The organism is Candidatus Defluviibacterium haderslevense, from assembly GCA_016712225.1.
Taxonomy (GTDB): Bacteria; Bacteroidota; Bacteroidia; order Chitinophagales; family Saprospiraceae; genus Vicinibacter; species Vicinibacter haderslevensis.
This window is the reverse complement of the sequence record JADJRL010000003.1, coordinates 512,672-570,342: the sequence shown is the minus strand read 5'-3', so window position 1 is coordinate 570,342 and position 57,671 is coordinate 512,672. Positions and strand designations below refer to the sequence as shown.

At 33.9% G+C, this 57,671-nt stretch carries 41 protein-coding genes (2 of these 41 running past the window's edge); 16 read left to right on the top strand and 25 right to left on the bottom strand.

Annotated features, from left to right (window positions below; genetic code table 11):
• The 3 genes in view from IPK88_02545 to IPK88_02535 are tightly spaced (at most 9 nt apart) and all read right to left on the bottom strand, a layout consistent with a single transcriptional unit that may run on beyond the window.
• A protein-coding gene (locus IPK88_02545; protein MBK8242279.1) for a PKD domain-containing protein crosses the window boundary here: on the bottom strand, positions 1-2,120 show its 5' portion. It extends 1,699 nt beyond the left edge of the window; only the first 2,120 of its 3,819 coding nucleotides appear in the window; the start codon lies at positions 2,118-2,120; its stop codon lies off the left edge, out of view.
• Between the two features lies 1 nt (position 2,121).
• Complete coding sequence (locus tag IPK88_02540; protein MBK8242278.1) at positions 2,122-2,859, bottom strand: hypothetical protein; 738 nt, start codon at positions 2,857-2,859, stop codon at positions 2,122-2,124.
• 9 nt (positions 2,860-2,868) lie between these two features.
• Complete coding sequence (locus IPK88_02535) at positions 2,869-3,918, bottom strand: PorP/SprF family type IX secretion system membrane protein (GenBank protein ID MBK8242277.1); 1,050 nt, start codon at positions 3,916-3,918, stop codon at positions 2,869-2,871.
• A gap of 182 nt (positions 3,919-4,100) precedes the next feature.
• Here IPK88_02535 and IPK88_02530 point away from each other — a divergent pair, with 182 nt between their 5' ends.
• The gene (locus IPK88_02530) at positions 4,101-5,681 is read left to right on the top strand and encodes a peptide chain release factor 3 (protein ID MBK8242276.1); all 1,581 of its coding nucleotides are present in this window, start codon (positions 4,101-4,103) and stop codon (positions 5,679-5,681) included.
• On the opposite strand, the gene IPK88_02525 is transcribed toward IPK88_02530, so the two are convergent.
• The 9 genes from IPK88_02525 to IPK88_02485 all read right to left on the bottom strand — a co-directional run bounded on the left by IPK88_02525 (position 5,678) and on the right by IPK88_02485 (position 15,071).
• Positions 5,678-7,312 carry a protein BatD gene (locus IPK88_02525; protein ID MBK8242275.1) on the bottom strand — a complete coding sequence of 545 codons (1,635 nt, stop codon included), beginning with the start codon at positions 7,310-7,312 and terminating at the stop codon, positions 5,678-5,680. The two genes, IPK88_02530 and IPK88_02525, sit on opposite strands and share 4 nt — an antisense overlap.
• Positions 7,312-7,788 (bottom strand): BatD family protein, encoded by a 477-nt coding sequence (locus IPK88_02520; GenBank protein ID MBK8242274.1) that lies wholly within the window; start codon positions 7,786-7,788, stop codon positions 7,312-7,314. Before IPK88_02520 ends, IPK88_02525 begins: the two co-directional genes overlap by 1 nt.
• A 32-nt stretch (positions 7,789-7,820) precedes the next feature.
• Entirely contained in the window at positions 7,821-8,549 is a 729-nt protein-coding gene (locus IPK88_02515; GenBank protein MBK8242273.1) for a tetratricopeptide repeat protein, read from the bottom strand.
• Complete coding sequence (locus IPK88_02510) at positions 8,542-9,540, bottom strand: VWA domain-containing protein (protein MBK8242272.1); 999 nt, start codon at positions 9,538-9,540, stop codon at positions 8,542-8,544. Before IPK88_02510 ends, IPK88_02515 begins: the two co-directional genes overlap by 8 nt.
• Before the next feature lies 1 nt (position 9,541).
• Positions 9,542-10,552, bottom strand: a complete 1,011-nt coding sequence (locus IPK88_02505; protein ID MBK8242271.1) for a VWA domain-containing protein — start codon at positions 10,550-10,552, stop codon at positions 9,542-9,544.
• Positions 10,549-11,853 (bottom strand): hypothetical protein, encoded by a 1,305-nt coding sequence (locus IPK88_02500; GenBank protein ID MBK8242270.1) that lies wholly within the window; start codon positions 11,851-11,853, stop codon positions 10,549-10,551. The genes IPK88_02505 and IPK88_02500 overlap by 4 nt, the downstream gene beginning before the upstream one ends.
• A gap of 1 nt (position 11,854) precedes the next feature.
• Positions 11,855-12,721 carry a DUF58 domain-containing protein gene (locus IPK88_02495; GenBank protein ID MBK8242269.1) on the bottom strand — a complete coding sequence of 289 codons (867 nt, stop codon included), beginning with the start codon at positions 12,719-12,721 and terminating at the stop codon, positions 11,855-11,857.
• A 4-nt stretch (positions 12,722-12,725) separates the two neighbouring features.
• Positions 12,726-14,006: a hypothetical protein gene (locus IPK88_02490; GenBank protein MBK8242268.1), complete on the bottom strand. Its 1,281-nt coding sequence runs from the start codon at positions 14,004-14,006 to the stop codon at positions 12,726-12,728.
• A 66-nt stretch (positions 14,007-14,072) separates the two neighbouring features.
• A complete protein-coding gene (locus tag IPK88_02485; GenBank protein MBK8242267.1) occupies positions 14,073-15,071 on the bottom strand; it encodes an AAA family ATPase in 999 nt (332 codons plus the stop codon).
• Between the two features lie 75 nt (positions 15,072-15,146).
• Between IPK88_02485 and IPK88_02480 the strand changes: the two genes are divergently transcribed.
• The 4 genes from IPK88_02480 (at position 15,147) to IPK88_02465 (ending at position 21,660) form a co-directional block, all read left to right on the top strand.
• Positions 15,147-15,878 (top strand): hypothetical protein, encoded by a 732-nt coding sequence (locus tag IPK88_02480; protein MBK8242266.1) that lies wholly within the window; start codon positions 15,147-15,149, stop codon positions 15,876-15,878.
• A gap of 290 nt (positions 15,879-16,168) precedes the next feature.
• Positions 16,169-17,830, top strand: a complete 1,662-nt coding sequence (locus IPK88_02475; GenBank protein MBK8242265.1) for an AMP-binding protein — start codon at positions 16,169-16,171, stop codon at positions 17,828-17,830.
• Between the two features lie 102 nt (positions 17,831-17,932).
• Positions 17,933-19,210: a phosphoribosylamine--glycine ligase gene (gene purD, locus IPK88_02470; protein MBK8242264.1), complete on the top strand. Its 1,278-nt coding sequence runs from the start codon at positions 17,933-17,935 to the stop codon at positions 19,208-19,210.
• Positions 19,207-21,660 carry a bifunctional UDP-N-acetylmuramoyl-tripeptide:D-alanyl-D-alanine ligase/alanine racemase gene (locus tag IPK88_02465; GenBank protein ID MBK8242263.1) on the top strand — a complete coding sequence of 818 codons (2,454 nt, stop codon included), beginning with the start codon at positions 19,207-19,209 and terminating at the stop codon, positions 21,658-21,660. Before purD ends, IPK88_02465 begins: the two co-directional genes overlap by 4 nt.
• A gap of 235 nt (positions 21,661-21,895) precedes the next feature.
• Here the strand turns inward: IPK88_02465 and IPK88_02460 are convergent, their stop codons facing one another.
• Complete coding sequence (locus IPK88_02460) at positions 21,896-23,017, bottom strand: hypothetical protein (protein ID MBK8242262.1); 1,122 nt, start codon at positions 23,015-23,017, stop codon at positions 21,896-21,898.
• A gap of 483 nt (positions 23,018-23,500) precedes the next feature.
• Here IPK88_02460 and IPK88_02455 point away from each other — a divergent pair, with 483 nt between their 5' ends.
• Positions 23,501-26,212, top strand: coding sequence for an AAA family ATPase (locus IPK88_02455; protein MBK8242261.1), 2,712 nt, complete (start codon positions 23,501-23,503; stop codon positions 26,210-26,212).
• Between the two features lie 62 nt (positions 26,213-26,274).
• Here IPK88_02455 and IPK88_02450 read toward each other — a convergent pair whose 3' ends face one another.
• On the bottom strand, positions 26,275-28,251 hold the full coding sequence (locus tag IPK88_02450; GenBank protein MBK8242260.1) for a hypothetical protein: 1,977 nt from the start codon (positions 28,249-28,251) through the stop codon (positions 26,275-26,277).
• Between the two features lie 134 nt (positions 28,252-28,385).
• Positions 28,386-30,341 (bottom strand): T9SS type A sorting domain-containing protein, encoded by a 1,956-nt coding sequence (locus IPK88_02445; GenBank protein MBK8242259.1) that lies wholly within the window; start codon positions 30,339-30,341, stop codon positions 28,386-28,388.
• A 521-nt stretch (positions 30,342-30,862) separates the two neighbouring features.
• Here IPK88_02445 and IPK88_02440 point away from each other — a divergent pair.
• Positions 30,863-33,178: a hypothetical protein gene (locus IPK88_02440; GenBank protein MBK8242258.1), complete on the top strand. Its 2,316-nt coding sequence runs from the start codon at positions 30,863-30,865 to the stop codon at positions 33,176-33,178.
• A gap of 72 nt (positions 33,179-33,250) precedes the next feature.
• On the opposite strand, the gene IPK88_02435 is transcribed toward IPK88_02440, so the two are convergent.
• The gene (locus IPK88_02435) at positions 33,251-34,639 is read right to left on the bottom strand and encodes a TolC family protein (GenBank protein ID MBK8242257.1); all 1,389 of its coding nucleotides are present in this window, start codon (positions 34,637-34,639) and stop codon (positions 33,251-33,253) included.
• A gap of 130 nt (positions 34,640-34,769) precedes the next feature.
• Between IPK88_02435 and IPK88_02430 the strand changes: the two genes are divergently transcribed.
• From IPK88_02430 to IPK88_02410, 5 genes are all read left to right on the top strand, one after another.
• Complete coding sequence (locus tag IPK88_02430; protein MBK8242256.1) at positions 34,770-35,105, top strand: c-type cytochrome; 336 nt, start codon at positions 34,770-34,772, stop codon at positions 35,103-35,105.
• Complete coding sequence (locus IPK88_02425) at positions 35,095-36,072, top strand: NAD-dependent epimerase/dehydratase family protein (protein ID MBK8242255.1); 978 nt, start codon at positions 35,095-35,097, stop codon at positions 36,070-36,072. Before IPK88_02430 ends, IPK88_02425 begins: the two co-directional genes overlap by 11 nt.
• A 196-nt stretch (positions 36,073-36,268) precedes the next feature.
• Positions 36,269-38,182 (top strand): T9SS type A sorting domain-containing protein, encoded by a 1,914-nt coding sequence (locus IPK88_02420; GenBank protein MBK8242254.1) that lies wholly within the window; start codon positions 36,269-36,271, stop codon positions 38,180-38,182.
• A gap of 522 nt (positions 38,183-38,704) precedes the next feature.
• Positions 38,705-39,157, top strand: a complete 453-nt coding sequence (locus IPK88_02415) for a hypothetical protein (protein MBK8242253.1) — start codon at positions 38,705-38,707, stop codon at positions 39,155-39,157.
• Positions 39,158-39,167: 10 nt separating this feature from the next.
• Entirely contained in the window at positions 39,168-39,728 is a 561-nt protein-coding gene (locus tag IPK88_02410; GenBank protein MBK8242252.1) for a hypothetical protein, read from the top strand.
• A 177-nt stretch (positions 39,729-39,905) separates the two neighbouring features.
• Here the strand turns inward: IPK88_02410 and IPK88_02405 are convergent, their stop codons facing one another.
• The 3 genes from IPK88_02405 to IPK88_02395 form a co-directional block, all read right to left on the bottom strand.
• Positions 39,906-40,325: an energy transducer TonB gene (locus IPK88_02405; GenBank protein MBK8242251.1), complete on the bottom strand. Its 420-nt coding sequence runs from the start codon at positions 40,323-40,325 to the stop codon at positions 39,906-39,908.
• A gap of 90 nt (positions 40,326-40,415) precedes the next feature.
• The gene (locus tag IPK88_02400; protein ID MBK8242250.1) at positions 40,416-42,821 is read right to left on the bottom strand and encodes a T9SS type A sorting domain-containing protein; all 2,406 of its coding nucleotides are present in this window, start codon (positions 42,819-42,821) and stop codon (positions 40,416-40,418) included.
• Between the two features lie 650 nt (positions 42,822-43,471).
• Positions 43,472-43,825, bottom strand: a complete 354-nt coding sequence (locus IPK88_02395; protein ID MBK8242249.1) for a hypothetical protein — start codon at positions 43,823-43,825, stop codon at positions 43,472-43,474.
• Between the two features lie 389 nt (positions 43,826-44,214).
• On the opposite strand from IPK88_02395, the gene IPK88_02390 reads away from it, so the two are divergent.
• Genes IPK88_02390 through IPK88_02380 form a run of 3 tightly spaced genes read left to right on the top strand, consistent with a single transcriptional unit; the run spans position 44,215 to position 48,875 of the window.
• Complete coding sequence (locus IPK88_02390) at positions 44,215-45,987, top strand: FAD-dependent oxidoreductase (GenBank protein ID MBK8242248.1); 1,773 nt, start codon at positions 44,215-44,217, stop codon at positions 45,985-45,987.
• Positions 45,984-47,783: a 2-oxoacid:acceptor oxidoreductase subunit alpha gene (locus IPK88_02385; protein ID MBK8242247.1), complete on the top strand. Its 1,800-nt coding sequence runs from the start codon at positions 45,984-45,986 to the stop codon at positions 47,781-47,783. Before IPK88_02390 ends, IPK88_02385 begins: the two co-directional genes overlap by 4 nt.
• Before the next feature lie 39 nt (positions 47,784-47,822).
• Positions 47,823-48,875 (top strand): 2-oxoacid:ferredoxin oxidoreductase subunit beta, encoded by a 1,053-nt coding sequence (locus tag IPK88_02380; GenBank protein MBK8242246.1) that lies wholly within the window; start codon positions 47,823-47,825, stop codon positions 48,873-48,875.
• Positions 48,876-49,006: 131 nt separating this feature from the next.
• On the opposite strand, the gene IPK88_02375 is transcribed toward IPK88_02380, so the two are convergent.
• Positions 49,007-49,318 carry a hypothetical protein gene (locus IPK88_02375; GenBank protein MBK8242245.1) on the bottom strand — a complete coding sequence of 104 codons (312 nt, stop codon included), beginning with the start codon at positions 49,316-49,318 and terminating at the stop codon, positions 49,007-49,009.
• A 194-nt stretch (positions 49,319-49,512) separates the two neighbouring features.
• Between IPK88_02375 and IPK88_02370 the strand changes: the two genes are divergently transcribed.
• Positions 49,513-52,551, top strand: a complete 3,039-nt coding sequence (locus IPK88_02370) for a gliding motility-associated C-terminal domain-containing protein (protein ID MBK8242244.1) — start codon at positions 49,513-49,515, stop codon at positions 52,549-52,551.
• A gap of 474 nt (positions 52,552-53,025) precedes the next feature.
• Here IPK88_02370 and IPK88_02365 read toward each other — a convergent pair whose 3' ends face one another.
• The 5 genes from IPK88_02365 to IPK88_02345 form a co-directional block, all read right to left on the bottom strand.
• Positions 53,026-54,069 (bottom strand): nucleoid-associated protein, encoded by a 1,044-nt coding sequence (locus tag IPK88_02365; protein ID MBK8242243.1) that lies wholly within the window; start codon positions 54,067-54,069, stop codon positions 53,026-53,028.
• A gap of 2 nt (positions 54,070-54,071) precedes the next feature.
• Positions 54,072-55,196 (bottom strand): hypothetical protein, encoded by a 1,125-nt coding sequence (locus IPK88_02360; protein MBK8242242.1) that lies wholly within the window; start codon positions 55,194-55,196, stop codon positions 54,072-54,074.
• Positions 55,196-56,026 (bottom strand): hypothetical protein, encoded by an 831-nt coding sequence (locus IPK88_02355; GenBank protein MBK8242241.1) that lies wholly within the window; start codon positions 56,024-56,026, stop codon positions 55,196-55,198. Before IPK88_02355 ends, IPK88_02360 begins: the two co-directional genes overlap by 1 nt.
• Positions 56,027-56,151: 125 nt before the next feature.
• Entirely contained in the window at positions 56,152-57,285 is a 1,134-nt protein-coding gene (locus tag IPK88_02350; GenBank protein ID MBK8242240.1) for a restriction endonuclease subunit S, read from the bottom strand.
• Position 57,286: 1 nt separating this feature from the next.
• Positions 57,287-57,671: the end of an N-6 DNA methylase gene (locus IPK88_02345; protein MBK8242239.1), read on the bottom strand. Its footprint extends 1,196 nt past the window's final position; only the last 385 of its 1,581 coding nucleotides appear in the window; its start codon lies beyond the right edge, outside the window; its stop codon occupies positions 57,287-57,289.

The window sequence follows — 57,671 nt, the reverse complement described above, 5'->3', positions numbered from 1 at the left end:
ACATCTTGTGAAGCACTGGCGTCCAAAGGATAAAGTACATTGTCACAGATCTTCTCCGGGATCAAAAACGCAGCTTTGATTTCTTTGATATGTACGGTTTTAGTATCTACATTTTCAGGACAGCCACTCGATACATCTATAGCACTTAATGTGACTTTGTAGGTACCTCTTTGATCATAGTGATGAATGAGTGAATCGAGTGTTGAAAATTGTCCATCTCCAAAAGACCACTTCAACTGTGTAGCCTGTAGACTTTTGCTGACAAACATGACATCATGAGTTGCAGAACAATTGGTCATAAATGCAATATTGGCTTTCGCCCCTTTTACCGTTATCGTTTTAGTTTCAGCAGCATTAGTAAAACAACCATTGTATTCTGAGACTACCTGCAATTGAAAAGTCCCTGGATTATTTACAAATTGATGTGAAGCATCGTTCGATGTCCAACAATGACTAAATCTTCCATTATCAGAATACACATGCCATGAGTCAATACGTGGATCTGAATTTGTTTTTTTAATATTTATCGTTCCACCTAGGCAAATAGTTGTTTGGTCTATGGTGTATGTAGGTATAATGGGTTCACCAACTTTAATCCAGAATCCTTCGGAAGTGTCAATACATCCTTTGATATTTTCGATGATGAACTTGACATAATATTCTCCAGGTTTGTTATAGTCATGAGATCCTAATTGATCACTGGATTTGTCTTCGATCTGACCATCACCATAGAATAGCTTCCACTTGATAATTTTATCCATGGATTGACTCGCATCGTTGAATTGTACTTTTAATGGTGCACAACCTTCCTTGACGGAAGGAATTAATATAGCATTTGGTCTTCGGTGTATAAAATACTTGTCCTTAAAATCATAACATCCAATAGATGATGTAATGCTTAATGATTGAAATATAGTGTCATTTCTGTGTCTATATAAAGAATCACGTTGTGGAGAATGATAGATGTAATTCAATACATCTTTTCCTTTAATACTATCATTCCAAAGATAGGTATACGAGCCTTTTTGTTTAGCATGCAAAATAATATTAGTATTTTGTAAGCAATCTGGTCCGGTAATGGTGAAGTCTGCATCCACCTGATCAATAAAAACATTAAATGTGGTATCCGTTTTACAACTGCCATTATAGGCTGTTAGCGTTATCGTTTTGATTCCTGATGATTGATAAATAAATTTAGGTTCTTTGAGTTTACTGGTGCTAATATTTGCACCACTACTGAATTGCCATAGAAAAGAATCTGCAACAGTAGTGTTCTTATAAGCACCCATGGTTTGGATACAGAAACTATCTTGACCATCAAGTGTAATAACCGGTGGACCAACAACAACAGATTGACTAATTGTTGATTCACATCCTTTATTATCAATGACTTTTAAGGTGATCTTATACGTTCCGGTAGAATTATACACAATCATTTTTGGATCAAATAGTGTTGAGGTACTTCCATTTCCAAAATCCCATAAATAGGTATTGCCATTTTCATCTTTGGTGAAATTAGCAATTAAAATGGTCGACGGAATTTCACATCCTACCGACTTCGATAGGGTAAAAGCAGCTTTGGTTCCTGTTACTTGAATATATTCCTGAACTAAAAAAGTTTTATCACATTCTGCAATGGACGTATTTACTCTAATGGAAACATTGTATTTTCCCGAATTGGTATAGGTGTGGTTGGGATTCATGAGTGTAGAACTATTACCGTCACCAAAGGACCATAAAATATCTTTGATGGTGATGGCAGGATCATTAGTAATCGAAGATGTAAAAACAACATGGAGTGGACTGCATCCGGATATGGGTGTGCCTGTGAACGTGATTACCGGATCTGCATAAACAGTGATTGGAATGGTGCCGACAAGTCGCCCGTTTTTTCCTTCAAATAAATTAACCTGGAAGGTTCCCGGTTTAGTAAAAATATGATTGGCATTTGAAATGCTTGCATTATTGCCATCGTTGAAGTCCCAATAATAATCTGATAATTGAGGTGCCGTAAAATTTACATTTAAGGGTATGCATCCTTTATTGATATCTGATGTTTGTGCCTGTAAATACTGTAAACTTATACCTAAAAGTATAAAAAAATAAAAAGGTGTTCTCATATTACCATAGATTAATAAAAGAATTAACAATAGTATTTGCCATGACTAAATACTGTTCTCTGGTGAATCCACAATCGCATCCATAATAGCTCATAATATTTCCAATATCAGGTTGATAATATTCACCATTGGCATCTTTACCGGTGAACACAAATTCACATCCTGTAGCATACTTTCCGGGTGGTGAATCCGGTACAAAAGGATCTGAAGGTGTATCACAAATACCATCACCTGCTACATCACAATTGGCCCCATTGACCAGCTCTATGCCATTACCTTCAAAGGTATGTGACAATCCAAACAAATGTCCGAATTCATGGGTAATGGAACCCGGACATGATTTTTTTATGAGTGTTCCAAGGCCTGATAATCCACATACAGATGGTGTTAATATATAATCCACATAGTAGACATTAATGACATTGGGTTTTTGATGTAAGGCCATTAGTTCATTTCTTTTATCCATGTCTTCGATACTGTCAAAGGCATAATTGTGAATGGTATCCACACCGCAAACACTGAAGGATGCACAAATCGGTGCAAAGTGATAATTGGCCCCAGTTATTGTTCCCATAATTGTGGAGACATCGATTCCGGGTTTGCGTAAGGAATCAACCACTATGTGTATCATGAGATTGAAATGCTTGTTGACACAAGGAAGATCTTTAGATTGTATATGCAAATCCTGTGCTTGTGGACGTACTAATAATAGAATCCAAAAAAATATTATTTTTCTCATAAGCTTGTATTAAAATCTAGGACAATAAAATTTGGAAACTACTTTTGGTTTTTTGGGATAACTCAATATTCGGCTGATGCCAACTTCATAAGCTCCATAATAATTATCGAATTGTGATGCTGAAGAAACGGTCATATCATAAGCGAATCCAAACTTCCACTGTTTATATATTCCGCCAACAATAAATTGTATAGCATCTTGAATTCTGTAACCCACACCTAAACTGATTTGGTAGTCTTTAGGTATTTTTATTTTTTGTTTTTTATCAGATTTTTCGAAGAATCGATAATTCCATAATAATTGTACAGAGGTATTATATGCATTACTATATTTTGAAAAATATAAGACCGGGGTAAGACTCATCTCATCAGACAAATCAATTCCATAAGATGCATTTAAATTAATTCTGCGATAAATGGGATTATCAATTTGTCCATCTTTAAACCGAATATTTGGTTGCGCCAGATGCAAGACAGCAAGGCCTGCATCAAAGTTGGAATAACTCGATAATTTATGAGTGAATTTTAAACCAACATTGTAATCCTGGTAATTGTCTTTGTAATCCTGAATAAAATGTAAATCTTTACTTGCTCCCAGACTGCCTTCAAATTGATCTTGAAAAACAGCCCGATTTGGATTTACAGACCTTTGGATGTTTCCAAATTGAAATCCAAGTGCGATCACATTTTTATATTTGGTATCAAGTCCTATATGATAGCTTAGAGATCCCATAATCCCAATATTTTGAACTACAAGATCACCAGCGCGATCCAAAGATAATTGCAGGCCACTTCCAATCCAATGACTTGGTCGAAGACCATTAGACACCGGACTATCCATATAAAATAATACGGTTTGATAGGGTTTGTGGATAAAATTCGAAAATTGTTCCCGATAGATTCCGCCTAGCCTAATGGTACCAGAGAAACTGCCAACTTCTGCAGGATTAAAATAGGGTTTGGCAAAATTATAATTGGTTACATGTAAATCTTGTGCATTGAGTAATTGTATAGATATGCAAATACAAATCAATATCTGTCTATTTAGGTTTATAAGCATAGTGATAACTAAATTTGGTATTACGTGATAAGTAATATCAATATAGATCGATTAAAAGGTCAAAATGATGCCTAGAAAGGTAAATTATTTCAAAAAAATCTTTGTTTGATTTTTTTAAATCACACATTCATTACCCCATTTTATGGACAAAAAGTATAAATAGTTATACTTTTGCAGCCCTTATGAGTTTTCAAGAAGAATTAAACAAAAGACGCACTTTTGGCATCGTATCTCATCCGGATGCCGGAAAAACGACCCTAACTGAAAAGTTGTTGCTATTTGGTGGTGCGATACAAACTGCCGGAGCTGTAAAATCTAATAAGATAAAGAAACATGCGACTTCAGATTTTATGGAGATCGAACGTCAGCGTGGAATTTCGGTAGCCACATCCGTCATGGCTTTTCCTTATCGCGATCTACAGATCAATATTTTGGATACACCCGGCCACAAAGACTTTGCTGAAGATACATTCAGAACCTTAACTGCAGTAGATAGCGTTATTGTAGTTATTGACGTTGCAAAAGGGGTTGAAGAGCAAACTGAAAAACTTGTGGAAGTTTGTCGAATGCGCAAGACGCCGATTATTGTTTTTATCAACAAAATGGATCGTGAGGGTAAAGATCCTTTTGATCTTTTGGATGAAGTGGAAACCAAATTAGGTCTGCATGTTACACCCTTATCTTGGCCTGTTGGGATGGGGCAATCTTTTCAAGGAGTCTACAGTCTTTATGAAAAAAAATTCATCCATTTCAAACCTCATGGAAAACAAGATGGTGAAGAAGTAATTACGATTGAAAATACCAACAGTGAGGATTTCAAATCAATCATTGGGTCAAGAATGCATGGTATTTTTTTAGATGAATTGAATACCATAGAAACGATATATCCAAAATTCAATCGTGAAGATTATTTGAGTGGAAAAATAGCTCCTGTTTTTTATGGTAGTGCCGTTAATAATTTTGGAGTTCGGGAAATGCTCGATTGCTTCGTGGAAATTGCACCAACACCTTTATCCAGAGAAACAGAAGAACGAATTGTCAAACCGGAAGAAGAAGCTTTAAGTGGTTTTATTTTTAAGATACACGCCAATATGGATCCTAAACACCGGGACCGTATTGCATTCTTCAGGATCTGTTCCGGGATATTTAAAAGAAATACCAATTACTTTCATGTTAGATTGAACAGACAATTAAAATTCTCGAATCCAACATCCTTTATGGCGGCAAAAAAAGAAGTCGTTGATGAAGCCTATCCCGGAGATGTTGTCGGCTTATACGACTCCGGCAATTTTAAGATTGGAGATGCATTGACGGAAGGCGAAAAACTTCATTTCAAAGGTATTCCAAGATTTTCTCCTGAGATTTTTCGATATGTCAATAACGCGGATCCTTCTAAGTTTAAACAATTTGCAAAAGGATTAGAACAACTCATGGATGAAGGGGTAGCTCAGATGTTTACTAAAGAAGATACTCAACGCAAAATTATTGGTGTTGTTGGTGCACTGCAGTTTGATGTGATACAATATCGATTGGAACATGAATATAATGCAGCATGTAATTATGATCCGATCAATCTATATAAAGCATGTTGGGTTAATGCCAAGGATCCTAAGAAATTAGAAGAATTTATTCAACGCCGTAAGAAGGATATAGCTCGTGACAAGGATCTTAAAGTCGTATTTCTTGCTGAATCTTCATGGACTTTAAAATTAGTTCAAGATAATTTTCCTGATGTTGATTTCTATATGACCAGTGAATTTTAATCACGACCAATAATCAGATCCAATTTTTGTTTGAATTCCTGTAATGCATGAAGATCATGAGTTCCAGTGTATTTTAAGAAATCAAATTCTTGCATTAGATTTGTAATTGGAAGTTTCAAATTCATGTCAGGTTCCACGGCAAGGTATTGCTTGATTTCCTGAAGATTTTGTTGATGTGTATTTAATTTGGTATTGATGACACTAATGAATAATTGTTCTAAATCATGGATGTTCGTAATACCTTGTGAATCTGTTTTATGGTATTGATTGTTTTGTGTTGATTTTTTTTGATTCCATATTTTTTTTATGGAGTCAATGTCTAAAGTTTTAAATATAAATCCTAGTAAAACAGGAAGGGATAAGAATACCCAAATGAACCATTTATTCCACAATAATCCATCTGAAGTTGACATAGATTCTTTACTATAAATATCTCTGATCTCATTAGTATTTCTTGCTTGCACATTTTTTACAATTTGTGAGTTGATTTGTACATTAAAGCTATCACGAACAATTTCATATGTTCCTGTATACGGATTAAAAAAAATAAACTCAGGCTTTAGTGTATAGGCACCCGGTTTTTTTGGCGTTAATAGATAATCGTAGTACCGAGATTGAATCAGTTTTTGTGTTGGAGCGGCTTTTTGAATATCGCTTACGCGAGATTCTGTAAATTCAAAACTGGTATCTTGATTAAATATATTGGGTTTAATTTGATTTAGATTTCCATCGCCTTCCAGATACATACTTATATTAATCGCATCACTTAAATTGTATTGTTGGTTGACGCCTTTGAAATCAATCTTGTACTGACCTACTGCCCCGGAAAATTGTTGTGGGATGGGTTTGGGCAATGGCAGCACTTTTAAACTCAGTTCATTGGATAATACCGTTTCCATCTGTTGCCTAAAAATACTGGACATATTAAATCCCCACGGATCATCTTCTCCAATACTAACCCGATATACAACAGGACTAATGGTTAAATGACCTGCCTTTAATGGAAATAGAAAAATTTTTCCCAAGACTTTAGTCGTGTATTGTTGGCCATTGATAATTTCTCGTAATACACCATTTTTATCATTCTCTGCTTCCACTTTATAGAAATCATCAAACGATGAACCCGTCACGACTTCAATATTCTGGATACTAACTTGCGTATAAAGTTTATAACTTAAGGTAATCTGTTGTCCTACATATGCTGTCGTAGTATCAAGTGTTGCTTTGATAAAGAACTGTTTAGATTCTGCTTTTATATTTGAAGATTTAAGAAATTCAATTTGAATTGGTTTTGTCTTCAATATATTTCTACCAACTCGGATAGTCGCAGACCCGATGGTAAATGTTCCAAGTCTGGTCGAAGTCAATACGTAAACATACGATAATGATGAACTCATGCTTCCATTAATAATAGAAGTCTGCATAGACTGACTTGGTCCTTGTACTATTTGTAGACCTCCAAAGTCCGGAGCTGTAAATGAACCACCCTCTGCATTGTGTAAAGTAAACTGTACCTGAAAAGTACTCCCGGTTAATACTTGTTTAGCATCTGATGTAGCTTCAAAACTAACTTGGGATTTCAATGATATTGAAATGCTCAGGAATAAAAAAAGTAGTTGTAATATGCGCATTATATTTTATAAACTTTTTTCTTATTCTTTTGAGGGACAGTTGGTGGTGTGATAATTAATGGGTCATCCATTTCGTAAGTCCGACTCGGATTTTGCCTTATATTATTTGGATTGGACGCAACAAAAATTTTGAGTTGTGGTGTTTTTAATTCACCATCATTGGTTTTAAGTATAGCAGGATCAATGATATAATCTCCTTCGAGTTCAGGTTTTAAATAATACACATAACTTGAACTTTGGTTAATGGTACCATTGATATAAGAATAACTCGAAGCCCGATTAGGCCCTGCAATTATTTTTAAACCGGGAAATTGAGGTGCAATAAATTCACCATCTACATTTTGAAGAATGAACTTAACTTCAAAATAATTACCCAATAATATGGTATCTGAGCTAACCTCGACTTTGAGTGCTTCATTTTGTGCGCTCAGCTTGTAGAAGGAAAAACAGCAAATTAATAAAATGAGTTTTTTCATATTGAATAGATTAAGTTAATGTATTTTATTTATTACCAATCTTTGTCTTTGGGAACACGTTTGCGATTCTGTTGTTGTAAACGTTCCTTAACTTTTTTATCCTTGTCTTCCACCATTTTTAGTAATTGATTGGCTTCTTCTTTGGTTAATTTTTTTTCTTCAGTTCCACCTTGATCTTCTTTTTTCTCTTTAGGATCATCCTGTGAATTATCTATCTTTTTTTGATCTGCATTTTTTTCGTTTTGCTGTTGGTTTTTTTGTTCTTGTTGATTTTGGTCTTTTTGATCCTGTTGTTTTTGTTCTTGTTGTTTATTTTGCTGCTGTTGCTCCTGCTGTTGGACTTTCATTCTTTTCGCCTGAGCTAAATTTATTTTTGCTGCAGCATCTTTTGGATTTAACTTCAATGATTCTTTATAAGCTTCAATGCTTTTATCATAGGCTTTATTATGAAAATTCGTGTTGCCTAAATTGTAATATGCTGATGATAATTGTTGAGGTGTAGTGGATGAATTCGAAATACTTTTTTCATAAGCAGATTGTGCCTCTTTAATTCTTCCTTGTTGGTAAAGACTGTTGGCTAAGTTGTACTGAAAATTAAAACTTGGGTTTTCTGCATTAGCTTTCCGATAAGCTTCTTCTGCTCCAACATAATTGGAATCTCTATACATGCGATCACCTTTTTGAGCATAGGGATTAAGTGCTTGACCTGACGCCATACTACTGAGCAATAAGAAATGGAATACCAATAATATCCTAAACATGTCTCTTCTTATAAATTAAATAACAGTCTATGATTAATAAAAGAATCGCAATACCAAGCGGCCATTGAAAATAAGATTGATACTCATTAAATGATTGAAAAGTTACATCTTTTTTTGCCATCAATTGAACCCGTTTTGTCAACTGTTCAAATAATGCATCTCCCTGATCAATTTCTAATGATGTCCCGGAACTTATATCTGCTATCTCAGATAACAGTTTCCTGTTTGGAATGGTTTTGACTAAATTGCCTTTATTATCTCGTTTAAAAGATTCACCAGTTGATTCTTGGTTTGGAATATAGGATCCTTCTTCGGTACCTATAGGAATGGTAACGATACTAATACCTTCTTTTGCAGCTAATTTAGCTTGCTCTATAGCTTCACCTTCATGATCTTCCCCATCAGTAATTAAGATGAGCATTTTATGAAATCCTTCTTTATCAGGAAATGATTTCCTAGCTAGTTCTATGGCAGCTGAAAGTGAGGTGCCTGGTGTGCTGGCCATATGGGTTTCAATCATATTAGACAATAATTGAATGGTAGCCATGTCTGTGGTCAAAGGTGATTGTAGATAAGCTTCTCCGGCAAATGTAATTAAACCAATACGATCACTTCGGAAATGTTCTAGCAATTGTTTAATTAACAATTTACTTCGCAATAAGCGATTGGGTTTAATATCAGAACCCATCATACTTTGTGAGATATCCAGAGCAATGAATATTTCTGTATTTTGGGTTTTTACTTTTTCTTTTTTTAAACCAAACTGTGGATTAGCTAGTGCAATGATTAATAAAAAAAGTATACTCAAAAAAAGTATGAATTTGGTTCGTTGTAATGCCGTATTCGATTGCCAGGATTTTTTGAGTTGATTACTTATTCCTAATCGAGACCACAGTTGAACGGCATTCAACTTTATAAAATAATAAACCCCATATATCACAGGAATGATCAACAATAAAGTAAGATATGCTATGGAATCTATCTTAAACATATTATGGCATGAGTCTATTAAAGGTGATACGAATGATCCACGCAAGGACAATTAAGATTAATCCAATCAATAAGAAAAATCTATATTCTTCAGAAAAACGTTTAAATACTTTTACTTCTATTTTTGTCTTTTCAAGGCGATCTATTTCCTGATAGATTTGTTGCAACTCGTTTTGATTGGTTGCCCGATAATAAATTCCTCCGGTTTCGGAAGTTATCTTTCGGAGTAGGTTTTCATCAATATTGACAGGAGCCATACCAAATACAAATTCACCATTAGCCTGTCTTCCTACAGGGGAGTAGGCTTCACCAGTTGATCCTACGCCAATGGCATAAATTTTAATATTAAAGACTTTGGACATTTCAGCTGCCAGATCTGGCGATATTTCACCCGCATTGTTGACCCCATCCGTTAATAATATAATGACTTTGCTGTGGGTCAAACTATCATCTTTCAAACGATTAATCGCTGTAGATAATCCTAGGCCGATTGCAGTGCCATCATTTAAATAACCACATTCTAATTGACTTAACAGATTAGTCAGAATTTGATGATCTACGGTTAATGGACATTGCGTAAAGCCTTCACCTGAGAAACCCACAAGACCAATTCTATCATATGATCTTTTCTTTACAAAATCTATGGCAACCAATTTACTTATTTCTAATCGATTGGGGTTGAAATCTTGCGACAACATACTTGATGACAAATCCATAACCAGGAATATATCAATTCCTTCAGCATCAATTTTTTCTTCTCGCAATACCCATTGCGGTCTTGCCAATGCAATAATTAGAAATACTAATGCCAGATATTTTAAATAAGGAATACTTTGATATAATTTTAATTTCCAACTTACTTGTGGCTTAAAGGCATCAAATGATGGATAAATTAAACTGGCTGAATGTTTGGACGCTTGTTTAACTTCCCGATACAGCAAAAAAGGTATGATTCCTAATAGGATTAACATGTATGGACTATACCATTCGATCTGATTAAACCACTGGCTCATGATAATTTATTTTGATTTACCATTAATTTATTATGTTTACTCAAAACAAAAATTCCTCTTGAAAATATCGCTTCTTTTTTCATTAAGGCGATGATCATTAGAAAAGGAAGAAATAAAGTGAGGAGCGGTATTAAAACAATCATCAGAAGTACGTTAACCCATTGCTGATTATTTTGCATCATAAGATTATAATGCCATCTAGACAATTGACCTAATTTCGATTGATGCAAAGCTACCCAAGTAGCAGGCAGTTGAAATTGATTTTTTACAACCATGGAAGAAATTAAGCTTAGTGTTTCTAAGGTATCATCACGCTTAAGTTGTAACAAAATATCTGGAGGAATTTCATTTGGATTTTCAAATTGTTTGGCAAGTTCAGTTCCTAATAGTTGATTCCAATGCACGATGTTAATGGCCATTATTTCTTCTGAAAGGGACTTGTTAGATGCTACAAATTTATGAGCTTGTTTCATCAAGTCGGAATGGGTATGAATATCCGGAGTCAAATTTGCGAATTTAACCAGGTCAGAAATTTTAATATTCTGTTTCAATAAATCCAATTGATTGAATTGAATATTTTTTTCTTCTATGTTTTGGATAATTTCTTTAGAAGTTAATTCTAAGGCATTTATTTTAAATCCTTCTGCCAGATAGGATCTCAGTATTTCATTGAGTTTATCATAATATACTTTCAATTGGTCTTGTTGCCAATATTTTTTTTGTTCTAGTTTGTTTAATTCCGAGAGCGCTTTTTCATAAGGAGACATGACTTCCTGATAAATAATTTTACCTGGTTTCAGTTTATCAGCTTTGAAAAAATAATAAAGGATGATCAGCATGAATATAATAAAGCAGAATATTATAACAGCATACATCAAAATCGGACTAGGTCCTTTGGTTTCTTGGATATCTTTTATTGGAAGGAGTTGTTGGCTATCATCTGGCAAATAATTAACCGTTATTCCAATTGGATTGGTTTTAAATGTATCTTGATTTAATGAGATCTGAAAAATAGGTATTTCAAAATAACCACTATCAAAAACAGTAAATTTTACATCTCTGATAAAGCTTCCATCCTCCTGTTTGGTCCATGAACCTCGATCCAATATTTCCATCCATGACAAGGTATCCAATACATTTATGGGATCATCAGCAATTTGATTGCTTGCAGACCTCTGATGGAGGTATTGTTGATCACCAATCCACATATGTGTAGAATCTACAGATTGACTAAAATGCGATTGTGCAAATACTTGTGTATCAAAAAAAGAAGTAATAATTAATATGATCAACAAGCGCATATTACTTTCTGCTTTTAAAAAATTTAATGAGTGTCTTAATATAATTATTTTGAATATCCATACTTAAAAAATCTGCATTCGATTTTGAAAAAATAGATTTAATGCGGTTATTATTTTGTAAGTGGTGTTGGGATATTATTTGATTCATATTGGGATCAGAACTATCAATGATCATCTCATGACCAGTTTCAGAATCTGTTAATGCTATTAGGCCAACATTTGGAATTTCCTGTTCCAATGGATCTAATATTTGCAATCCAATCAGATCATGTTTTTTTGCAACAATTCTTATAGTCGTTTCAGGTATGGGGCATTGAAAATCAGAACAAACAAAACAGATGCTTTTTTTATTGAGGACACTGTTTAAATATTTTAATGGAATGTCAAGATTGGTTCCTTTAGCGTCATTCCGACTCACGAGTATTTCCCGAATAATGCGAAGTATATGTTGTTTTCCTTTTTTTGGCGGAATGAATAAATGTATTTTATCACTAAATAATAATAATCCAACTTTATCTTGGTTTTGTGTGGCAGAAAATGCCAGTACAGCAGCCATTTCAGCAATCCATTCCGCTTTTGACTGAGTTGTCGAACCAAAATAAGTAGAAGGACTAATATCAATTAATAACATTAATGTTAATTCGCGTTCTTCTTCAAAAACTTTCATGTAGGTTTGGCCTGCACGTGCAGTTACATTCCAATCAATGTGTCTGATATCGTCACCAATACTATATTCCCGAATCTCTGAAAAAGACATCCCGCGACCTTTAAATACACTGTGATAGGCTCCAGAAAAAAGGTGATGACTTAATCCTTTAGTCTTGATTTCTATCTTTCTTACTTGGTTTAATAATTCTTGGGTCTCCATGATATTATAATACACGTTTTAAAGGTCCATTCTTTCGTATTTGATTTTTTAAAAGTTTATAGGGTATTAATAGGTGTTGGGTTCCCCAAATGGTATTGACTTCAGATGAAAAACAAATCCCTTGAGGCCACAATGTCCAATGTTTAAATTCATCATTCATGATGAAGTGTTTATATCCCTTTGTCCCTGATGCAGCCAATTTTGTTTTTTGATCATGAATCAAAGGATCAATTAATAGTTTTATGTCAACTTCTTTTTCAAATAAATCCGCTATATCGAGATTTTCATTTTGTCTAAAACTATAATTGAAAGAAGATTTTTTAGTTTTATTATTACTTTCTGTGATGAGAATATATCCACTAATCCAATAATCACTAATCCATGCCACGTCCATGGTTAAAAATGATTTTTGTAAATGGGCACTATCTGTACCTGTTTGCTCAAAAGCTAATTTTTGATTGTATTGGATAATGTAATCATTAATCCATTTTATATAAGCTTTGTCATCAAGATGAAGATATTGAGCAGACAAAAAACTGGAATTAAATGTATTTGTTTTGCATGCAAAGGGATAGTTTTTTGCAATTTTAAGATTTAATGAATCAAATACTCTTGTTAGTTTAGATAAATGTATGTTTGAGTTTTTGACATCGATTTGAATTTGTCCCAGTTTTATATTATTGAGATTGTATACATTTACAACAGAACGATTACATGATTCATTGACACAATTTCCTCTTAATATATAGGTAATGGTATCAATCCAATTCTCTAATCTTCCCATGATTATTCCATCTCCGTTATTTTGGATAAAAATCCGATACTTCATCGAATCCATTTTACTGCTGAAATAATTCAATTGTGGTGGACAGTCTAGTAGTTTAGATTGTATTCGAGGTATTTGTTTGAGTTGAATGAGACTTCCTTGTTTTTTATAATTATAAAGAATACGGGCAGTTAAAAAACTATCTTGAAAACTTCCAAGCAAAGTACCAAGTATAGTTCCAGTGGAATCTGTAATGATGCATTTTAAAGTATCTGGAATATATGTTCCTTCAATAAAAGTGATGGTTCTAGTACTTAAATTTTGTATGATTCCTTTGTAATCTTTTTGGTCATTTCCTAAGCTTAGAATGATTTGATCCTGTTCCGAATTAGAACCTGTAAAATGATTGATCCAAATCCCATGATGGTGGTCCTCAAATAAATCTACAACATCTTGTGTTTTAAGATTGATTTGTGCAGTTAAATCATATACAATTAGATTTAAAAATAAGAGTCCCATCCAAATCCATTTCAAAGGGAAAGGAGGTATAAAAGAAAAATAATTATCGTGTCGATTGAGTTGCATTTATGGAACTTCTACTTTCGATAATATAGTTGAAATGATTTGGTCTTGTGTTATATTTTCAGCTTCGGCTTCATAGCTTAGTCCAATTCTATGTCGGAAAATGTCTTTGACAATACTGGTTACATCTTCAGGAATTACAAAGCCTCTATGGTTAATAAATGCATTTGCTTTAGCTGCTTGTGCTAAAAAAATACTTGCTCTTGGAGATGCACCATAATTAATGAGCAATTGTATTTCTTTTAGTTTAAAAAGTTCAGGATTCCGTGTTGCAAATACTAAATTGAGTATATATTTTTCAATCCGTTCATCCATATAAATTTTAGATACTGCTTTACGGGCTTTAAGAATATCTTCAGGATGTATAACCGGAGTTATTTGAGTTAGTATGTCTCCGGACAAATTTTTTCGCATAATATCAAGTTCTTCTTCCATTGTAGGATAAGTGACATTGACTTTCATCATAAATCGATCCACCTGTGCTTCAGGTAATGGATAAGTTCCTTCTTGTTCGATGGGATTCTGTGTTGCCAAAACGAGAAAGGGCTCTTCAAGTTTAAATGTTTCTTTCCCTAGTGTGACTTGCCTCTCCTGCATAGCTTCCAGAAGTGCTGATTGAACTTTAGCAGGAGCTCTATTAATCTCGTCAGCTAAAATGAAATGGGCAAATATTGGACCTTTGCGTACAGAAAATTGGTGATCTCCGGGATTATATATTAGGGTTCCAATGATATCAGCAGGAAGTAGATCAGGTGTAAACTGTATCCGATTAAAAGTGGCATCTATGGAATTAGCTAAGGTTTTAATAGCTAAAGTTTTGGCTAAGCCCGGTAAGCCTTCTAATAAGATATGGCCTCTGGTCAACAAACCCAACAACATTCGATTCATAATGTGTTTTTGTCCAACGATGATCCTGCTGTGTGCTTCCTGAAGTCGATCTACAAAGGCACTTTCTATTCCAATTTGTTGATTAATAGCTTCTATATCAATGTATTGTGACATAAGAATTAATTTTTATATTAAATCGTAAATGAATTTATGAAATTTGCATTGTTAAAATTTCCAAATGCAATGCTTATGAACGTAAAAATAGTTGGTGAACGGTATATCTTGTTCTTACTTTTGATCCATTTTAACATTTTATTAATTGAGCCTATGAATGGTCAAAATAGGAGTAAAAGCAATGCAGATTTAGCTCTTGATGATGATTTGCTGGAGTCTATGGACAATAAGTCTTGGAATGCATTGGAACATTTAAAAGACGGCCAGCTATTGGTTCGTTTAAAAAGTGAGTCCAAAAAAATATCAGCATTAAATAAAGACTTAGATCGTGCTGTAATTTGCTCTGCACGGGAAAAACAATTAATTCAAGACATAGTAAAGATTACAAATCGGCGTGATTCATTTAATTTGGCATTCATTCAGGCTATGCGGCTTCAATTTAAGTTTTGTCCGATTTATTTTTATTATGATAAACGACATGCTGAATTAAAAAAGAGCCACTTCTTTGGAGCTATTTTCTTGGATAGTTTATTACATGAAGTTGTAGAAAATAGAATTGGAAATAGTAACATCGTCATTTTGAAACATGATGAAACCCCTAATCAACATTTAGAAGCTTTTTTGTTTGTGGATACTTTGGGTATAAATTATTCAAGTCCGTTTCCAAAATATCAACGAGTTAATACATTATCAACTTGGATCAATAGTATCGATGATCCTAAATCAAAATACACTCAAAATGCAAATCTCTATGCCAGAAAATTAAATATTAAGTTGTTTAAAGCAAGTAGAAAATTATTGAGGTAATTGAATAAGTTTTAGAATAAAATTTAAATAGGATTTGGGATGAATCCATCCTAACTCATTATTTAGTTTTTGATGATGTATGTTTTTTTACCTTGCCTTTTATTTCATTTTCATCAACCAGCTGTCCGAATGGCAACGCGATTTTCAATAATACATATGTATTTTATTTATGTATAATTAATTAAAAAACAAATTGATACGTTAAAGTATTGGTAAATAAATGGCATTATTTAGAAAATTAATGCAAATTTGAATCATTCGCCTTATTTTGAGGTCAAAATAGAACATTCATGGAGTCTAGACCGTGGCTAAAACATTATCCTGCAGGAGTTCCAGCTAATATTAATCCAGATGCCTATTCTTCTTTGATTGCATTTGCTTCAGAAATGTTCAAGAAGTTTGAATCCAAGACTGCATTTATTTGTATGGGTGCAAAGCTTACTTATAAGCAATTGGATGAGTACTCTGAACAATTTGGTGCTTATTTGCATTCCAGAGGACTTAAACCAGGCGATCGGATAGCTTTAATGATGCCTAATTTATTTCAATATCCGATAGCAATATTTGGTGCTCTTCGTGCGGGTCTGATTATTGTCAATTCAAATCCACTCTATACGCCTCGTGAAATGGAATATCAGTTTTGTGATTCCGGTGCTAAGGCCATTGTAATCGCAGAAAATTTTGCAGCTAATTTAGAAAAAATTATTGCTAAAACAAAAATTGAAATTGTGATCACTACCTCGATTGGAGAATTAGTGGGTGGTGTAAAAGGTAAGTTCATAGATTTCATGGTCAAATATGTGAAATGTCTGGTTCCAAAATTTAATATCCCGAACGCAATTGATTTTACTACAGCTTTGGATCATGGCAAGAAATATAAAATAGTACCTTTCGAATCGAATCGGGAAGACGTTATTTTATTGCAATACACAGGAGGAACTACAGGTGTAAGTAAAGGAACCATGTTGACGAATCGGAATTTAGTTGCTAATGTTGAGCAAATAAAAGCTGTTATTTGCTACTACCTTGAAGAAGGAAAAGAAGTTACTTTGTCACCCTTACCTATGTATCACATATTCGCATTTGCTGTAAATATTTTGGCGATGATGTCCATAGGTGCTACTACGGTACTTATCGTAAATGCAAGAGACATTGGTAGCATAGTTGCTGCATTTAAAAAATATCCCATTAGTTTGATGACCGGAGTGAATACATTGTATAATGCTTTATTAAATTATCCTGGATTTGAAAAAATTAATTTTAGTCATTTAAAAGCTTCAGTAGGAGGTGGAATGGCCGTTCAAAAATCAATTGCTACTGAATGGCAGAAAGTGACCGGCTGTTATCTTGCAGAAGGATTTGGAATGACAGAGACATCACCCGTAGTAAGTCTTAATCCCTTGGATGGGACAGGTAGGTTGGGTTATATCGGAATTCCAGTTCCTTCTACAGATATTCGACTCGTGGACAAATCAGGCCATGTATGTGGAATTAATGAGGAGGGCGAAATTCAGGTTAAAGGCCCACAGGTTATGAAGGGATATTACAACCAACCGGATGAAACGAATCTAACCATTAAAGATGGATGGTTGTGTACCGGTGATGTAGGTATTATGGATGAACATGGTTTTTTCAAAATTGTAGACCGGATTAAGGACATGATTTTGGTATCAGGTTTTAATGTCTATCCAAACGAAATTGAAGAAGTATTGGTGGCTCATCCTAAAATATTAGAAGCAGCTGCTATTGGAGTTCCTGATGAAAAATCCGGTGAAAGTGTGAAAGTTTTTATTGTTAAAAAAGATAGTTCTTTAACTGAAGAAGAAGTCATGGATTATTGCAAACAAAATTTAACCAATTATAAATTACCTCGCAACATTGAATTTAGAGTTTCATTGCCGAAAACAAATATTGGAAAAATATTACGTCGTGAATTAAGAATTTTAAAGTAATCATAAGGTATCATTTAAATTAGTTTTCGAATGAATTACGATAGTTGATTGAGAAACAACTAAAATACCATTTCTATCATTACAAATAAAGATGTTAATCTTGTGAAAAAAAATATATTAATTATTGGGTCAGGTGGAAGAGAGCATGCCCTGGCATGGAAAATTAAACAAAGCGGTTTAGTGAATGAGTTATACAGTATTCCCGGAAATCCTGGAATTAATAGTCTGTGTATCCATTTAGATATAGAATTAGCTGATATTGATGGTTTGAAACAAGCCATTATTCAAAATGATATCAACATTGTATTGTGTGGCCCCGAAGGCCCCTTAGCTGATGGTATTATGGATCAGCTTCAAGATTTAGTCCAATCACATAAACTGATTTTAATAGGACCTAATCAACAAGGAGCTCAGTTGGAATCAAGTAAGTCATTTGCAAAGGAGTTTATGTCGCGCCATCAAATTCCAACAGCAGCATATAGAACCTTTAATCATCAAGAAATAGAAGCCGGTTGTTTATTTATGGATTCCATGAATCTACCCATTGTTTTAAAAGCAAATGGATTAGCAGCAGGAAAAGGGGTGTTGATTTGTGAAACATTGGATGATGCAAAGACTGAATTCAGATCTATGTTGGAAGGTAAATTTGGGGATGCATCTTCACAAGTCGTAATTGAAGAATTTCTGCAGGGTATAGAATTTTCTGTTTTTGTTTTAACGAATGGCGAACAATATGTCATCCTGCCTGAAGCTAAAGATTACAAGCGAATTGGTGAAGGTGACACAGGTCTTAATACGGGTGGAATGGGTGCGATCTCTCCGGTCTCTTTTTTTGATGAAGACATGATAGAGAAAGTGATGCATCAAATCATTGCGCCCACCATTAATGGATTACAAGCAGACCAAATTCCATATCAGGGATTTATATTTTTTGGCTTGATTAAAGTGGGTGAAGATCCATATGTTATCGAATATAATTGTAGACTTGGAGATCCAGAAACAGAAGCCATTATGCCAAGATTAAATACGGACCTCATCCAACTCTTTATTGCGTGTCAGGAACATACGCTTTCACAATCTATGATATCTATAAAGACGGACACAGCCGCAACTGTATGTCTGGTAAGCGGAGGATATCCCGGAGCATTTGAAAAAGGGAAAGTCATTTCAGGCCATGAACAGATTTCGCAAAGTCACGTTTTCTATTCGGGTACTAAATTAGTAAATGGACAATTGGTCACCGATGGCGGACGTGTATTTGCCATTACTTCTTTAGGAAAAAGCAGGCAATCTTCTGTTAATAAAAGTCTTAAGACCTGCGATAAAATTCAATTCGAAGGAAAAAATTATAGAAAGGATATTGGATTTGATTTAAAATGACACCCATAAGTATTGCAGAAATAATTGATATTATAGGAGCTGATGTCATACAAGAATCAGAAGATGATATATGTATTTCGAAAATTGAAACGGATAGCAGACATATTCTATTCCCAGAGAAAACTATTTTTTTTGCGCTGGATGGTCAGTATACCCAGGGACATCATTTTATTCCGGCATTGTCAAAAAAAGGGGTTCGGGTTTTTGTAACACATGCAGATGCTATTCCGAAAGTTTCCGGATATGTGCTTAAAGTAAAAAATACTGTGCATGCGCTTCAGATTTTGGCCATCCATTATCGTAGAAAATTTTCTATCCCTGTTATAGGAATAACAGGAAGTAATGGAAAAACCATCGTTAAGGAATGGCTCGCTCAATTACTTCAAGGAGATCTTCAGGTTTGCAAAAGTCCTAAAAGTTATAATTCTCAATTAGGTGTGGCACTTTCTGTTTTGGAGCTCAATAATACGGATGAGTTCGGAATTTTTGAAGCAGGGATTTCAACCTATGAAGAAATTGAAGTATTGGAACAAATGATCCATCCAACATTTGGTATCATAACGAATATTGGTGATGCACATCATTCTGGATTTAATTCGATAGAAGATAAAGTTGCAGAAAAAATTAAATTATTCAAGCATGTTGATAAAATCTTGTACTGCAGTGATTATCCAGAAATACATGAAGTATTGAAAGTGAATTCCAGCGCTATTGGTTGGGGATTTAATAAGGATGCTGAAATTTATGTTGTAAAAACTATAGATCAATTAAATCATACCAAGGTAGAGTTTCTTTTTAACCATCAACCTTATCATTTCCAAATACCATTTGTTGATGATGCTTCTATTGAGAATTGCTTGCATTGCATTATAGCATCCATTTACTTTGAGATTGAATCTGCAGATATTCAAAAAAGAATCTTGTTGTTACACGGATTAAGTATGCGTCTGGAACAAAAAGAAGGGCTTCATGGCTGTATATTAATTAATGATAGTTATAGTCTTGATCTAAAATCCTTAGAGCTAGCATGTCGGTTTGTAGAACAACAAAATGTGGAATTAAACAGAACATTAATTATTTCTGATTTTGGAGATCACAGGCCTTTTTCTGAATGGAGTCAGGAACTGATTGCATTGATTCAGAAGTATCGATTTAGTAAGTTAATTGCTATTGGCTATCAAATCACAGAAATACAACATTTACTTCCTAAATCTATTTTATTTTATTCTTTTATTAATACAGAGGATTTCATTGCGGAACATGAATCATTGAATTTGCGAAATGAACTGATATTAATTAAAGGTGCACGAAAATTTAAATTGGAACAATTTTTTAATGAATATTCACTTTCCAAACATGATACCATATTAGAAATCAATTTAAAATCCATAGCTCATAATATTTCTATTTATAAAAAGCATTTAAATGCTAAAACAAAAATTATGGCGGTGGTTAAAGCTGCTGCCTACGGAAGCGGGCATTATGAAGTAGCCAGATATTTGGATCATAAGGGAATTGATTATTTGGCAGTAGCCTATGCCGACGAAGGAATTATACTTAGACAAAAGGGAATTCAATGTCCGATTTTAGTCATGAATACCGGGACAACAGATTTCAAAAATTTATTTGAAAACCAACTTGAACCGGAAATTTTTTCCATGGTTCAATTGTATAGGTTGATACAGGAAATGGGCACTTCCATGTCCTTAGAAATACATATTAAATTAGATACAGGCATGCATCGCCTTGGCTTTTTAGAACAAGAAATTCCTGAATTGATCCAAGTATTGCGACACCAAAAACAAATTAAAGTAGTAAGTATTTTTAGTCACCTTGCAGCAAGTGATCAAGTTGATTTTGATGAATTTACTTTACTTCAAAAGTCCCGGTTCGATGCCATGACACACCAGTTAATTCAATCCCTTGGATATAAACCCATGCTTCATTTAATCAATAGTTCTGGTATCAGCAGACATCCACATTTACAATACGATATGGTGCGGCTTGGTATCGGCCTTTATGGTATTGATTCAGATCCACACATGTTTAGCATGCTAGAAAAAGTGCATACATTAAAAACAAGAATTAGTCAAATTAATGAAATCAATGAAGGGGAAACAGTCAGTTATAATCGTTCAGGTAAAGTAAATAGGAATTCAAAAATAGCAGTTCTAAGTCTAGGGTATGCTGATGGATTGCCACGAAATATTTCAAAAAATAATTATTGTGTAGCCATTCAAAAACATAAAGCTCCTATTATAGGTGTTGTGTGTATGGATATGACCATGGTAGATGTTAGTCATATTGAAGGTGTTAAAGTTGGAGATGAAGTTGAAATATTTGGCATTACCAATACAATAGAACAGTTAGCCAAAGCTGCGGAAACCATTCCGTATGAAATTTTATGCAGAATTTCTCCAAGAGTTAAACGTTTGTTTCTGCAAGATTAATAACTCGACCTAATGTTAGTTTTGTCAATAGTAAAGAGCATTTTTCAAAAACGAGTGTTCCCATTATATTTATTTCTATTAGGTTTTATTTTAAAATTTAGCATATATATAAAAAAAAAGTGCCCATGAATAATATGGGCACTTATAGCTAGAGATTTGCTACGAAAAACAAAAAAATTAAATCAGATATTCATAACTATTTAGAATTCTGACAAATAGTTATCAACAGTGATTTTTACATCCTTACATGTGATGATCCAAATCTATGTACGTAACTAACATTAATGGAATAATCAGCAAATGCTGCATCACCGTGAGCCTTTCCTGTTGGATCTGATAAATCATAAACACTCTTTGTGCGATTGCGGTACAGAGAAATCGGAATTGAAAAATTAATTCGATCAGATCCAAAATCATAGTTAATTGCAGGTTCTGCAGTAACTGTGTACCCTGGTCTTCTGCGACCGTTGCTTCCTCCAATAGCATCATGTGACGGAACTCCTTCCAGACGACCACCTAGGCTTATTGTTAGTGGATATTTGTTACTTAAGGGTTGTGCACTTACACCTACTCGAGCCAAAAACTGATCTGTTATGGACAGATAGTTTTGTATAGTATCTGTTTCTGATAACGCAGTATTTCTAAGTACATTGCTGGTTTCTTGTGGTTGGAATAAATAATAGCCTGATGCATACAGGTTCAACTTAGGAGCAATGCTATAATTGATTTGAGATTCAAGGCTGACACCAAATCCTGCATCACCGGGTTGGATAGCCTGATCCACAATTTTAAAATAAGTGCTGTCTTTACCTTTTGAACTCAAGGCATGGAATACATCAATCTGACTAGGATCTCCGGTAGGTAATTTTACACCTAAACCTCCAAGTAAGGATAATTTCTTCTCAGGTTTAGGAGCTAAAATCCAATAGTATCCCGTAGCTCTGATGTCACCTAATCCTCTGCCTTGTACGCTAAATCTTTTAGCTACACCCGCTTTGTCTGTATAATGATTATTAGATCGGTTATTGATAACAAAAGGTACGGAGAAATTAACAAAAAATCGGTCAGATAAGCCATAATTGAACCCAAAGTCATAAGCAAAGGACTTAATTCTAACTTCAGTATGAAGCTCTTCTCGTTCTTTTTGTTCGACATCTCCAACAAAATGTCGGTGTGATTCAAAATAGCGGAAATTAGTGCTGAATTCCAATTGGTTTTTTAAAAGCGTAGAACTGTTTGTGGTTCCTGAACAGCCGGTAGCTCTAACAGCTACACAACCTTGGGCATTCATGTTATTTTCAAAGATGAAGGCTCCTAAAACCAAAAGAAGCCATTTCAATTTAATTAAATTTTTCATGATTAGTTTTTTTATTTTGTTTATATTAAGGATGCAAAGATCATGATCAGAGTTTGACGCACCTTAAAAATGGTATCAAATAGCCTCAATAATTGATGAATGGGTTCAAATTCTTGACCAAGCTTAATTTAATCACAGAAATAAAAGCTTTTTATTAATATATGATCTATCACTTAAGATTTGCTTTTCAGACAAATGTTGGATGAATCAACATCTGAAAATGATAAATGTGACGAACATCAAAATTCAATCGAAGTTATGGATTTGAAGTGAACACCCATCATTTAAAGCTGATACGATATTAAAAATTAAACTGCAGGACAAACTGTTTACTAATCAACATTATACAATAATCGGAAATATTGGCAGATAAATAACTGGTTATTAAGAACTAATGTCTCAAATTAGCTATTAATTTATGACAAATTTTCATATTATGTAATTTGGTGAGTATTTTGATATCAATTCAATAAAAGATACAAAATGACATATGAAAATTTTACCATAAAAGCTCAGGATGCCATCCTAAAAGCGCAAGAGATTGCAGCTAATCTGAGTCAACAAGTTGTTGAAGCCGTCCATCTTTGTAAAGGGGTCATAGAAACAGATGAAAAGTTAGCGGAGTTCTTGTTTCAAAAGATGGGTGCGAATACTCAAAAGATTAAGTTTGAATTGGACACTGCCATTCGAACCACTCCAAAAATCCAAGGCTCCGACAAGCAATATCTTTCAGGAGAAGCAAATCAGGTATTAATCACTGCCAAAAGACTGATGGAAGAATTCGGTGATGAGTTTATAACACTCGAATTAATCTTAATGGCATTTTTGAAAAACAACGATGCTGTAGCAAAAATATTAAAGGCGAATCAAATAACATTAGAAGGATTAAAATCCGCTGTAATGGAATTGAGAAAGGGGAAGAAAGTAACCGAAGCCAGTGGAGATGAGCAATTTAATGCTTTAAATAAATATGCAATAGATTTCACCGCTGCTGCAGAAAGTGGTAAGATGGATCCGATTATAGGTCGCGATGAAGAGATTCGAAGAATTTTACATATTCTTTCAAGACGAAAAAAGAACAATCCGATACTCATTGGCGAAGCTGGTGTTGGAAAGACTGCCATCATAGAAGGTATAGCCTGGAGAATAGTTAAAAAAGATATTCCTGAAAATTTACAGGACAAACGAATATTTAATTTAGATATTTCTGCATTAATAGCCGGAGCAAAATATAAGGGAGAGTTCGAGGAAAGACTTAAAGCTGTAGTAAAAGAAGTGACGGAATCAAATGGCAAAATCATATTGTTCATTGATGAAATTCATACTTTGATTGGTGCAGGTGGTGGAAGTGGAGCCATGGATGCAGCTAACATTTTAAAGCCGGCATTAGCCCGTGGTGATATGCATACTATAGGTGCAACAACATTAGATGAGTACCAAAAATATTTTGAGAACGATAAAGCGTTAGTAAGAAGATTTCAGCCTGTTATCATTGAAGAACCTTCGGTAGAAGATACCATTTCTATACTTCGCGGTGTGCAAGACAAATATGAAGTATATCATAAAGTAGCCATACTAGATGAAGCCTTAGTCGCTGCTGCAGAATTATCGCATCGCTATATTGCTGACCGACAATTACCGGATAAAGCCATTGACCTTATCGATGAAGCATCTGCAAAACTTCGTTTGGAATTAGATAGTGTTCCCGAAGAAGTTGATGAAATGGATCGAAGAGTGCGACAATTAGAGATCGAACGCGAAGCGGTAAAACGTGAAAAAGAAAGCACCAAAATTAAATTTATTGAAGAGCAATTGGCCAATGCTAAAGAAAAATTAGACTCCATCCGTGCACGATGGAAATCTGAAAAAGAAATTGTAGATTCCATTCAGACGATTAAGAAAACTATGGATTCCATGAATAGTACAGCTGATAAAGCGGAGCGGGAATCAGATTTCGGAATGGTGGCCAAAATTCGATATGGAGATCTTAAAGAGCAAGAAAGATTATTGAAAGAAGCGGAAGATAAATTGCATTTATTGCCTGAGGAAGAGCGATTTTCTTCGGATACCGTAACAGCAAATGATATTGCTGCAGTAGTTAGTAAATGGACTGGTATTCCATTACAAAAAATGTTGCAATCTGATAGAGAACGTTTGATTCACATGGAAGGTGAATTGGGTAAACGGGTGATCGGACAATTGGAAGCAGTTAGAGCTGTCTCTGATGCCATTAGAAGAAGCCGTGCAGGGCTTCAAGATCCCAATAGACCAATAGGATCATTTATTTTCTTAGGGCCAACAGGTGTAGGGAAGACGGAATTAGCTAAGGCCTTGGCAGAAGTTTTGTTTGATGATGAAAAAGCATTGACTCGTATTGACATGAGTGAATTTATGGAGGCACATGCAGTAGCTCGATTAGTTGGGGCGCCTCCTGGATATGTAGGTTATGATGAAGGTGGTCAACTTACAGAAGCAGTCAGAAATAAACCTTACTCAATCATACTTTTAGATGAGATTGAAAAAGCACATCCTGATACATTTAATATTTTGTTGCAAGTCTTGGATGATGGTAGGCTTACAGATAATAAGGGTCGTGTTGCTAATTTCAAAAACACGATTATCATCATGACTTCCAATATAGCTTCAGATATTATTCTTGAAAATTTCGAAGACCTTGAAGCGGTTGGAGATAAACACAAAATGGAAATTATTGAAACGACGCGCATCGAGGTTTTTGAAAAACTAAAAGAAAGTGTGCGTCCGGAATTTCTGAATCGTATCGATGATAAAATCATGTTTCTTCCATTAAGCAAAGAGGAAATTAAAAAGATAGCAAGTATTCAAATCAAGAGTCTTACTAAAAATTTGAAATTGCAGGGTTTGTCATTAGAAGTGAGCGAAAGTGCTTTAAGTTTATTAGCTGATCTTGGGTACGAACCACAGTTCGGTGCGCGTCCATTAAAGCGTGTAATCCAGAAAGAAATCGTCAATGAGTTAGCAAAATTGCTGCTTGGTGGCGAACTGGTGAAAGATGGAACTATTCTGTTGGACACCGATGCCAAAGGATTTTTATTCAATGGAAAATCTACCGGTATTGTAAGCGAAACACAAAGCGATCGTAAGAAACGTTTGGATGACTTGACTAAAGCTGCGAAGGATGTTGAAGATGCGGCGAAAGATGTTGAGAAAAAGTAATGAAATGAAACCAGAGGTTGAGATTGTTACATTAAATTTTTGAAATTGGTGTTCAGTTATTTTTATTTCAAATAACTGAACATTAAATCTCTGGTCCCATGTTTTGTAATTAATTTCGTCACATACATTCCACTTGGATAATTTGATAAATCAAAAATAGCAGTCTGTTCATCAATGGATTTATAGTATTCTTTTGAAATGATTTTTCCATGGATATCTGCAAAGAGCAATTGAGCATCTGATGTTTCTTCTAATTGTATGTTTAACTCTAAGTTGGAATGGATTACTGGATTCGATTTTATGGTTAAACTATTTTGACTTAAGGCTATACTATTATTAGTTTCGATAATATATCCTGGAAAAATTTTCAATCTACATACTGGTTGAGGGTTGCCAGGAATGCTTGCTAGCCATAGACCTTTATCTTTTAGATAAACAGGAGTATTAAACGGTATAGTTTCAAAAGCATTCAAAGAAGATAAATCTGCTGCGTGTTCAATACTAAATGTTCCTGGAATTTCTAAATGATGATCTACTAAAATAAAATATCTCGTATTAGGTTCTAAGTCTATTTTCTTTTCATTAATATCGGTCACTGGAACAAAAATATCTTCAAAATTGGCTTCCCCATTACAGGTATAATCTCCTAAACCGATAAATTCAAGAGAGCCACTGAAATCACCAAAATCTCTATCTAATGCAAAATTGCTAAAGTCAGCATTAACTGTATCTTTTACTTTTAAGATATATACGATAACTTGGTATCCATCTAACCTTCCTGCTGAGCCAGAACTTGGTGTTGATGTTAATTGGACTAGAACATTTTCTATTTCAAAATCATACCGCTTATCTAGACAATCAGGAGTTCTATATTGAGCACCAATCAAATAATTACCCGGAAAGCGCAGACTACCATTTGCTTTTGTTTCTTTAGCAAAGATGGATTCATCATCTACGGTTATTTCGAAATTTGCATGGATTATATTATCCTCAGGAATAGCATCTATTGATGTTAATGAATAAATTTTCCATATGATTTTATATATTCCTTCCTCGTGTGGAAGATTTTTAATCTTAAATGTATTCGATAAGGTAATTATTGAATCTTTTGTGTTAGCTTTTAATTCAGGTATGATGATACTATCTGAAAAAAAAGTTAAACCCATATTATTTTCGACATAACAAGCAAAGACCACATCACGTTGTGTTTTACTTCCGTGATTAGAAATTGCAGCTTTAAAAATAAGACTGTCCTGGCAAGTTTGGGAAATAGGTATTGCATAACTACTTGGTGAATAATAAGGATGAGTTATAGCTAAATCATGATCTGGCCTATTTACTAAATAAACATCATCAATAATCCAGAAGTAAAATGCATTGGACCATTTAAATCTAAATTGTACTTCTGGATATCCAGCAGCAGCAGAAGTAATATCCACCAGCAATCTATTATTAACATGGTTATTTGCAGCGGGCGATTCAATATTAATAGGGAATTCTTGCCAATTCACGCCACCATCATGTGTTACTTCAATACTTGTTTTGCCATAAAATTTATAGTATAATTGAAAGAACCAAACGGCCACTGTACTTTGTGATGAACAGTCTATCTTAGGACTTGTCAATACTCCGGATTGAATTCCAAATTTATTATCAGGAAAATACATTTTTGACAATGCAGGGGCAGGACCTTTATCAGTTCCAAGGTTTGAAAAGACTCCTCTGGTATCTAAATATGCTGAATTAAAAACTGCGGCTCCATTCGCATTAGATAATGAATGAATTGGAACATTTGCAGAAGGAGTCCCGCCTCCAAAAACAAAAGGTCGAGCATCCGATGTTTTAGAATATGTCCAAACAGCATTTATAGCAGAATCCGGGATTGATGATGCTAAACCTGTTGTTGTCCATCCATTAAGTCCGCCATCGAATTCAGAATCTTTGTTGCCCGGTCCACCCCAAAATATTGGGTATTGAGCCTGAACACCATTCATTATTAAAATACAAAATAAAATCGAGTGTGCCCAATAACTATTCATTATTTTAAAAGTTAAAATAATATTTATGAATAAAAATTAAAGCTAACGAATATATTATAAATGATAAAAATTTTAACATAAAAAAAGCCCCGCAAAACATTGCGAGGCTTTTCAAAATATTATTTTATATTACTTTATTTAGCAACATTAAATTGTAAAGCACGTATACCGTCTTTGGTAGAAAGTTTTACAAAATAGTTTCCAGCTTTGCAAGATGAAACATCTAAACTCATATCTTTAGTTTGAACAGATTGAAGATCAGTTGAAGAAATAACTTTTCCCTGAAGATCCATAATCATTAAGTTCGCATCAGATGTTTTGTCTAAATTGATCGTCAAATCCAATGTTTTATTAACCACAGGGTTTGTTTTGATCTTTAATGAATTTACATCTAATTGTTTGATATCTTTATTAGCAACAAATAAATTCTCAATTTCTAAACGTACAACAGGTTGAGGATTACCGGTGAATCCAGTGAACCATCGTCCTTGAGCTTCAACATAAACTGGAGTATTGAAAGTTGCCATTCCAAAATCTTTAAAGCTTGTTAGATTAGCTGCATGGCGAACCACATCGGCACCAGTCAACTCAGCAGGATGGTCGACTACAACAAAATATCTTGTAGCAGGATCAAGTCTTAATTTTTTACCATCAAAATCCAATAATGGAACATTGATATCGTCAAAATCTGCTTCACCTGTACAAGTATAATCTCCTAGTCCAACGATCTCTAATGATCCATCGGCTGCGTTAATGTCTTTAGTTGTTTCAAAATTACTAAAATCACTTAATACATCATCTTTCACTTTTAAAACGTATACTACTACTTGATAACCGTCTAATGTACCAGCCCCACCAGAAGATGAAGTTGATGTTAACTGAATGGTAGCCTGTGTGGCATAGAAATCATCTTTTGGATTCCAACAATTAGAAGTACGGAATTGATTTCCATATAAATAGTGCCCACCAGCACGAACGTCATCATCAGCAATAGGCTCTTTAGCAAAAGTAGTCTCTGTTACTTCGAATTTAGCACTCATGGAATTATCTGCAGTTGTAGCATCAGTTGCACCTGGCGTATATGTTCTCCAGGTAATCTTATATTCTCCAACAGGAAGATCTTTTGGATCGAATCGGCCATTGGTTACAACAGTATCAGAAGTACCAGGAGCCAAATCATCGATTACGATACTGTCAGCAAAATATAATTGTCCCGAAACATCGGTCACATAACCTGCAAGTACTAGATTTTGTTGAGTTTTTCCTCCTTTATTGGATACCGTTGCTTGAATTACAAAAGTATCACCACAGATTTGAGAAAGCGGAGTAGCGTAACTACCTGGGGTATAAAATGGTTGACTCAATGCTAAATCATTATCAGGCAAATTCGCCAAATATACATCGTCTATGACCCAGAAATACAATCCACCAGACCATTTAAATCTGAATTGTACGTTTGCAAAACCAGCAGCAGCAGAAGTAATATCTACAAGCAATCTATTATTGACATTCCCATTAACCGCAGGAGAAACCTCATTAATTGGGAATTCTTGCCAAGTGGTTCCACCATCATGAGTCACCTCAATGCTAGTTGTACCATTGAATTTGTAATACAATTGGTAAAACCATACACCTACTGTAGTTTGAGCCGAACAATCAATAATTGGGCTGGTTAAGACCCCGATTTGAGTTGCCGTGGTTCCACTAGTTATACCCGTTGATCCTTTAGGATAACATGGAGCAGGTCCTTTACCTGTACCAATATTTGCAAAAACACCTCTGGTCTCTAAATATGCAGAGTTGAAAACCGCTGCACCATTAGCCTTGGATTTTGAATTTACTGCGACATTGGCACTAGGTGTTCCTCCGCCAAAGATAAATGGTGCAGCATTAGCTGTTTTGGAATGCGTCCACACTGCATTTTTAGCAGAATCCTTTACGGCAGATGCCAAACCTTCAGTGGTCCAAGCGTTTAGGCCACCATTGAATTCTGAATCTTTATTGCCTGGTCCGCCCCAAAATATAGTTTGAGCAGACATTTGGCTGATCATCAGAACACTTAAAATAATTGTAGAAATAATTTTTTGCATATTTAATTGTTTAGAAATTTAGGAATAAAGTTACATATATTGTAAGTCTTGTCATAAAATATTAAAGAATATTAATTTGATTAAAATATAATATTAAGTAAAATAACTATTTATATATTAATTAATTGTTTAATTAACTAATGAACTGCTTGATTAAGTATTGTAAATCAGGATCAGAGAAAGGGACTTCTGAAGGATACAACGAATGTACATAGAATTGTGCTGCTTGGTTAGCACATTATTTTAATTATATTTTATATAATTACCAACTTATCTGAATGTTGTTGTTCCAATTATGATCATACCCCAATTAAAGACCCATTAAAAAATAACAATTGATCTAAAAGAATGAGTTTATTTTGCACCTATTCGGTATGGATGCAAATACCCTATTTTGCCAAACCTCGGTATTGGAGTTTTTAAAATAGGATTCCTTTGTGATCTGGGTTAAATGTACCTTTGATTAAAGAATAAAATCCACTAGATTACGTTTGTTATTTCAACAATAGCCATCTAAATTTATGTTTAAATATTTTTTCTTAATTTTTTGCCTCCCATTAATTTTAATTTCCCAATCTGATCTTCCAATAGGATCTTGGACCACTCACTTGCCCTATAATGCAGGAATTCAAGTCACCCAATCTGATGAATTTGTTTATTATTCAACAGGATTTTCCATATTGCAGATTAATAAAAATGATTACTCCTTTCAAAAAATATCTCGCACAGAAGGATTATCCGGAAATCAAATCAACTGTATCTATTTTCATAAGGCCACTAAAACTTTAGTCATTGCCTATTCAGATGGATTGATTGATTTGTTAACAGAACATGGTGTTATTGCTATCCCGGATATCCAAATTTACAATAATGTACCTATCAATAAAACCATCAGGAGTATAACTTTTGAAGACGATATTCATGTTTTTATCAATGCAGATTATGGATTAAGTTCGTTAGATCTTGTTACTCACAGAATGGCTTTTACTTCATTTACCAATAATTTAATCATTAATAGTACTTTAAATTTTGAAGGGAAAGTCTATTCAGGATCTAACAAAGGACTATATGTATTTGATCCTTCTACCAAAAATCTGATTGAGGATTTTAATAGTTGGAACCTGATTGGAGGCCCAATGGGATTGGATCCTACTGTAAATTATCCATCATTGACAGTTTTTAATAATCAACTATTCACTTCAGACAATACAACGGTATACCAATTAAATCAAAATTTATTTGAGCCCGTTTTTACAGAATCCAATTATTCTGTTCAATTTCTTACATCTGAAGGACCTGACCTCCTGATCGGTTTAACCTGTGATAATTCATGTGGAAATAAGATTTCAATTATAAAAAAAGATGAATCAAAAACCGAATTCACAGGTGATTGTGTAACTGAAAATTTGTCGACCATTCAAGACTCGAAAGGTGTATTATGGATGGCAGATTATAGATGGGGATTCCGAAGAGCAATTTCTATTCATGATCCATGCCAGTCCATCTTCGTCAATGGCCCGTTTTCAAACAATCTTTATGAAATCACCCCAACTTCAGATGGTGTTTTCGTCGCTAGTGGAGGGATTGATGCGAAGTATACCTACGTCTATAGAGCAGATGGTGTATTGAGTTATAAAAATAAACAATGGGATGTTATGAATGGAGGAAATGTTCCTGTATTTAGTCAAAATGACATTCGGGATATCCTGAGAGTAGTCGAACATCCCGATGGCAATAAATTATATTTTGCAAGTTTTGGTGCTGGTGTAATAGAATATGATAAAGTGACTCAAGTCTATACTTTATTTAATGCATCAAATACAAATGGGATTCTCGGAGTAGCTATTGGTGACGAAACGAGGGTTAGGATTTCAGGATTGGCTTTTAATAAAATAGATAAGTCTTTATGGATAGCTGATTTTTTAGCTGGCAAGGCCCTGGTTTCTTACAGTAATGATAAGGTTTGGCGGTCTTATAAGCTGAATGAGATTTCCACTGAAGTGATTGATGTAAAAGTGGATAATAACGGATATAAATGGATCATCCCAAGGGAATCCACAGGAGTGTTGGTTTTCGATGAACAGGATCCAAATAATCCGAATGATGATCGTTCTATCTTGTTGAATAATTCGAATACCAATATGGTTAGTAATCGCGTCAATACGGTTGAAGTTGATTTAGAAGGCGATGTTTGGGTTGGAACAGATCAGGGGGCTATCGTCTTTGAATGTGGTTCATCTATATTCGAAGGAACTTGTAAAGGTTCACGACGCAAGGTGGATCAAGATGGCATTATTGCCTATTTATTAGAGACGGAAAGTGTTATAAGTATTGGAATTGACGGCGCCAACCGTAAATGGTTTGGTACCAGAAATGGGTTGTATGTACAATCTTCGAATGGCGAAGAACAAGTATTGTCTTTTAATACTAAGAATAGTCCCCTCATGGGTAATGTGATCTATGATGTTGTCCCGGATCAAAAAACAGGTGATGTTTGGATAGGTACCGAGGGAGGTATTCAAATATATCGCAGTGATGCAGTTGCAGCTAGAAATGTTTTCTCTTCTTCTATTTATGCATTCCCTAATCCTGTCAATGCCAATTATTCGGGACCAATAGCAATTACTGGATTGTCTCGGGACGCCAGAGTTAAAATAACTGATATCTCAGGTCGATTGGTGTATGAAACTATAGCCAATGGAGGTCAGGCTATCTGGGACGGTAAAGATTATCTTGGCAGAAAAGCAGCTTCAGGTATTTATTTAGTTTTTGCTAATAGTACCAGAGACCTTGATGCAAGTGAGGGTATCGTTACACAAATACTGATTACGCGATAAGGCTAAATATTAGTTAGGTCTTATTTGTTTTAATTAAGATTGATTTTATCCTCTTGGATCAAACATCAAACATTAAATTTTACCCAGTGCTTTATCCAACTCTACTTTAGTTACAATTAAATTGTATTGAGCATCTAATATGTTAGCTTGAGCTTGATAAAGGTCTCGTTCTGCGGTGGTGATTTCTAAAGAAGAACCAACACCTTCCTTAAATTTTATTTTACTGGTGTTGTAAATTTTTTCAGCCAATACAAGGGATTTTTTCCTAGAATCTAAACTTGTTAAGGCATTGATGTATTGCGTTTTTGCATTTTCAAATTCTAATTGAACGCCACGTTCAAATTCAGATCTTTGAAGTTCTGTTCTAAAAAGAACCGTTTTTGCCTTACTTATTTTTGCCTTACGATCGAAGCCATCAAAAATGGGAACATTTAAGTTTAAACCAACAACAGTAGTAGGAAACCAACTGTTATCTTTGGAATCAAATAATTTAGTACGCTGTAAACTTTCTTGATGTGATGCAAATCCAAACAAACTGGGTAAGTAGGAACCTTTATATCTCTTGATATTAATTTGAGATAATTTGATAGCCTGATCTATTACAGCATATTCAGGTCTTGCTTGTGGATTTAGACGAATAGCTGGATCCATTATTTCTACATAAGATGATTTTAAAATATCATCTAAAGTTTGGCTTTGGATCAGTGGTTGATCCAATGGAAAATTCATTTGGAATTTAAGCAAGTTTTCTGTTATTCCTGCAATGCGATCTAATTTTTCTTTTTCAGAATCTAATTGTTGTAAGGATAATTCAATCCGTTCAACATCTAATTTTTCTACAAATCCAGCTTTAAAGATTTCATTTAACTCCTTGTATACATTTTGCAAATTGGAACGATTCTTTTCTAATACTTGCAAATTTTCTTTAACTACTAATGAAGCTAAATAGGCTTTAGTAACTTGATAGCGAACATCAGCCTCTGATTGAGCAATTTGTTTTGTAATGAGTTCTTTATAAAGTTTTTGAGCCTTTAGCCCTACAAAAAAACTCCCATCAAATATTAAAGTACTTAATTCTAAACTTGCATTCAAATTATTTTTTGTTCCAAATTGCACCGGAACGCCTCCACCAAATGATGCATTATTGGTTGGGAGTAACTTTTCTTTGACCAAGATATCATAAATAGCAGGAGAAATAAAATCTGGCAAAATACTCGTAGGTACATTGATAAAATAACTGTATCCGACCTTTGCACCTAATTTAGGATACCCTATAGCATAATATTCAGCGATTTGATCTTTGGCATCCTGAACGTCAAGTTTTTGAATCTTAAGTCGTGTACTATGTTCTTGACTGTATTTAATGGCTTGTTCTAAGTTAAAGCTTTCTTGTCCAACAATGACGGATTGAACCAAAAAGCAACTAAAAAGTAAACCTAAAAATTTTAATGTAAAATTCATTCTAAAATCTATTTATTTGAAAAACTAGGCTATGCTTGAATTCGATATTGAATTAGTGAATAGCACAAATTAAACTTTTATAAGCCAAAAAAGTTCTTATTGCGAGCTTATTTAATGAATTTTGTGCCCGATGAAAGAAAAATTTGGAATAGTTGGTTTGATTTTGCCTTTTTTTTGGCTTTTAAGCTGTCAAAATAGTCCAAATGATGGATCTAAATTACAAAATGGTAAGACTTTATTTAAGCAATATTGTGTCACTTGTCATGGAATAAATGGCGATTTGAAGACTAATGGAGCTATAGATTTAAAACATTCTGTCCTGACATTGGATGAAAGGATACTTGTCATTACTAAAGGACGCAATATCATGACCTCTTTTGAAAACAAGTTAACCACTCAACAGATTAGGTCTGTAGCTGAATATAGTATCCAATTAAAAGATACAAGTCATTTGGATGCTAAATAAATTAATACTGGTAACCGGGGCAAACGGTTTTTTAGGTCAATATGTACTTAGCCAACTCCTTCGTAGTGGTTATACCAATATTTTCGGAACTTATCATAATCAGTTGCCAAACAATACATTGATAACATGGCGACAAATGGATCTCAATGATCCTGTTAGTGTAGAAGATGCACTTGATGGAATTCACACGGTCATTCACTTAGCGGCAAAAGTGAGTTATGCTGCAACAGACAAAAAAGCCTTGGATCGAATCAATTATTTAGGAACCAGAAACCTGGTTAATGCAAGTTTGGTAACTGGTGTCAAGGAAATCATCTATGTAAGTTCATCTTCTACCTTAGCTAAATCCATTTCACCTTATTTTATCAGTGAACATGAACTTGGCGATCCGGTTTTTCACTCTAATTATGCTAAATCCAAGTACAAGGGTGAACTTGAAATTTTTAGGGGAGAAGCTGAAGGATTAAGGGTTTGTATAGTACATCCATGTCTCATTTTGGGCGTTGGGGATTGGTCAAAAGGGTCGATCAGTATATTTAGTAGAGTAAATAGGAAATTATCTTTTTACCCTTCCGGTACAGTAGGATTGGTCTATGCAGGGGACGTAGCTTTAGCCATCGAGAAAATCTTACAGAAAAAAAATTGGATGACAAGATATCTCATACATGCTGAGACTTGGACTTATAAAAAGCTTTTATCCGAAATCTCAAATGGCCTTGGCAAAAGTCCTCCATGGATAAAAGTGAGTTCATTTGTCGGACATATTGTTGCAAAGTTGGATACTATCAGATCTCGCGTATTAGGTGAGCAAGCCGTTATTACTTCTGAAACAGTGGTGATATCTTCGTTTAAATTTGAGTATAATAACGAATTGACTAATAATGAATTAGGTCTTAAATACAAACCCCTTTCCACTATAATAGATTCACTTTGTAAGAAATACGTAACAGATATTGATGATATATAAGTAATTGACATCTTAGTAGTTAAAGAATAATATTACTTTTCAGGATCGGTATAAGCCCATATTATAATAACATGCAAACCGTGGAGGATGAGCCCTTATGCAACAAAAAATGAACATCAGATGTTAAATTTGTTTAAATTAATCTAATTATTCCTAAATTTGCCAATATCATTTTAATAAAAATAAAAACCACAACATGAAAAAAATTTTTACAAGTTTACTGTTTTTTAGTTTCGTTTGGCTTGTCGACGCTCAATTTAAGGTCGTGCAGCCACTTAAAAGCGAAAGTGCAGTCTTTAACAAAGTTGCTAAAACTGGTTTTGAGCCTGCTAAGAATACCGGAGTTTCAAGTCCTAAGTTAAAGACCCGTTATCCTTATGATCGTTCAGGTATAACTACTTATGATTTACAATCTAATGGACCAATTCCAAATCATTTGGCATTTGATGCTAGTGGTAATTTGGTTACTGCCTGGACGATGAGTTTATTAGCAGATGGAGCATGGGATGATAGAGGTACTGGATATAACAAATTTACCGCAGGTGCGTGGGATGCTGAACCAACTAAGCGAGTAGAAAATGTTCGTGTAGGATGGGGAAACATAGCTGTAGATGCAGAAGGTACTGAGATTATTGTATCGCATAGTTTTGCTGCAAACAATTATTTTTTAAATATTGCTCGAAAAAAAGTTGGTGGATCTTGGGTTAATACCAAAATGCCAACTGCAACGCCAAAAGGTGTTTTATGGCCAAGAGCTACCATTGGTGGGGTCGATAATAAAACTTTACATGTGATAGGTGTTACTACACCTACAGGAACTACAACAAATGGAGTAGTATATCATGGTGTTGATGGTCATGTGTTATATTTCCGTTCACCCGATGGTGGAGTGACTTGGGATATCAAGGACTTGATTATTCCAGGATTGGATAGTGTTGATTTTGCAAGAATGGACAGTGATTCTTATAGTTTATATGCGAAGGGAAATACAGTTGCTATATTAATGCAAACCCAATGGAATGATATGTCGGTTTATAAATCATCAGACAACGGTACTACATGGACTAAAACTGTAATTCATAAGTTCCCTATATCTCGTTATATTTATGACACAGAATACAGTATTGATGATATCGGTGGGGTGGATACTTCTGGTCCTGGTGGTGCAGTAGGTGCAGATGATGCTGCAATGAAATCCATTTATACTAATGATGGCTCAGGTAATTTGACTATAGACAATAATGGCAAAATTCACGCTTTTTGGGGTGAAATGTATGTAACAGATGTAACTCCTGGTGATGGAACATCAAGTTATTATCCAGGTAGAAATGGAATCGATTATTGGAATGAAGATATGGGAGCTAATAGTTATGTTAAAGGAATTGCTGGATGTCTTGACGAGAATAGTGATGGTACTTTAAATATTACTGGATCTGATGCCATAGCTTTATATTATACTTCATTGTCTTCTCAACCATCAGCTACAGTAGATAATGACAATAATTTATATCTTGCATATTCTGCATTGAGTGAAAGCAATATTTCTTCTGGTGCACAGAATTACAGACACATCATATTGACTAAATCTAAAGATGGCGGCGCTACATGGCCGGAGTTTGTAGATGTAATAAATGATCAATTATTTAAAGATGATCCTACATTCTATACTTTCGCAGAAGCAGTTTTTCCAAGTGTTATTATCAATGGAAATGACTTACATCTTACATTTATGATGGATTATGAACCAGGATTAACTGTCAATGGCGATTTAGATCCTTCTTCTGAAAATGAAATGGCTCATTTAATATTCGATAAAAACACGCTAACGCTTACAGAAAAAGTGAACAAACCTTCTTTCTTTGCAATGACGCTTACTCCGAATGTAGTGAATGAATCTACACGCGTAAATTTTGAAGTTGCAAAAGGTGGACAGGCACAGTTGGAAGTGTATTCTTTAACTGGTCAATTGATGCAAACTAAATCATTAGGCCAAATTGGAGCCGGTGTTTACAATGAAGAAATCAATCTACAAAACATTACATCTGGAAATTATATCATCAAATTAAAAGTTGGTGTTAATTCAGCAGCAGTAAAATTGGTAAAAATTTAATTATTATAAAATAAATTTTAAAAAAGGCTGTTCCATTTCGGAGCAGCCTTTTTTTTTTTACTGATAAATTAAGGCTATAAATATTATCGAAGAGAACTTCAACTTGTATATATAAAAATTAGATTGTAATCGATTTTTAGTTCTCTATATCATGTCCTATCATGTCTGTATGGTTCAACAACTGTATGATTCCAATAGAATATTTAATAATATCAAAAAAGATAATGGAAATCAAACTAAGCTAAATGCTTCTACATCAAATTAAACTTTGAAAGTGTCTTTTGCTTTCTACAATAATATTACAATAATTAGAATTTGGCACCCAGTTATAAATGAAACTCTAACGAAATTCTCATTAAATTCTTATGGAATTCTAATATCTACTATAATCATGAGAGGTAGTTTTGCCACACCATATATTTAATAGTAATTTATATTAAATGTTTTGGTAGGGATGCATCCATTTATCTAGATACTACGACAATTTATATTCTATGACTATTGGTTTTATAAATTTAACATATGTATAAGTCAAAAGACTTTATTTATGATAAAGTGGATCTATTTAACAGGTTAGCTTTATGCATTATATTTTATTGGTTTGGCATATTAAAATTACTTTCATTATCACCTGCAGAACCTCTGGTGAGAGATCTCTATTTAAAGACAATACATTCCTTGGTTCCGTTCGATTATTTTCTAATTTTTCTGGGACTTTTAGAATGCATTATTGGTATCCTTTTTTTGTGTCCACGATATACAAAAATTGCTTTTACTGTTTTTTCTATTCAAATTGTTACTACACTACTACCTTTGTTTGTCCTGCCTCAAGAGGTGTGGCATAATGGAATAGCACCAACACTAACAGGTCAATATATTATAAAAAATGTTGTACTCATGGGATGTGCACTTTCCATATTAAAATATTGGAATTCAAATCTTAAAAATCAAATAAATTATTCAACGAAAAACTAAAATTTCTATCATGAATAAATCATTAAAAAAGTTTACAAGAATTCTATTGTTTATTGGGTGTTATATGCTCAACTTTGATCGAATACACTCACAAGATTCCATTGCTATAGAGAAAACAAACACGCAAATTGTTGCAGGATATCATTTTGGGGTGGTTCAAATTGTAGGCGCTGTAAATAAAGGGGAATTTACTTTTTTAGATAAATATAATTTTTATACCATTGGTTTTCCATTTGGAGTCACATTCAAGACGCCATGTAGAATGTTAGTTGATCTCGAGTTTGTACCAGTCATTAAGCCATATGTCTCAACTGACATTCCTTATCGTGTTCATTTATTATACCATCCAGGTGTACTCTTTCCACTTAAAAAAGGCTGGACATTTGGATTGAGATTAGCTTTTGAATCTGGTGAAGGTCAATTCGGTTTTACGCCCTTGCTTAATAAATCCTTTAAATTTAAAAACAACGGAGCATTTTTTGTAGAATTGGTTGCTCCAGGGAGATTTGGACCTGCTAAAGATTCTGGGTATACCCAACTTGGGGGATTGCATTTAGGTATTGGATTTTAATAATTTGTGGTATGTTTTTGTCAACATTTTTTTCAAAAATTAGACAAAAATACACTGTTGATACGAACGGCACAAGCTGCCAAAAAAAATTATTCATTTACTTTAAACGATGGATATTATCCGAAGCAAAAAAGATTACCGCATCAATTGCGCTTAGAACTGAATGGTTGCCATTTATTATAATTTAAATTTAACCGGAAGGGTAAAATTTACAGGAACCTCTTTATTTTTATATTTTCCTGGTTTCCAATCTGGCATGGATTGAATCACTCGAAGAGCTTCTTCATCGCATCCATAGCCTATACCTCTTGTTAAAGTTACGTTGATGATTTTGCCTTCCTTGGTAACAACAAATTGAATTACAACCGTGCCCGCTACTTTATGCAATTTTGCTTCTTCAGGGTAACGCATATTATCGTTGATGAATTTTGTCATTGCAGCAGGTCCACCGGGGAATTCTGGTAATTGTTCAACAAAATTAAATGTTTCATCTTCTTTTACACTTTGATCTTTTAAATCTTCAGTGTTTTTCTTGCAAGACAACAATAATACTAGGGATAGTATTATCAAACTGGTATTAAAAGTTAATTGTTTCATAGGGTTAATTGTTTATTAAATGTAAATATAAACTATTATTTAATTGATGAATAGATCTTAAATAGAAAGAAAGAAAATGCGTCTGGTTTTTTAGTATATTATTAATTTGAAAATGCCAGTGTCACCATTTGAATTTTTAATTCTAACGGTGTACATACCCGGGATATAGTTTAAATTTTCAATTTCAATGATTCGTTCATTAGTCTTCTTAGAAAAGATTTCAGTACCATTCATGTTGATCAATTTCACTTCCTTAATTCCGGAAATATATTCCAGCGGTAATATTAATTGGGTTCTATTGTTAAATGGATTTGGAACAGCCCTAATATAGGTTATTTTTTTAGTTTCATGAGATGTAGATACAGGTTCCTGTACTTCCAAAGTGACTTCATTAGTCAAAACCGGATCGTTAAAATCAAAATAAATGTAAGCTTTGTTTTTTATTTTATTGCCAATTTTGATTTGTGGCTTTTGTTCTATAGAGTAAATAACAAATCCATGAGAAGCTATTTCATTAGCATTGCTATCAGGAAGATATATTTCTGGAAAATCAAATCTCAATATCCTATTTTCCGTCAATGAATAATTTGCAGGATGGCTAGAAGCTATAAATTTAAAAGTACTCCAATCAAGATTACTATCTAAGGTGTCTTTTATGAAAACATTAAAGGCAGTATCGTTACCGGTATTTTGGAAACGAATCTGATAAGTAATCAGATTATTGGGTGGAACAAAACTATTCAATTCTTTTCCGTTCACAAGTGCTGTTTTGTCATTTGGATCAAATGCACCACGAATGATCGCACAAGTTGTTTTAACATTATTTGAATCTTTATGAAGTTTGCAAGGATCTTTAAATAACACTTCACCTGTAATGCATAAGGATTCTCCCAATTTTGCCTTACAATCCAATTTATGTACGATGCTGATTAGAATGCTTTCACCACTAGGAATAAGATCCAGATCAATAGTCATTTCATTCCCAATAATGGAAAAATTATTAGCGGAACATGAAATGACTTTTAATAATGGACCCAAATTAATTTTTAATTTAATATTGCTTGCATCTATTGTTCCTAAATTATTTACATTCACATAAATAATATTATTATCAAAACAAGGCCTCATGTTTTGTGTGCTTATATTAAAATCAATAGATACGCAGTTTTCTTTTGACTTAATCAATATATCCTTGTAAGTGTAATTAGAATCTTTTACAATTTGGATATTAGACAGATCATCACAAAGTTCCCATATATTTAAAGGATCTTCTATGGTTAGGGAATAATTACCAATCTCAGGATAAACTACAATATCTCCTTTAGGTTCGGTATTTATTCCATAACTGTTTATTGTATTCGAAAATTTCATTTCACCAATCCAGGGTTTAGTTTCTAGAGGGTCATTAATACAATTTTGGTTTAGATCTTTAATCGTTTTTGAGGTGAATAAACCTGTTATAAAATTAAAAGTATCCTTCGATTTATAAATTACTTCGCCTAATTTTCCAACATATAAATGATTATTAATTCCTTTGGAAATTTTAAAATAATTGTCATTGTTAAAATCAAAAAATTCATCAATTGGATAACTGCGTAATTTAGTATCAAATTTATACATATCTATAGTTTTATGTTCAAAATTTTGGGTATAGATAATGTCATTTTCATCAATAATTGAATAATCGGTAATGTTTTTTAAAGTATCAAAATTTTTACCTAAATCTTTTGAGTATAAAACGTAATTTGTAAATAAATTAAAATCATAAAGTAAAATATAAATATTTTTATTTTTAGAAATGGTAACATTATTTATTAAAGTAGTTTGTTTAAATATAAGCGAATCCCATTGTTGGCCTAGATCATTGGATAAAAATACTTTATTGGTCAATTCATAAATGATCAACATTGAATCACTAATATTAAATCTGGTACCTAATATGTTTGAACTAGGATTTTTGATTGGGTAACTCAACCATGTTGTACATTGATCATTTGATATATATACGCTATCAATACCAAGAACATGTATGTTTTCATTGAAATCGAAAAAAGGTTCACTAGAAGTTTTTATATTCCATCGATTGGGCGTAATACTCCAAGAATTACCATTGTCTTTACTTATTACCACATCTTGTTGTTTTGTCCCTATCAAAGTTCCATCTGAAAGTGGTTGAATTTGATAAGCTAATCTAAGCTCTGAATTATTAGGATCTCTACCTATTTCTTTCCAGGTTATACCATCATCTAAAGATAAATAATGAATCGGAATTTGACCTGTACCAGGAATACGAACTAATATATTCGATTGGCCATATTGCTTAATATAAGTATAATCAGTGTAATAGTTAAATGTTGGCTCATTTAATTTATTCCAATATTGTTGTGCTTTGACATTATGGACCATTAATAGGGCAAAAAAGGAAATTATAAAAGATTTGTTTTTCAGTCTAAAAAATGGGATTCCAGAATAGAAATTTGAGATTAGTGTTTTCATGGTTAAAAATGGTTGGTTCTAGAGGACAAGTTAAGATTTATCTATTAATTTTTTGTCCATATGTAAAATTATTTTTCAAACTTATTTAATATTATAGTTAGGGAGTATTAGTAAGACATTAAAATCGGAAGTGGACTATGAATCGTTATTCAAAAAAGTAATTAGTTCCCATTGGGATTAGCGATCCATTTGTTCTTTGTGGTAATGGTTACTTAATGTGCTCAATATCCACCTTGTATTTCTAGATAGACAGAATTTGGGATTTAGAAATATACGTGGTAAAGACCACCGCAAGCATACATTTATATGATCAATCTTCTTGTAGTTTTATCTATCATGAAGTTACTCACAAGTATATGGACAGCTATGAATACTTTGGGGGTAGGTTTGATATTCTCCATATATGACCTGCCTTAGCATGGACGAGATGGAGGAGATGGACAAGAAAAACATGATTGTATAAGTAGAATTAAAAACTTCAATCTATGAATCATAGAATACTGTATTGGACTCAATCATAAATTATACATTATAAGAAAGCTCTTGGCCGAGAAGGGCCTAAATTATCTTTCTATGTCTGGAATTTTAATTGCAACCAATTCCAAAGTATCAGCTGAATCAAAAATTAGTAATTGATTAGCTTAGTCAAATCAATACTTATAATAAGTTACAGGTATCGTATTATCTATAACTTTAAGTACATCACCAATTAACGATACAATGAAATATTTTTCAATTTCAACACCATTTTTTTGGATGCTGATATTGATGCAATCCGGGCCTACCCATTTGTTAACTACATTGCCATTTCTTCCTATATAATCGCCATTAGCCAGAAATTCGATATCAGAATCTAAAATAGGCTTACCTGCATTATCGTGTTGGATCCATTTACCAAGAAAGTTACAAGCGGGATTATTATTTACAGGTTCATCTTTAGAACAAGATGGATTTAAAAATAAGCAGACAAAAAGAAGTAGACAGAATTGGAGTGTTTGTTTCATGATATTATTTATTTAATGATAAAAGTAAATTTGATGTTATAATTTGATATCTGGGGAATCTCTTTTAACAAGGTTCAAAATGTCAATACAAATATAATATTTAAATGGATCATTTGATATACATGAACCACTAAATTTTATTAAAGTTGTAGGATTGGATTTTACTTTAATTTATTCGAGGCACATGTTTTCTCAGTTCATTACCAGAATGGGTCGGAATCTGCCCTTTGCGTGAAGGATAGAAATGGAAATAGGATCCACCCAAAGGGGGATACTATTGTAATGGATAGCCTGACCCGAAGGGGCACGCCCACATCCTATGGAATTCGATTTAATTTCACTATAAAATTGAATATAATACCCTAATTTTGCGGTCCAAATAAAAGACTTTGAATCCAACAGACATAAAAAATCCAGAATACTTCCACAAAGTTGTGGATTGTCAGTATGCCTGTCCGGCACATACCCCTGTTCCGGAATACATCAGACTCATAGCTGCCGGCAAATACACCGAGGCTTATATGGTGAACTGGGTGTCCAATGTATTCCCTGGGATCTTGGGTAGGACTTGTGACAGACCTTGTGAACCTGCTTGTAGAAGAGTGCGTGTGGAGGAGGAGCCAGTGGCCATCTGCCGATTAAAGCGCGTTGCTGCTGATTTTAAAGGGGATGTCAAATCATTAATACCAGGCATACCAACGATTAAAAACGGCAAAAAAATAGCGCTCATTGGAGGCGGGCCGGCTTCTTTAACAGTGGCCAGGGATCTTGCACCGCTGGGATACGAAATACATTTGTTCGATGAACAACCTGCTGGAGGAGGTATGATGCGCAGTCAGATTCCTTCATTTAGACTACCGGAAGACGTCTTAAACGAAGAGGTCAATTATATCCTTGATATGGGCATCCATACCCAATTCAAAACATATGTAGCCTCATTAAAAGAAGTGTTGGCCAAAGATTATGATGCGGTATTTATCGGAACAGGAGCGCCACGAGGTAAGGATCTTGCCAATCTTCCCGGTAGAGAAGAAGCTAAGGCTAATATTCATATTGGCATAGAGTGGTTGGCTAGTGTTGCTTTTGAGCATACTGAGAAAATAGGAAAAAACGTCATTGTTATAGGTGGTGGTAATACTGCTATGGATTGCTGCCGGACTTCTAGAAGGTTGGGTGGCGATAATGTTCGTGTCGTGGTGCGAAGCCCATTTAATGAAATGAAAGCCTCGCCTTGGGAGATAGAAGATGCTCAGCATGAAGATATCCCATTCTACAATCTTCATTCACCAAAACGATTCGTTCTGGAGGGTGGTAAGCTAGTAGGCATGGAGTTTGAAAAAGTAGAAGCTCAATATGACAATGGTAAACGCAATCTGGTCAATACCGGAGAAATCGTATACATGGAAGCGGATGATGTGCTGATGGCCATTGGACAAGAGAATAGCTTCCCATGGATAGAACGAGATTTGGGTCTGGAATTTGACGAGTGGAACATGCCTGTAGTGGATAAAACGACCTTTCAATCCACCAATCCCAAAGTTTTTTTTGGTGGGGATTCCGCATTTGGTCCAAAGAATGTAATTACAGCAGTTGCTCATGGACACCAAGCCGCAATATCCATAGATTTATATTGCAACAATAAAGACGTTCATCACAGACCGGATCCAATGACCAATCTGACCCGTCAAAAAATGGGGATACATGAGTGGTCGTATAACAACCAAACGGCAGACGATCTAAGGTATAAAGTGCCCCATGCTGATAAAACGAAAACCTTGAAAGATCGTCTTATGGAAGTGGAATTGGGATATAATGAACAATTAGCTTTCAAGGAAGCGCAACGATGCTTAAACTGCGATGTTCAGACTATATTTACGACAAATAAATGTATAGAATGTGATGCCTGTGTTGATATTTGTCCGACCACATGTATTACCTTTGAAATGAATGGTGAAGAGCATGATTTAAGACAGCGTCTCAATGCACCTTCTACTAATTTAAGTCAGGATTTATACATTTCAGAAACATTACCTACCGGACGCATTATGATCAAAGATGAAGACATGTGTCTTCACTGTGGACTCTGTGCAGAACGATGCCCAACTGCAGCTTGGGATATGCAAAAATATTTATATAATGCTGCCAAAGCGTGTACTTTATGAGCAACGAAATATTAATCAATGACTTAGTCGTTCGATTCGCTAATGTCAATGGAACAGGATCTGCCAGCGCAAATAATATGTTTGCCAAATCTGTTTTTAGAATGGGTATTCCCGTATCACCAAAAAATATTTTTCCATCCAATATCCAAGGACTACCTACTTGGTATGAAGTTCGGGTTAGTGAAAAGGGCTACCTCGGTCGTAGAGAAGGTGTCGATATCATGGTGGCGATCAATGCCCAAAGTATGGCTAAGGATGTTCAGGAAGTGAAGTCTGGTGGATATCTCATTTATGATTCTACCAAATTGCTTGCTGAAGAATTGTTTCGAGAAGACATCCATTATATAGGTATTCCAATGATCCAATTGTGTATGGATCATTATCCTGAATCAAGTCAACATATGTTGTTGAAAAATGTGATTTATGTTGGGGCTTTAGCAGCATTAGTTAATATTGAAGTAGAAATTCTGGAGCAGCTTATTAAAGAACAATTTAAGAAAAAAGAAAAATTAATACCGGGCAATATTCAAGCCCTTCATTTAGGAATTAAATATGCATCTGAACATTTTGTATGTCCACTTCCCCTTCATCTTGAAAAACGTGATTTGGTTGGAGATCGGATACTTGTAGAAGGAAATAATGCATGTGGTCTTGGTGCATTATTCGCAGGTGCAACTGTAGGATCTTGGTATCCCATAACTCCATCAACGAGCGTAATGAATGCATTCGAAAAATGGTGTAATAAATACCGAGTAGATCCGGACACTGGAAAGAAAAATTTTGCCATAGTACAAGCAGAAGATGAACTTGCTGCTATAGGCATGGTGCTTGGAGCTACCTGGAATGGGGCTCGGGCTTTTACGGCTACTAGTGGTCCGGGTGTTTCACTTATGAGTGAATTTTTGGGCTTGTCCTATTTTGCAGAAATACCAGCGGTGCTTATCGATGTACAACGGAGTGGGCCTTCCACAGGAATGCCAACCAGAACCCAACAATCGGATGTGCTAGCTGCAGCTTTTGCTTCACATGGTGACACCAAACATATATTATTATTTCCTGCCAATCCTACGGAATGTTTTGACTTTACTGTAATCGCATTCGATCTGGCAGAGCGATTCCAAACAGCGGTTATTATGCTTACTGATCTTGATCTTGGTATGAATGATCATCTCTGCAAGCCATTTGCATGGGATGAAGAGAAGAAATATGATCGAGGAAAAGTATTATCAGCTAAAGATCTCGATGAAATGAGTTTTGGTCGATATCTTGATGTAGATGGAGACGGAATTCCATACAGAACCATTCCAGGAACTCATCCTACTAAAGGTTCCTTTTTTACCAGAGGATCTTCAAGAGATGAGTATGCTAAATATACGGAAGACGGTGATGTGTATGCCAAAAATATGGATCGCCTAGTTAAAAAATGGAACACTGCTAAAACACAGGTTCCAGCTCCTGAAATTACCATTCATAATCCAAATGCCAAGATTGGTATTATTTATTTTGGAACATCGAGTTATGCTGCTCAAGAGACCGTAGATTTATTAAAAGAAAAAAATATACTGGTCAATGAAATGCGTATGCTTTCTTTTCCATTCTCAAATGAAGTGAAGCAATTTATTGATCAGCACGAACAAATATTTGTTATCGAACAAAACCGCGATGCACAATTCAGATCGTTACTCATGATCGAATTGGATATCAATCCGAATAAATTATTGAAAGTGTTGCAATACAATGGAATGCCTATTACGGCAGCATTTATTTATCAGAGTATGATGTCTCAAATTAAATGAGCCATAAATTATTAATTCTAATAAACTTAAGTCAATCAGATGACATACGTTAAACCCAGTTTCAGACATCCGAAGTTGCCAGTGAATAAAATTGGTTTTGCCCGAAGAGAATATGAAGGAGCCATATCAACTTTATGTGCAGGATGTGGGCATGATTCCATAAGTGGAGCTATTGTTCAGGCATGTTTTGAAATGGCCATTGAGCCTCATCGTTTAGCCAAATTATCTGGGATAGGGTGCTCATCCAAGACACCTACATACTTCTTAGGGAATTCGCATGGATTTAATTCAGTACATGGCAGGATGCCTTCTGTGGCGACAGGTGCTATATTAGCTAATAAAGATTTAATTTATCTTGGTGTGAGCGGTGATGGAGATTCAGCTTCAATAGGGATGGGCCAATTCGTACATGCCATTCGAAGAAATCTAAACATGTTATATATCGTCATGAATAATGGCTGTTATGGATTAACTAAAGGTCAGGATTCAGCAACAGCTGATGAAGGATCGATCAATAAATCTGGTGCCGAGAATATGTTTCAAGGAATAGACTTGGTATCACTCAGTATAGAATTAGGAGCGACATTCGCAGCACGTAGTTTCTCCGGAGACAAGCATCAATTAATTCCATTAATCAAAGCGGGATTATCGCATCCAGGATTCGCTTTCATTGACGTCATCTCACCTTGTGTTACATTCAACAATAATGTCGGTTCCACGAAATCATATGACTATACCCGAGAACACATGGAAGCTACTTCAGCCATAGATTTGGTTCCAGTTAAAACTGAAATAACTAATTCCCAGGAAGAAGGTACTACTCAACAAATCCAACTACATGATGAATCCTATATCCAGATTCACAAGCTAGCATCAAATTGGGATCCAACAGATAAATTATCCACCATCACCAAGATATTTGAAGCCAAATCGAGAGGTGAAATTCCAACCGGACTCATGTATTTCAATACAGAAAGCAAAGATTTACATACGGTGCTCAATACTACAGACACACCATTGAATTTGCTTCAAAAAGAAGTCTTGTGTCCTGGTAATGCGAAGTTGAGCGGGATTAATGCGAGTTTTAGATAGGGGATTTTTATCAATTTGTGTTTTTGGTTTCTGAAAAGGCGTTTGTAAGCCAGAAAACCAGTGTTCTATCTATTAAGTAGTTAACCTTAACCATTAACCATTAACCATTATCCATTATCCATTAGCCATAGTTAAAAGGGTTCTGCCTTTTGAGAAGGTATGGATTGAACCAATCGAAAAATCTGTTCTACATTACCTTCATCTGTCAATCGCATTTTGCCATCTTCGGCTTGCAGTTTCAACTGGTTACAATTTGTAACCGTTTCATTTCCTTCTTTCAAAAGCCTGCTTTTTAGCACCTTCCAATAGTTTCTGGCTCGATCCACTGTTGGCTGGTCGGTTAAAATGCCTACAATATCTACATTACTGCAATACCACATTTCCTGTTCCTGATCGTATTTGCTGCGTACTTTTTTATTTTCAAATATTTTTATATTGTCCATTTTATTAATCCTTTTACATATTGTATTAAATTATTATTTTAAATCAATAGAAAATAAATCTTAGCATTCTTGGAAGAAATTCAAATCAATTAATGTAAATTTGAAATATTAAAATAAATTGCATCAGAACTATTTCTACACTTTTTTGGATTAGCTGTATTTTTACATACGAAATTAACATAGCTCAAGGGTACTTGGTAGAGATATGCGATAATGCTATTGACGATGATGGCGATGGACTGATAGATATCCAAGATGCTGATTGCATATGCAATGGTCTAGTGGATTCAATTTTTAATATTAATTCATTAATCCCTAATCCCTCTTTTGAAAAATTTTCAATGTGTCCAACTAATGTTAGTCAAATGGACCGCTGTATTGATTGGATTCAGGCCTCAACGGCTACTCCTGATTACTATAATTTATGTGGATTTAAAAATTCTCCTCAAAATCTTATATATCCCCCACAACCGCTACCAGCAGGAAGAGGTTATGTTGGAATAATTGACCAAAAGCTAATTAATGATTTAAATGATACTTTTATTTATAAAGAATATATTGGAGCTTGTTTAAATAGTCCAATAAAAGCAGGAAAGGAATATGTTTTAAATTTTTGGCTAGGGTTTGCAGATGGTCTAAGATATCCTTCAAGTCCAAAGTTTAATATCGGGATTTTTGCAACTAAGAACTGTTTTGATCTTCCGTTTGGCAATTCACTTATAAATACAAATTGCCCTTTACAAAATCCCAATTGGTTAGAATTGAGCACTGCTACAATTTCTGGCAAAAATGAATGGAAAAGAGTAAAAATTAGATTTAAGTCATCATTTGATGTCACAGCAATTGCCATTGGTCCATCGTGCGCAGAAGCAGATAGTTTCCATTATTACTGGCTTGATGATTTTGTTCTAGAGGAGTCTGTAAAGTTTGAGTTTTTGGATATTAACATCACTGGAAATCCTTGTCTAGATACAGTTCAGTTGAATCCAAATAATTTGTCAAATTATCCCGTAAAGTACCAATGGTATAAAAATGGCATTGCTATTTTAAAAGAAACACAAGTTAATTTGAGAATCCCCAAAGGAAATAAAGGTTTATATGTATTGAGAATAAGTTATAATAACAATTGCCAATTTAGCAAACCATTTCTGTATGAAGAACAGCAATTACTCACAACAATAAAAAAAGAAATTTGCAATGGTGATTCAGTTTTTGTTGCTGGAAAAAAATACAATACAACAGGAATATACTTTGATACCCTTTTAACTAAACAAGGATGTGATAGCATTTTGGATATTCAACTTGTTGTAAATTCAAATTTCATAGAATCTAGAAAGTTAAATATTTGCATGGGTGATTCAATTGACTTTTATGGGAAGATATTAAAAAAGCCAGGAATTTATTCTTACAATTTCTCAAGTATTTCGAGCTGTGACAGTATTATTCAACTTGAAATTGAATATAATTCTAGAGATACTACTAAATTATTATTTAACAAATGCAGCGGAGACTCTTTGCGAATTGGTGTTAAATCTTACAGTCAAGCTGGGCTTTATGAAGAGGTTTATACGAATGTCAATAATTGTGATAGTATGGTACAAATTAGTATTATTGATCATCCTAAGAATATTATTAAAATAGATACTCAAATCTGCGAAGGAACATTTTTCAAGGTTGGCAATGCCAATTACACAACTTCAGGAATCTATAGAGATACATTTCAGAATAGATTCACATGTGATAGTGTGGTTATCTTGGATCTTAAAGTAAATTCACATAGATCAGTGATTATAGATAGTTCTATTTGTGATGGCAACTATGTAGAAGTATTAAATACAAAGTACTACTTAAGTGGGCAGTATCATTTAAAAACTACAAATAGCTCCAATTGTGATAGTAACATTGTATTAAATTTGAAAACAAATAATATTTATTCTGGAACAATTAGAGATACAATTTGTGAGGGGGCATTCTATCAAATTGGAAGTCAAAGATTCTCAAGTGCTGGTCAATATTTAGTCCTTCTGAAAAGTGTGCATAATTGTGATAGTATAATAAATCTGGATTTAAATATTCGCAGTACTAAAACAACCAAAATTGATACAAGCATATGTTTTGGACAATTGCTTAATCTTGGAAACAGAACTTTTACTGAATCTGGAAATTATATTTATACTGAAAAATCTACTAATTTATGTGATTCTATGATTCTAATTCATCTTGTAATTGAACCAGAGATTACATTTGTTGATTCAATTAATCAAAATAAATGCATTGGGGATAAGAACGCTTCAATAAAACTTAGTATTCAAGGAGGCAAAGAACCTTATTTATATTATTGGAATACTCAAGATACAACGAAGGATATATCAAATCTGATTTCTAACTCATACGAGCTTCAACTTATAGATGCGGGAGGGTGTATTACAAAGCACAAAGTCGTAATTCCGGAACCAGCATGTTTTTGTTTTGATCTAAAAACAGTGGATGGTTCATGTTATGATTCACTGAAGGGAAGGATATTAATCCAACAAATTAGTGGAGCTCATGCAAAACAGTATTTTTTGAATGAAAAGGAAGTTGGTTTGACTCAAAATCAAATTAGTGGCCTAAAAAATGGAGATTATAAATTGCAAATTATAGATTCCAATGGATGTAAATTTGTTCAGAATGTAAAAATCAACTTTGATGATTCTTACATCCAAGACTATGGTGTAGATAGTCTTTTTGTTAATGTTGGAGATCCAATCCAATTATCGACAAATTTTAACAACAATAATAAATATGCAATTCATTCATGGACTGGACCAGGAAGAATCGAGTGTGATACATGCAAAAAAGCACACACAATCGCATTGGCCGGTGTATCTAAGTATAATTACGAAGGACAGGATGAAATTGGTTGCTTCCATAAATATTTAATAGTTATAGTAGCTTCTCAAGTATTCAATGTTCCTAATGTTTTCTCGCCAAATGGAGATAATATCAATGACTATTTTAATTTAATCTCTGATAATAGTATTGCTCAAGTTGACTTGCTTCAAATCTATGATCGATGGGGCAATAGAGTTTTTGAAAGTAAAGGAGGAATTCCAAATTCACTTATTGGAGCTTGGGATGGTACAGCATATGGCAGAAAAGTTAATCCAAGTGTATTTATTTATTTGATAAGATTTAAAGACGTAACAGGTAAAGAATTTCAGATAACTGGGGAGGTAAGTCTATTAAAATAAAAAAGACTAATTTACTTGTTCTAAATTCTACAATGATTATTTGTTAAATTTCCAAATTCACCTTCCCTATGTTAATTTAGTGCGGTGTAATTCAAAAGGATCCACATCAATCGCATACATGTGACCTCAAGGAGACAAATATTTAAGCATCTCCTGGCTATATTAACCATAACTAAGTGTAGCATCTAAATCTACTTATCCAGGACAATATTCAGAAAGTTTATTATTTCATTGATGCAGACTGGAATAGTCGCCCCACAATCTTTAATCCCACTTGGATGATACAAACGATCAGGCTAGTATGAAAATTGCAGAATAAAGAAAAGATAATTAAAAAACCGAAATGTGAAAAAAAACAAATCTAATCCTTCGACACTGGGAGAAAAAATACTCTTTTTAAATACTTAGCTTCAATATTGGCTTATGCCTTATTTAATAGTATATTATTTTTTGTGAGAGCTTATTTCATTTCGTTTAACTTTCGTCTATATAATAGATTTTATAAAATTTTCTTCCGTCGTTCTCAACCCCCTGTTCAATCAATTCTCGGTTGCCATGAATATAGATGTGAAAATTCTTGTCCAATTTTAAAACACTTTTGAAAACTCTTGCTTGCTTTTTTACTGCTTGCTGTGAAATGTCAAAGCTGTCTGAAAGTTCAATATCATTTTCCTCTCTGTAATTTGAATCAAAATTTTGGAATGATTTTATAATTCCTGAATCTTGAAAAACATCTTTCTCAAATTCTTTTTTATCAAAACTTTCATGTGTCTTGAAATAGTCAACAGAACGATTTAATAAATCAATCTTGTCTGCCTTACTCACGTCAAATTCTTCTGAAAGATGTAGGGTTACAAAATTTTTTGCGATGCCTAAAAATTGATTTGTCTGATGGAATTCATTTGCAATTGGACGGACTCCTAGGAATTCATCTTTCCAATATTGGGCTTCATTTCCCTTATTAGTATTGTCAACAATAGATATAACATATCCGCTTTCTTTTTCAGTATTAAAAATCAAGCAACCTTTGTCTAATTTATTGATGTTGATACCTTGTCGGCTTTCTATATCAAAACCATCCATTACTTGCTCAACCTCTAAAAAAGTCTCTTTGTTTTCTGATTTGAATAAGCCAACAGCATCAAGGGTTTTGCCATTTAAAATGCAGCATTTAAAATAAACAATATAAAACTCTCCGCCTTTAATTTTAGGATGAATACTTTGATTATATAAATGCTTAGCAAGGTTTACAGATTGTTCATGCAAAGACTTTGGATTACCAAAAATATCTTTAACAAATGTGTGAGCCTCATTTAAAGAAAGATTGGCATCATGATGAAAGTGATACAATTCTTCGGATTTAAAGGAAGATAGAAAGTAATGACTAAGTAATGTTTTTAGACTTTCATCAAAGACAATACTTTTCTTTGAAATAAAATATTGTTCATCTGCAATTTTATTTCCCACCCTATGGACAAAGGAATTTTCAATAACAGCTTCTATAAAATTAAAAGTCATATTCATTTATTTTTTTGCTTATATTCTAAGAAGTTGTTATAGACAATTGATTTCTGTTTATCTATTTCTGAAAGCAATTGTGATTTGAGAAGATTCCTTGTTCTTGCATCAATTGACTTTGATGGTGATAATGTGGAAATGTGCAATTCAAATTCTGAATTTTCGCCTTTTGAAGTATAATCTGGGAAACCAAAATTTACAGCAAACAACCCTTTCTCACCCTTGAAATTATAAGAAAAAGAAGAATCAATACTCCATAAAATTAAATGTTTATGAAACTTGTTGTCCTTTATAAAATCCTTTTTATCCAGTGATTTTCCAGAAAGCAAAATCTTGTTTAGTTCTTCCATCCATTTTATTTCATCCGGCAAGACTTCGTCTTCTGGTTTTATTGATACATCTTTTATGTTCTGACAGTTAAAATAGTCACTCTTTAAATGGTTGGTCAAGCGGAAGAAAAAAACAAATCTTTCCTCATTGCTGAAATCTTTAAAAATTATTTTTCTCAGTTCTTCCTTAAGTGCAATAACGCCTCTCTTTTTATATTCTTCTACTTGTTTTTTTACTACATATTCTGCAAGCTCCTTAGTTTCAGCTGCTGTATATGAAATGATAATTCTTCCTTTCCCGTTATTATCATTAATGAGTTCAATAGTTGAGTCAAAAATATTTGTCTGCTCATACCATGATTTGTTTATATCATTTCTTTTCAAGGAAATATCTGCTTTCAAATGGTTTAGGTTATTGTCAACTGGAACAAAACGAATCGGCTTTTCCAAGTGGCAAGTTGGCAGTTTTTGTTTAATAAAATCATTAACATCAACGCTTAATATATCAGGAACTAATAATTGAGTATTATTTTCCCAAGTAATATCACTTGAAGTCGCCTTTTTATTATCCTCTCTTGTTGAAAATGAATCTCTTACTTTATCAAATTCCTTAGGTGATAACAGCAATGTTTGAAGTAATGGAACTGTATAATCCTTATCAGAACTTAGTGAGAAAATTCCTCTTTCGCGCAATATTCTATTGAGTTCAGAAGATGTAATATATTTTTGATTAGCAAAACCTCTTAGCTGCTCTCCGTATGGAAGTATCCTTTGTATGTCTTTATGTTCTGTGTTCATTACGCAAATGTACTTATGGGGTTAAGAAAATTTATTACAGATACACTCTTGGTAAATTCATTTGCCTGGAATTTTTGTTTAGTTAGAGCAACTATTTGACTATGGACTAGGTCGTCATAATCAGGAAAAGCAATTATTATTTGACCTACTAATTCTGTTGTAATGTCTTTCGCTAACCCAATTAGTCTAAGTAAATCTTCTTCTTCAAAATTGTCTAATGTGGCAAGCAATAAACATATTTCTTTAGGATTATCTTTATTAACAAGTCGAATAGGAAGGATTGTAGAATTTAGATATTCAACTGGAAGTGATTTTCCTACATTTTCTCTATTTACTGGATTGATGTTTTGCCCTGTGTTTGGGTAATAAAAAAAGTAATCAAACTTTTCACTCTTCGTTTTCACAAACTTCATTATTTCAAGAATAAAAACAACTCGTTTATTGTCCATAATGAAAATGGCATTATTACATTGAGTGTCTAAAACCCTTGAAGAGGCAACAATGCTTATCAAATCATCATTGCTGTCTGCATTATTGTTTAACCAAAATAAAACACCAACATCATTCATAGATGAAAATTGATATGCTGAAGAAGTGTTGTTCTTAATTTCTGAAAAATTATAACACTCAATGGTGGTTATTAAATCTTCCATAAAATCCTTAAACAATTTTGTTGGGCTGTTAGGATATTTTTCTGTTTTATATTTAGAAGAAATCAATACATTATTTAGCTGCCCTGAAACAAGAGGATTCATGTATGAGTAAAGAAAATCAATGCCGTGAGTTTCTTTAGGATTTCCTTTATCGTTTAAGTGTTTGTCAGTGTTCATACATGTCAGAGTTACACCTGTCGCCAAGCTATTCCAGCCAATCACAGAAAAAAATGTTTTTACAACATTCTCTCCGTAGTCACCAATTTATTTTGACCATTCTCCCATCTTTATTTTTTTAAAATTTACAATCCCCCTATAAACGCCTTGTCCAACAAGGCGGGCATCAATTCAATCAATTCTTTTTCGGTTTCAGTATGTTGTTCTTTGAGTGCATTTACTTTATGCAACAGTTCTACAAATTCCTTTTGTAAAGTAATATCAGGAATCGGTACTTTTATTTTCATCAGTTTATCCAAGCCCAAAGTTTTGTTTCTTCCTGCTCCTCCTGGACTGCAAGCGTTTATATCTTCCAAACCTTTTGGAGAAAGAAAATGAAAACATAAGAATTCTTCCAATGCCCTTTCTTTATCTGCCACACAAGAAATAAAACGGTGTGAACCGTAACGGTCATTGTCTTCTTCTTTGGCTACTGCAATTCCACCTTCCCATGCAAACACATTACTAAAAACTAAATCATCTTGTTTGATTTGAAATATTTTTTTGGTTGCAACTTCTAAACCTGTCAATGCTGGTTTGTGAAATGTTCCTTTACCGAAACATCTAATTCCTAATTCGGGGTAAAGTGCTTCGTCATTTAATTTTACTTCTCGTCTAATGATTGGTGCAACTTCTTTCATTGGCAACCATTCAGCAACTTCAATCAAGTCGATGTATTTGCTATAAAGCAAATTCTTGATGTCTTTGGTTTGTTCTGCTCTTAATTTTTCTATTTGCTCAATGCGTTGTTTTACACTTTCAATTTTTGAAATTATGCGTTGCTGTTCGGGCAATGATGGGAGTGGGATTTCATAATTCAAAACATGGTAAGGTCTTATTGCTGCATAGTTCGTTGTGCCTTTTGCTTCAACTTGCGAAAGAAACCAATGTTGCTTCATACAATACTCCAAATATTTTCTTTCAATCATTGTGTCATTCACATCATAGAGAAAATAATGACTGCTTACAATTGAGTTGTTTAATTCTTCGGGAATAATTCCATAACCGCCAAACCTTGCATCCATTTCAGCAAATATCAAATCACCGCTTTTGCAAACCTGTTGTTCTTTTGTCTTTATTTCTAAACCTTCTTTTTCTTCTCTCAAAACAACTCCTAATGCTTTGGTTTGAACACGACAAAGTTTGTATCGCTGAAAGTCATCAATGCTGATGAATTCGCTCCGATGAGTTATTACTTCACCTAATTTTATTTTGGTCAAACTATGCTTCATTGTTTACTGATACTTGAATTCTATTTTCAATTTCTTTCATCAACTGCATTACCTTTTTTTCTTTCTCCATTATTGAACTCATCAACTCTGTTGGCTCACGATATTCAAATTCACTTTTCTTATTCGGATTTTTTATATCAAGATTTACATTCAGCAATTTTCCTTCATCATCAGTAAGCAAAATGTCTTTGACTTTAACTTTCCATGCGTTATCATTTGCCTTTCTTTTGCTCCACCATTTTTTTATTTCGTCAAATTCTTCAAACTGTATCGGTCTTGTCTTGCTGTATTTTTTTCTGTCCTCTGGTGGGAATATTTCATAATACCATATTTCCTTTGTGGTTTCACCTGCTTCAAAAAATAAAAGGTTGCAA

Excerpts from the sequence above, each read along its gene's own strand:
- IPK88_02540 (MBK8242278.1), bottom strand. The coding sequence starts at position 2,859 with ATGAGAAAAATAATATTTTTTTGGATTCTATTATTAGTACGTCCACAA.
- IPK88_02535 (MBK8242277.1), bottom strand. The coding sequence starts at position 3,918 with ATGCTTATAAACCTAAATAGACAGATATTGATTTGTATTTGCATATCT.
- IPK88_02530 (MBK8242276.1), top strand. The coding sequence starts at position 4,101 with ATGAGTTTTCAAGAAGAATTAAACAAAAGACGCACTTTTGGCATCGTA.
- IPK88_02525 (MBK8242275.1), bottom strand. The coding sequence starts at position 7,312 with ATGCGCATATTACAACTACTTTTTTTATTCCTGAGCATTTCAATATCA.
- IPK88_02520 (MBK8242274.1), bottom strand. The coding sequence starts at position 7,788 with ATGAAAAAACTCATTTTATTAATTTGCTGTTTTTCCTTCTACAAGCTG.
- IPK88_02515 (MBK8242273.1), bottom strand. The coding sequence starts at position 8,549 with ATGTTTAGGATATTATTGGTATTCCATTTCTTATTGCTCAGTAGTATG.
- IPK88_02510 (MBK8242272.1), bottom strand. The coding sequence starts at position 9,540 with ATGTTTAAGATAGATTCCATAGCATATCTTACTTTATTGTTGATCATT.
- IPK88_02505 (MBK8242271.1), bottom strand. The coding sequence starts at position 10,552 with ATGAGCCAGTGGTTTAATCAGATCGAATGGTATAGTCCATACATGTTA.
- IPK88_02500 (MBK8242270.1), bottom strand. The coding sequence starts at position 11,853 with ATGCGCTTGTTGATCATATTAATTATTACTTCTTTTTTTGATACACAA.
- IPK88_02495 (MBK8242269.1), bottom strand. The coding sequence starts at position 12,721 with ATGGAGACCCAAGAATTATTAAACCAAGTAAGAAAGATAGAAATCAAG.
- IPK88_02490 (MBK8242268.1), bottom strand. The coding sequence starts at position 14,006 with ATGGGACTCTTATTTTTAAATCTAATTGTATATGATTTAACTGCACAA.
- IPK88_02485 (MBK8242267.1), bottom strand. The coding sequence starts at position 15,071 with ATGTCACAATACATTGATATAGAAGCTATTAATCAACAAATTGGAATA.
- IPK88_02480 (MBK8242266.1), top strand. The coding sequence starts at position 15,147 with ATGAACGTAAAAATAGTTGGTGAACGGTATATCTTGTTCTTACTTTTG.
- IPK88_02475 (MBK8242265.1), top strand. The coding sequence starts at position 16,169 with ATGGAGTCTAGACCGTGGCTAAAACATTATCCTGCAGGAGTTCCAGCT.
- IPK88_02465 (MBK8242263.1), top strand. The coding sequence starts at position 19,207 with ATGACACCCATAAGTATTGCAGAAATAATTGATATTATAGGAGCTGAT.
- IPK88_02460 (MBK8242262.1), bottom strand. The coding sequence starts at position 23,017 with ATGAAAAATTTAATTAAATTGAAATGGCTTCTTTTGGTTTTAGGAGCC.
- IPK88_02455 (MBK8242261.1), top strand. The coding sequence starts at position 23,501 with ATGACATATGAAAATTTTACCATAAAAGCTCAGGATGCCATCCTAAAA.
- IPK88_02450 (MBK8242260.1), bottom strand. The coding sequence starts at position 28,251 with ATGAATAGTTATTGGGCACACTCGATTTTATTTTGTATTTTAATAATG.
- IPK88_02445 (MBK8242259.1), bottom strand. The coding sequence starts at position 30,341 with ATGCAAAAAATTATTTCTACAATTATTTTAAGTGTTCTGATGATCAGC.
- IPK88_02440 (MBK8242258.1), top strand. The coding sequence starts at position 30,863 with ATGTTTAAATATTTTTTCTTAATTTTTTGCCTCCCATTAATTTTAATT.
- IPK88_02435 (MBK8242257.1), bottom strand. The coding sequence starts at position 34,639 with ATGAATTTTACATTAAAATTTTTAGGTTTACTTTTTAGTTGCTTTTTG.
- IPK88_02430 (MBK8242256.1), top strand. The coding sequence starts at position 34,770 with ATGAAAGAAAAATTTGGAATAGTTGGTTTGATTTTGCCTTTTTTTTGG.
- IPK88_02425 (MBK8242255.1), top strand. The coding sequence starts at position 35,095 with ATGCTAAATAAATTAATACTGGTAACCGGGGCAAACGGTTTTTTAGGT.
- IPK88_02420 (MBK8242254.1), top strand. The coding sequence starts at position 36,269 with ATGAAAAAAATTTTTACAAGTTTACTGTTTTTTAGTTTCGTTTGGCTT.
- IPK88_02415 (MBK8242253.1), top strand. The coding sequence starts at position 38,705 with ATGTATAAGTCAAAAGACTTTATTTATGATAAAGTGGATCTATTTAAC.
- IPK88_02410 (MBK8242252.1), top strand. The coding sequence starts at position 39,168 with ATGAATAAATCATTAAAAAAGTTTACAAGAATTCTATTGTTTATTGGG.
- IPK88_02405 (MBK8242251.1), bottom strand. The coding sequence starts at position 40,325 with ATGAAACAATTAACTTTTAATACCAGTTTGATAATACTATCCCTAGTA.
- IPK88_02400 (MBK8242250.1), bottom strand. The coding sequence starts at position 42,821 with ATGAAAACACTAATCTCAAATTTCTATTCTGGAATCCCATTTTTTAGA.
- IPK88_02395 (MBK8242249.1), bottom strand. The coding sequence starts at position 43,825 with ATGAAACAAACACTCCAATTCTGTCTACTTCTTTTTGTCTGCTTATTT.
- IPK88_02385 (MBK8242247.1), top strand. The coding sequence starts at position 45,984 with ATGAGCAACGAAATATTAATCAATGACTTAGTCGTTCGATTCGCTAAT.
- IPK88_02380 (MBK8242246.1), top strand. The coding sequence starts at position 47,823 with ATGACATACGTTAAACCCAGTTTCAGACATCCGAAGTTGCCAGTGAAT.
- IPK88_02375 (MBK8242245.1), bottom strand. The coding sequence starts at position 49,318 with ATGGACAATATAAAAATATTTGAAAATAAAAAAGTACGCAGCAAATAC.
- IPK88_02365 (MBK8242243.1), bottom strand. The coding sequence starts at position 54,069 with ATGACTTTTAATTTTATAGAAGCTGTTATTGAAAATTCCTTTGTCCAT.
- IPK88_02360 (MBK8242242.1), bottom strand. The coding sequence starts at position 55,196 with ATGAACACAGAACATAAAGACATACAAAGGATACTTCCATACGGAGAG.
- IPK88_02355 (MBK8242241.1), bottom strand. The coding sequence starts at position 56,026 with ATGAACACTGACAAACACTTAAACGATAAAGGAAATCCTAAAGAAACT.